The sequence below is a fragment of the Nocardia sp. CNS-044 genome, assembly GCF_059570515.1.
This window is the reverse complement of the sequence record NZ_JCANSX010000006.1, coordinates 346,030-403,700: the sequence shown is the minus strand read 5'-3', so window position 1 is coordinate 403,700 and position 57,671 is coordinate 346,030. Positions and strand designations below refer to the sequence as shown.

43 protein-coding genes, 1 tRNA gene and 2 pseudogenes (1 of these 46 running past the window's edge) are annotated in these 57,671 nt (G+C 69.4%); 21 read left to right on the top strand and 25 right to left on the bottom strand.

Going from position 1 to position 57,671, the window contains the following annotated elements; genetic code table 11:
• The 5 genes from T333_RS10480 to T333_RS10460 all read right to left on the bottom strand — a co-directional run.
• Positions 1–152 carry the 5' portion of a type II toxin-antitoxin system HicA family toxin gene (locus T333_RS10480; RefSeq protein ID WP_355003920.1) on the bottom strand. Its footprint begins 73 nt before the window's first position, so 152 of the gene's 225 nt are visible here — the first part of the coding sequence; the start codon lies at positions 150–152; the stop codon falls past the left edge of the window.
• Between the two features lie 130 nt (positions 153–282).
• On the bottom strand, positions 283–1,041 hold the full coding sequence (narI, locus tag T333_RS10475; protein WP_355003919.1) for a respiratory nitrate reductase subunit gamma: 759 nt from the start codon (positions 1,039–1,041) through the stop codon (positions 283–285).
• Positions 1,038–1,718, bottom strand: a complete 681-nt coding sequence (gene narJ / locus T333_RS10470; RefSeq protein WP_355003918.1) for a nitrate reductase molybdenum cofactor assembly chaperone — start codon at positions 1,716–1,718, stop codon at positions 1,038–1,040. The genes narI and narJ overlap by 4 nt, the downstream gene beginning before the upstream one ends.
• Positions 1,715–3,502: a nitrate reductase subunit beta gene (gene narH / locus T333_RS10465; RefSeq protein ID WP_496424767.1), complete on the bottom strand. Its 1,788-nt coding sequence runs from the start codon at positions 3,500–3,502 to the stop codon at positions 1,715–1,717. The genes narJ and narH overlap by 4 nt, the downstream gene beginning before the upstream one ends.
• Positions 3,503–3,573: 71 nt before the next feature.
• Positions 3,574–7,329, bottom strand: coding sequence for a nitrate reductase subunit alpha (locus T333_RS10460; RefSeq protein WP_496424344.1), 3,756 nt, complete (start codon positions 7,327–7,329; stop codon positions 3,574–3,576).
• A 296-nt stretch (positions 7,330–7,625) separates the two neighbouring features.
• Between T333_RS10460 and T333_RS10455 the strand changes: the two are divergent.
• The 4 genes and pseudogenes from T333_RS10455 to T333_RS10440 all read left to right on the top strand — a co-directional run.
• Positions 7,626–7,907, top strand: a pseudogene (locus tag T333_RS10455) (DUF1905 domain-containing protein); the annotation flags it as partial.
• 11 nt (positions 7,908–7,918) lie between these two features.
• Complete coding sequence (locus T333_RS10450) at positions 7,919–8,170, top strand: YdeI/OmpD-associated family protein (protein WP_355003917.1); 252 nt, start codon at positions 7,919–7,921, stop codon at positions 8,168–8,170.
• A gap of 428 nt (positions 8,171–8,598) precedes the next feature.
• On the top strand, positions 8,599–9,444 hold the full coding sequence (locus T333_RS10445) for a helix-turn-helix transcriptional regulator (RefSeq protein WP_496424343.1): 846 nt from the start codon (positions 8,599–8,601) through the stop codon (positions 9,442–9,444).
• Between the two features lie 429 nt (positions 9,445–9,873).
• Positions 9,874–10,815, top strand: a complete 942-nt coding sequence (locus T333_RS10440) for a hypothetical protein (RefSeq protein ID WP_355003915.1) — start codon at positions 9,874–9,876, stop codon at positions 10,813–10,815.
• A 60-nt stretch (positions 10,816–10,875) separates the two neighbouring features.
• On the opposite strand, the gene mtnC is transcribed toward T333_RS10440, so the two are convergent.
• From mtnC to T333_RS10390, 10 genes and pseudogenes are all read right to left on the bottom strand, one after another.
• A complete protein-coding gene (gene mtnC / locus T333_RS10435; RefSeq protein WP_496424342.1) occupies positions 10,876–11,559 on the bottom strand; it encodes an acireductone synthase in 684 nt (227 codons plus the stop codon).
• On the bottom strand, positions 11,556–12,131 hold the full coding sequence (locus T333_RS10430) for a 1,2-dihydroxy-3-keto-5-methylthiopentene dioxygenase (RefSeq protein WP_496424341.1): 576 nt from the start codon (positions 12,129–12,131) through the stop codon (positions 11,556–11,558). The genes mtnC and T333_RS10430 overlap by 4 nt, the downstream gene beginning before the upstream one ends.
• Positions 12,128–13,795 (bottom strand): S-methyl-5-thioribose-1-phosphate isomerase, encoded by a 1,668-nt coding sequence (mtnA, locus tag T333_RS10425; RefSeq protein WP_496424340.1) that lies wholly within the window; start codon positions 13,793–13,795, stop codon positions 12,128–12,130. Before mtnA ends, T333_RS10430 begins: the two co-directional genes overlap by 4 nt.
• Before the next feature lie 79 nt (positions 13,796–13,874).
• Complete coding sequence (locus tag T333_RS10420) at positions 13,875–14,222, bottom strand: DUF1330 domain-containing protein (protein WP_357256262.1); 348 nt, start codon at positions 14,220–14,222, stop codon at positions 13,875–13,877.
• A gap of 129 nt (positions 14,223–14,351) precedes the next feature.
• Positions 14,352–16,276, bottom strand: a pseudogene (locus T333_RS10415) (sulfatase-like hydrolase/transferase).
• Positions 16,277–16,433: 157 nt separating this feature from the next.
• Positions 16,434–16,598: a hypothetical protein gene (locus T333_RS10410; protein WP_157107903.1), complete on the bottom strand. Its 165-nt coding sequence runs from the start codon at positions 16,596–16,598 to the stop codon at positions 16,434–16,436.
• A 122-nt stretch (positions 16,599–16,720) separates the two neighbouring features.
• Positions 16,721–18,460, bottom strand: coding sequence for an NTP transferase domain-containing protein (locus T333_RS10405; protein WP_496424339.1), 1,740 nt, complete (start codon positions 18,458–18,460; stop codon positions 16,721–16,723).
• A gap of 101 nt (positions 18,461–18,561) precedes the next feature.
• Entirely contained in the window at positions 18,562–19,311 is a 750-nt protein-coding gene (locus T333_RS10400) for a VOC family protein (protein ID WP_355003908.1), read from the bottom strand.
• A gap of 9 nt (positions 19,312–19,320) precedes the next feature.
• Complete coding sequence (locus T333_RS10395; protein ID WP_355003907.1) at positions 19,321–19,641, bottom strand: MGMT family protein; 321 nt, start codon at positions 19,639–19,641, stop codon at positions 19,321–19,323.
• 12 nt (positions 19,642–19,653) lie between these two features.
• The gene (locus T333_RS10390) at positions 19,654–20,430 is read right to left on the bottom strand and encodes an alpha/beta fold hydrolase (protein WP_355003906.1); all 777 of its coding nucleotides are present in this window, start codon (positions 20,428–20,430) and stop codon (positions 19,654–19,656) included.
• Between the two features lie 231 nt (positions 20,431–20,661).
• Between T333_RS10390 and T333_RS10385 the strand changes: the two genes are divergently transcribed.
• Together T333_RS10385 and T333_RS10380 are read left to right on the top strand one after the other, a co-directional pair.
• Positions 20,662–24,615 carry a PD-(D/E)XK nuclease family protein gene (locus T333_RS10385; protein WP_496424338.1) on the top strand — a complete coding sequence of 1,318 codons (3,954 nt, stop codon included), beginning with the start codon at positions 20,662–20,664 and terminating at the stop codon, positions 24,613–24,615.
• Positions 24,612–28,205, top strand: a complete 3,594-nt coding sequence (locus tag T333_RS10380) for an ATP-dependent helicase (RefSeq protein ID WP_496424337.1) — start codon at positions 24,612–24,614, stop codon at positions 28,203–28,205. The genes T333_RS10385 and T333_RS10380 overlap by 4 nt, the downstream gene beginning before the upstream one ends.
• 7 nt (positions 28,206–28,212) lie before the next feature.
• On the opposite strand, the gene T333_RS10375 is transcribed toward T333_RS10380, so the two are convergent.
• Positions 28,213–28,614, bottom strand: coding sequence for a DoxX family protein (locus T333_RS10375; RefSeq protein WP_355003903.1), 402 nt, complete (start codon positions 28,612–28,614; stop codon positions 28,213–28,215).
• A gap of 140 nt (positions 28,615–28,754) precedes the next feature.
• On the opposite strand from T333_RS10375, the gene T333_RS10370 reads away from it, so the two are divergent.
• Both T333_RS10370 and nudC read left to right on the top strand, forming a co-directional pair.
• Positions 28,755–29,816 (top strand): potassium channel family protein, encoded by a 1,062-nt coding sequence (locus tag T333_RS10370; RefSeq protein WP_355003902.1) that lies wholly within the window; start codon positions 28,755–28,757, stop codon positions 29,814–29,816.
• 25 nt (positions 29,817–29,841) lie between these two features.
• Complete coding sequence (gene nudC / locus T333_RS10365) at positions 29,842–30,741, top strand: NAD(+) diphosphatase (RefSeq protein ID WP_355003901.1); 900 nt, start codon at positions 29,842–29,844, stop codon at positions 30,739–30,741.
• A gap of 3 nt (positions 30,742–30,744) precedes the next feature.
• Here the strand turns inward: nudC and T333_RS10360 are convergent, their stop codons facing one another.
• A complete protein-coding gene (locus tag T333_RS10360) occupies positions 30,745–30,975 on the bottom strand; it encodes a mycoredoxin (RefSeq protein WP_067789586.1) in 231 nt (76 codons plus the stop codon).
• A 122-nt stretch (positions 30,976–31,097) separates the two neighbouring features.
• Here T333_RS10360 and T333_RS10355 point away from each other — a divergent pair, with 122 nt between their 5' ends.
• The 3 genes from T333_RS10355 (at position 31,098) to T333_RS10345 (ending at position 34,151) form a co-directional block, all read left to right on the top strand.
• On the top strand, positions 31,098–33,251 hold the full coding sequence (locus T333_RS10355) for an ATP-dependent DNA helicase UvrD2 (RefSeq protein WP_355003900.1): 2,154 nt from the start codon (positions 31,098–31,100) through the stop codon (positions 33,249–33,251).
• A 112-nt stretch (positions 33,252–33,363) separates the two neighbouring features.
• Positions 33,364–33,720: a hypothetical protein gene (locus T333_RS10350; protein ID WP_355003899.1), complete on the top strand. Its 357-nt coding sequence runs from the start codon at positions 33,364–33,366 to the stop codon at positions 33,718–33,720.
• A gap of 140 nt (positions 33,721–33,860) precedes the next feature.
• A complete protein-coding gene (locus T333_RS10345; protein WP_355003898.1) occupies positions 33,861–34,151 on the top strand; it encodes a WhiB family transcriptional regulator in 291 nt (96 codons plus the stop codon).
• A 156-nt stretch (positions 34,152–34,307) separates the two neighbouring features.
• On the opposite strand, the gene T333_RS10340 is transcribed toward T333_RS10345, so the two are convergent.
• From T333_RS10340 to T333_RS10330, 3 genes are all read right to left on the bottom strand, one after another.
• On the bottom strand, positions 34,308–35,651 hold the full coding sequence (locus T333_RS10340; RefSeq protein ID WP_355003897.1) for an ABC1 kinase family protein: 1,344 nt from the start codon (positions 35,649–35,651) through the stop codon (positions 34,308–34,310).
• A 58-nt stretch (positions 35,652–35,709) separates the two neighbouring features.
• Positions 35,710–36,576, bottom strand: coding sequence for a hypothetical protein (locus T333_RS10335; RefSeq protein WP_496424336.1), 867 nt, complete (start codon positions 36,574–36,576; stop codon positions 35,710–35,712).
• Positions 36,577–36,664: 88 nt separating this feature from the next.
• Positions 36,665–38,071 carry a zinc-dependent metalloprotease gene (locus T333_RS10330; protein ID WP_357256271.1) on the bottom strand — a complete coding sequence of 469 codons (1,407 nt, stop codon included), beginning with the start codon at positions 38,069–38,071 and terminating at the stop codon, positions 36,665–36,667.
• Between the two features lie 160 nt (positions 38,072–38,231).
• Here T333_RS10330 and T333_RS10325 point away from each other — a divergent pair, with 160 nt between their 5' ends.
• On the top strand, positions 38,232–39,257 hold the full coding sequence (locus tag T333_RS10325; protein ID WP_357256272.1) for a YlbL family protein: 1,026 nt from the start codon (positions 38,232–38,234) through the stop codon (positions 39,255–39,257).
• A gap of 12 nt (positions 39,258–39,269) precedes the next feature.
• Here T333_RS10325 and T333_RS10320 read toward each other — a convergent pair whose 3' ends face one another.
• Positions 39,270–39,860, bottom strand: coding sequence for a PPA1309 family protein (locus T333_RS10320; protein ID WP_067789502.1), 591 nt, complete (start codon positions 39,858–39,860; stop codon positions 39,270–39,272).
• Positions 39,861–40,062: 202 nt separating this feature from the next.
• On the opposite strand from T333_RS10320, the gene T333_RS10315 reads away from it, so the two are divergent.
• Complete coding sequence (locus T333_RS10315) at positions 40,063–43,047, top strand: UPF0182 family protein (RefSeq protein ID WP_496424335.1); 2,985 nt, start codon at positions 40,063–40,065, stop codon at positions 43,045–43,047.
• Between the two features lie 82 nt (positions 43,048–43,129).
• Here the strand turns inward: T333_RS10315 and T333_RS10310 are convergent, their stop codons facing one another.
• Positions 43,130–43,684 carry a transglycosylase family protein gene (locus T333_RS10310; RefSeq protein ID WP_355003892.1) on the bottom strand — a complete coding sequence of 185 codons (555 nt, stop codon included), beginning with the start codon at positions 43,682–43,684 and terminating at the stop codon, positions 43,130–43,132.
• A 624-nt stretch (positions 43,685–44,308) separates the two neighbouring features.
• Here T333_RS10310 and T333_RS10305 point away from each other — a divergent pair.
• Positions 44,309–44,382 (top strand) — tRNA-Met (locus T333_RS10305).
• Between the two features lie 64 nt (positions 44,383–44,446).
• On the opposite strand, the gene T333_RS10300 is transcribed toward T333_RS10305, so the two are convergent.
• Complete coding sequence (locus T333_RS10300; protein ID WP_496424334.1) at positions 44,447–45,052, bottom strand: DUF8020 domain-containing protein; 606 nt, start codon at positions 45,050–45,052, stop codon at positions 44,447–44,449.
• A 216-nt stretch (positions 45,053–45,268) separates the two neighbouring features.
• Here T333_RS10300 and lppU point away from each other — a divergent pair, with 216 nt between their 5' ends.
• From lppU to T333_RS10275, 5 genes are all read left to right on the top strand, one after another.
• Entirely contained in the window at positions 45,269–45,991 is a 723-nt protein-coding gene (gene lppU / locus T333_RS10295) for an LppU family putative lipoprotein (RefSeq protein WP_496424333.1), read from the top strand.
• Positions 45,992–46,190: 199 nt separating this feature from the next.
• Complete coding sequence (locus tag T333_RS10290; RefSeq protein ID WP_496424332.1) at positions 46,191–46,592, top strand: YbhB/YbcL family Raf kinase inhibitor-like protein; 402 nt, start codon at positions 46,191–46,193, stop codon at positions 46,590–46,592.
• A gap of 647 nt (positions 46,593–47,239) precedes the next feature.
• Positions 47,240–48,982 carry a fatty acyl-AMP ligase gene (locus tag T333_RS10285; RefSeq protein WP_496424331.1) on the top strand — a complete coding sequence of 581 codons (1,743 nt, stop codon included), beginning with the start codon at positions 47,240–47,242 and terminating at the stop codon, positions 48,980–48,982.
• A 34-nt stretch (positions 48,983–49,016) separates the two neighbouring features.
• On the top strand, positions 49,017–49,298 hold the full coding sequence (locus tag T333_RS10280) for an acyl carrier protein (RefSeq protein WP_355003887.1): 282 nt from the start codon (positions 49,017–49,019) through the stop codon (positions 49,296–49,298).
• Positions 49,295–53,680, top strand: a complete 4,386-nt coding sequence (locus T333_RS10275) for a type I polyketide synthase (RefSeq protein ID WP_496424330.1) — start codon at positions 49,295–49,297, stop codon at positions 53,678–53,680. Before T333_RS10280 ends, T333_RS10275 begins: the two co-directional genes overlap by 4 nt.
• Positions 53,681–53,755: 75 nt before the next feature.
• Here the strand turns inward: T333_RS10275 and T333_RS10270 are convergent, their stop codons facing one another.
• Positions 53,756–55,111, bottom strand: coding sequence for a lipase family protein (locus T333_RS10270; protein ID WP_355003885.1), 1,356 nt, complete (start codon positions 55,109–55,111; stop codon positions 53,756–53,758).
• A 230-nt stretch (positions 55,112–55,341) separates the two neighbouring features.
• Between T333_RS10270 and T333_RS10265 the strand changes: the two genes are divergently transcribed.
• On the top strand, positions 55,342–55,815 hold the full coding sequence (locus T333_RS10265; protein WP_496424329.1) for a DUF2231 domain-containing protein: 474 nt from the start codon (positions 55,342–55,344) through the stop codon (positions 55,813–55,815).
• Here the strand turns inward: T333_RS10265 and T333_RS10260 are convergent.
• Complete coding sequence (locus T333_RS10260) at positions 55,810–56,619, bottom strand: nuclear transport factor 2 family protein (RefSeq protein WP_496424328.1); 810 nt, start codon at positions 56,617–56,619, stop codon at positions 55,810–55,812. The two genes, T333_RS10265 and T333_RS10260, sit on opposite strands and share 6 nt — an antisense overlap.
• Before the next feature lie 111 nt (positions 56,620–56,730).
• On the opposite strand from T333_RS10260, the gene T333_RS10255 reads away from it, so the two are divergent.
• Positions 56,731–57,522, top strand: a complete 792-nt coding sequence (locus T333_RS10255) for a methyltransferase (protein ID WP_357256281.1) — start codon at positions 56,731–56,733, stop codon at positions 57,520–57,522.
• Positions 57,523–57,671 lie beyond the last annotated feature (149 nt).

The window sequence follows — 57,671 nt, the reverse complement described above, 5'->3', positions numbered from 1 at the left end:
GAGATGGTGGTGTGCCCGTCCGGGACGCTCACGTCATGCTTGCCGGTTCGGCAACCGTAGATCGTGTGGCTGCCCGCTCCGTCGCGGAGCTTCGACCAGCCCGCGGCTTTGAGGGCCTTCAGGACCTTCCGGGTCGGTTGCTCCGCAATCATGACAGCATGCTAGCGCGCTAGGCGCAAGCATGGCTAGCAAACTAGCAGAAAATGTAGCTAGTCAGATTGCAAGTCCGCATCCGCTCAATACGAAGTCGCCCCCACCGGGTTGCGGTGGGGGCGAAGGAGATCAGCGCCAGCGTTCCGGGGTGACCGGGGCGTCCCAGGCGCGGGCGTAGCGGCGGGAGTCGGTGGCGTTGGGTTGTTTGTGGCGGTAGACGATGTAGGGGCGGGTGAGGTAGCCGATGGGGGCGCTGAACATGTGGACCAGGCGGGTGTAGGGCCACAGGGCGACCAGGACGAGGACGACCAGCCCGTGCAGCTGGAACGGCCACGGGGTGTCGACCATCAGTTCCGGTTGCGGATTCAGGGTGAACAGGCTGCGGAACCAGGGAGAGACGGTCTCGCGGTAGTTGTAGGTGCCGAACAACAGGTTGGCGCCCCAGGTGTTGGTCAGGCCGGTGACCAGCGCGGCGGTGAGCAGGGCGTACATCAGCTTGTCGTTGGCGGTGGTCGCTTTGCGTACCGCGGTCACCGTGAACCGGCGGTACAGCAGAATGCCCACACCGGCCAGCACGGAGAGACCGGCCACCGAACCGGCGCCGACCGCGATCAGGTGATAGGTGTGGTCGTTGATGCCGACGGCTTCGGTCCACGACTCGGGAATCAGCACGCCGAGCACGTGCCCGAAGAACACCCCGAGCATGCCGAAGTGGAACAGCGGACTGCCCAGCCGCAGCAACCTGCTCTCGTAGATCTGCGAGGACCGGGTGGTCCAGCCGAACTGGTCGTTGCGGTAGCGCCAGATGTGGCCGAGCACGAACGAGGTGAACGCGACGTACGGCAGGATCAGCCACAACTCGACGGGCAGGTGCGGGACGGCGTTCATCGACGGCCTTCCGATTGAGCGAACATCGTGGGGTCCATGGCGAAGGGTTCCAGCCCGACCTCTTCCTCCGGGGGACCTTCGGCCGCGAGCTCGGCGATGCGCCGCCGATCGGCCGTGGTGAGCGGCGGCAGCGTGGCCACCACCGCGGCGAGCGCCCCCGCGTAGGGAGAACCGCTGTCGGACAACGAGAGTCGCAGCAGCTCGATGACCGGCAGGTGCTCGCCGAGCAGGCGCTCGCCGCCGATCGGGTCCACCGTCGCGGCGAATTCGAGCAATACGGGCAGGTGATCGGGCAGTTCCTGATCACCCAGTTCCACCCCGGCGTGCCGGTAGGCGTGCTTGAAACGCAGCAACGCCATGCCGCGCTTGCGGGTGTCGCCGTAGGCGTAGAAGGTCAGGTGCAGGCTGGCGCGACGCCGCATGTCGAAGGTCGCGACGTAGTCGGCGGCCAGGTCGATCGGCGGCGTCGTGCGCAGGTGGGTCAGCAGACCGGCCAGCTGCGGGCGCACCTCGTCGGGCAATTGATCTGCCGCACTGGACAATTCGTCCAGCATGGCCAGCGTTGCCTGGCCGGGGTAGTCCAGCAGCAGCGCGGCGAGCCGCCACACCAGGCGACGGTCGCGCTCGGCCATCCGCACGGCGGGCTCGGGCCGCCGACGCAGTTTCAGCAGACTCATCTGGTGACCCCGCTCGACGTCGCGGTCACATCCTCGGTGGACGAACCGTTCCCGGCAGCGCCGTTGCTGCCGTTCGCGGCCCCTACTCCGGCAGCGCCGTTGCTGCCGTTCGCCTTGGAGTCGCCGGACTCTGCGCCGTTGTGCCCCGCGCCGTTCTGCGCAGCCGAGCCGTTGGAGCCAGAACCGTTGGACCCAGCACCGTTGGTCGGAATCAAACCCTTGGTGCTCTTCCCATCCCAGTTGAGCAAATTGATCCGGGTCGACTTCTCCTCCGGCGCAGCCCCGTTGGAGTCCGTCAGATGGAACTTCTCCACCATCTGGTCGAACGCGGTCATACCCGGCCCACCATCGGTGTCCAGACTGCACCCGGTCGCCAGCGAATCCAGTTCGTGCGCCTGCGAAGTCGCGCCCTGCGGGATCACATACCGGTGCTCGTACTTCGCGATGGCGAGCAGCCGGTACAGCGCCTCGATCTCCTCGGGCTCCAGCCGTACCGACGGCGCGATCGAGGGATCGGGCTCCTCGCCGAGGTTCACCGACCGCATGAAAGACCGCATGGCGGCGAGCCTTTGCAGCGACGCCCGCACCGGACCGAGCTCACCCGCGGTGAACAGCTCCGCCAGGTACTCCACCGGAATGCGCAGCGCGTCGATGGCGCCGAACAGGTTCGCGTGGTTCTCCCCGTCGTGCCCGGTCTCGGTGAGCACGTCCACCACCGGCGAGAGCGGCGGCACGTACCAGACCATCGGCATGGTCCGATATTCCGGGTGCAGCGGCAGCGCGATCTGGTAGTCCACGATCAGCTTGTAGACCGGCGAATCCTGCGCCGCCTGAATCCATTCCGGCGAGATGCCGGCGCGCTCGGCCTCCGCGACGACCCGCGGGTCGTGCGGGTTGAGGAAGACGCCGAGTTGCGAGGGGTACAGGTCCTTGGTGTCGGTGACCGACGCCGCCTCCTGCACCTTGTCCGCGTCGTAGAGCATGACGCCGATGTAGCGCAGCCGTCCCACGCAGGTCTCCGAACACACCGTCGGAATGCCGACCTCCACGCGCGGGTAGCAGAAGGTGCACTTCTCCGCCTTGCCCGTCTTGTGGTTGAAGTAGATCTTCTTGTACGGACATCCGGTGATGCACTGCCGCCAGCCGCGGCACTTGTCCTGGTCGACGAGCACGATGCCGTCCTCGGCCCGCTTGTAGATCGCGCCGGAGGGACAGGACGCCGCGCACGACGGGTTCAGGCAGTGCTCGCAGATGCGCGGCAGGTAGAACATGAAGGTCTCTTCGAACTCCAGTTTCACCTTGTCCGAGAGCTTGTTCAGCAGCGGGTCCTTGCCGACCTGCTCCGGGCCGGAGCCGAGGTCGTCGTCCCAGTTGGCACCCCAGGTGACCTTCGTGTCCTCGCCGGTGATCAGCGATTTCGGTCGCGCCACCGGCGTGGTGTCGATGGCGGGGGAGGACAGCAGGTTGTCGTAGTCGTAGCTCCACGGGTCGTAGTAGTCCGACACCGTGGGCAGGTCCGGGTTGGCGAAGATGTTGAGCAGCCGCTTCATTCGCGAACCGGACTTCAGGGTCAGCTTGCCGCGCTTGGTGAGCGTCCAGCCGCCCTTCCACTTCTCCTGATCCTGGTACTGACGCGGATAGCCCTGTCCGGGCCGGGTTTCCACGTTGTTGAACCAGACGTACTCGGTGCCGCCGCGGTTGGTCCACGCCTGCTTGCAGGTGACGCTGCAGGTGTGGCAGCCGATGCACTTGTCCAGGTTCATCACCATGGCGAGCTGTGCCATGACACGCATATCAGTACTCCACCTTCTGCGACCGCAATCGGACAGAGCGTCGGCACCTCGTCGGGCTCATGTCAGTACTCCACTTTCTGGGACCGCTTGCGAATAGTCGTCACTTCGTCGCGCTGGTTACCCGTGGGGCCGTGGTAGTTCAGCGCGAAGGACTGCTGCGCGTACCCGCCGATGAGATGCGAGGGCTTGATCATGATCCGGGTGAGCGCGTTGTGGATACCGCCGCGTTTGCCGCGCGCGTCGTTCACCTCGGGGGTGCCCTCGATGCGCGGCACGTCCACCGCGCGGTCCTGCGCGTGGTACATGAACACGGTGCCCTCCGGCATGCGGTGCGAGACGATGGCGCGCGCGACCACGATGCCGTTGCGGTTGATCGCCTCGATCCAATCGTTGTCGGCCACACCGATCTTCGCGGCGTCCTTGTCCGACATCCAGATCGACTGACCGCCGCGCGAGAGCGTCAGCATGTGCAGGTTGTCCTGGTAGGCGGAGTGGATCGACCACTTCGAGTGCGGCGTCAGATATCTGACCGTGACGCCCTTCTCGGTCACCGAACCCACACCGGGCTCGCTGAACAGTGCGGTCATGTCCAGCGGCGGCCGGAAGATCGGCAGCTGTTCGCCGAGCTCGATCATCCAGTCGTGGTCGAGGTAGAAGTGCTGGCGTCCGGTCAGGGTGTGCCAGGGCTTGAGCCGTTCGGTGTTGATGGTGAACGGCGAGTACCTGCGTCCGCCGGTCTCGCTGCCCGACCACTCCGGCGAGGTGATCACCGGCACCGGCCGAGCCTGGGTGTCGGCGAAGGTGATTCGCTTGCCCTCGTGCTCGGCGGCCAGGTCGGCGAGCTTCGTGCCGGTGCGATGCTCCAGCTCCTCGAAGCCCTCCACGGCGAGGCGGCCGTTGGTGGTGCCCGACAGCGCGAGGATGGCCTCGGCCGCGTGGGTGTCCTTGGCCAGCGACGGACGGCCCTGCGCCACACCGGAAACCACGGTGCCGTTCATGCCCGCGAGGTACTCGACCTCGACGTTCGGGTGGGTGGTCACGCCCTTGGTGGTGACGCCGAGGGTGTCGACCAGCGGCCCGAGCGCGGCCATCTTCTCGGCCACCTTCGGGTAGTCGCGTTCGACCACCACCAGCTTCGGCATGGTCTTGCCCGGAATCGGTTCGCAGTCACCGGCTTTCCAGTCCAGCACGCGGCCGCCCGCCTGCGCCATGGCGTCCGCCGAGTCGTGCTGCAGCGGCACCGCGACGATGTCCTTGCGCTTGCCGAGGTGCTTCTCGGCCATCCAGGAGAAGCCGCGGGCGATCCGGTGGAACGCGTCGAAGTCGGTCTTGGCCTCCCACGGCGGCGAGATGGCCGGGGAGAACGCGTGCACGAACGGGTGCATGTCGGTGGAGGAGAGATCGTGCTTCTCGTACCAGGTGGCCGCGGGCAGCACGATGTCGGAGAACAGCGTGGTACTCGTCATCCGGAAGTCCAGGGAGAGCAGCAGATCCAGCTTTCCGGTCGCCGCCTCGTCCCGCCAGACCAGCTCCTGCGGCCGCACCCCGGTCGCCTCGCCCGCCTGGAGGTTGGAGTCCGCGCCGAGCAGGTGCTTGTGGAAGTACTCGTTGCCCTTGCCGGAGGAGCCGAGCAGGTTGGCGCGCCAGACCGTCAGGCAGCGCGGGAAGTTCTCCGGCGCGTCGGGGTCCTCGCAGGCGAAGCGCAGGTCGTCGGACTTCAGGCCCGCGACGACGTGCTCGGCGGGCGTCGTGCCCGCGGCCTCGGCCTCGTCCACGAGATCGAGCGGGTTGCGGTTGAAGGTCGGGTAGCTCGGCATCCAGCCCAGCCTGCTGGCCAGGGCGATGTTGTCGGCCGCGGTGCGGCCCTCGAACACGCCCTTGCCGAGCGGCGAGGAGAACGACTCGGCGGTGAACGGGTCGTAGCGCCACTGGTCGTTGGTCAGATACCAGAACACGGTGCCCTGCATCTGGCGCGGCGGACGCTGCCAGTCCAGCCCGAAAGCCAAAGTGGCCCAGCCGGTCACCGGACGACACTTCTCCTGGCCGACGTAATGCGCCCAGCCGCCGCCGTTCACGCCCTGGCAGCCGGTGAGCAGTGTCAGGGTGAAGAAGGCGCGGTAGATCTGATCGGAGTGGAACCAGTGGTTGGTGCCCGCGCCCATCAGGATCATCGAGCGACCGCCGGAACGGTCCGCGTTGTCGGCGAATTCGCGCGCGATGCGCTCGGCCTGCTTGGCCGGGACGCCGGTGATGGTCTCCTGCCAGGCGGGCGTGTAGGGGGTGGAGGCGTCGTCGTAGCCGGTCGGCCATTCACCGGGCAGTCCGTCGCGCCCGACGCCGTACTGCGCGAGCAGGAGGTCGAACACGGTGGTCACGCGCTTGCCCGCGACGGTCACCGTCGGCACGCCGCGCAGCAGCACGCCCGCCTTGTCGGTGTCGAAGCGCGGCAGTCGCACCGCGACCGGCTGATTGCCCTCCGCGCCGTACAGACTCAGCAGCGGATCGACGTCGCCGAGGTCCAGGTTCCACTTGCCCGCGTCGCCCTCGGTGAAGCGGTGGCCGAGAGAACCGTTGGGCACCACGGGGTTTCCGGAGTTGTCGAGCAGCACGGGCTTGTGCTCCGCGGCTTCGACGGACTCGCCGAGATCGGCGGCCGTGAGGAACTTGCCCGCCAGCGCGCCGTCGTGGTGGTACACGCCCTCGGCGTCCCAGCCCTCAGGGTCGTCCAGGCAGACCAGGTACGGCAGGTCGGTGTAGCGCTTGACGTAGTCGAGGAACCGCGGGGTGTCGCGCTGGAGGAAGAACTCCTTCAGGATCACGTGCCCCATCGACATGGCAAGCGCCGCATCGGTTCCCGGGCGCGCGGGCACCCACTCGTCGGCGAACTTGGTGTTGTCGGCGTAGTCGGGGGAGACCACGACCACCTTCTGGCCGCGGTAGCGGGCCTCGGTCATGTAGTGCGCGTCCGGCGTCCTGGTGACGGGCACGTTGGAGCCCCACATGATCAGATAGCCCGCGTCGAACCAGTCGGCCGATTCCGGCACGTCGGTTTGGTCGCCGAACACCTGCGGCGAGGCGACGGGCAGGTCGGCGTACCAGTCGTAGAACGACAGCATCGACCCGCCGAGCAGCGAGATGAACCGGGCGCCGACGGCGTGGCTGACCATCGACATGGCCGGGATGGGCGAGAAGCCCGCGACCCGGTCGGGCCCGTAGCGCTTGATGGTGTGCACGTGCGCGGCGGCGGCGATCTCGGCGGCCTCCCACCATTCGGCGCGCACGAAACCGCCCTTGCCGCGGGCGGATTTGTACTTCTTGGCCTTCGCCGGGTCCTCCACGATGGATTCCCAGGCCAGCACGGGATCCTTGAGCTGGGCCTTGGCCTCGCGGTACAGCTCCAGCAGCGCGCCGCGCACGTATGGGTAACGCACCCGCGCGGGCGAGTAGGTATACCAGGAGAAGGACGCGCCGCGCGGGCAGCCGCGCGGTTCGTACTCGGGCTTGTCCGCGCCGACCGAGGGGTAGTCGGTCTGCTGCGACTCCCAGGTGATCACGCCGTCCTTGACGTAGATCTTCCACGAGCACGAGCCCGTGCAGTTCACGCCGTGCGTGGAGCGCACCACCTTGTCGTGCGCCCAGCGGTCGCGATAGAAGTCGTCGGCGCCGCGGCCGCCGACTTTGTGCAGGCTGCGTTGATCCGAGGAGACCTCGCCGCGCTGAAAGTATTTGCCCAGCCGGAGCAATGCGTCACCGGCGTCGGAGGAAAGCGGGCCCGCCTGGTCGGAGGGTGCCGAAACATGAGTGCGTGAGTTAACCACGACGCCCCCTTCGAGCTGTGAAATCGGGCTGTTGCACCGACTGTAAGGAGGTGAAGACGCGCGGCCAAACGATTCTCTCACAGCGCGCGGAGGCGGTCTGTGAGTTGTGAGGTCGCGGCAACGTGCCGGTCACTGGACGGTTGCAACCGACCTTCGGTGACATTCACGTGACCTGGGCCGATGCGGGCTGACCGGCCGAAATGCGGCATCGGGCAGGCGTTTCGGGGCCTTGCCGGTGAAGCTTTCGAAACCGGGGGTTCTCGGGCGGTTTACAATCGTTAACACAACCCGCAGGGGTGTTCGAGGCCGAATTGTGGCGCCGCCCACTGCCCACGTGGCTACCATGCCGGACCCCGATTCGTCCAGACTCGTGTGATTCGCCATTCGTTTGCCGCGAATCGGCGGCTGTCCGGCGCCTCGCGATTGCCCTGCGCGTATGCGGCGATTCGAGGCCGAAATCGAGGGGCGCCTACATCGCGGTGCCCGCCGAGGTCGTCGCCGCGCTCGGCGGCGGAGGACGGATCCCGGTCGAGGCCGGCTTCGACGGCATCGCCTACACCGGCTCCCTCGTCTCGATGGGCGGCGGCCCGTGCCCCGGCATGCTGAAGGCGATCCGCGAGCGGCTCGGCAAGGCGCCCGCGACGCCGTATCGGTCACCGTGCGTCGCGACACCGAACGGACGGTCGAGGTGCCCGAGGATCTCGCGGCGGCGTTGGCCGCGGCGGGCGCGCGTCCCGCCTCCTGTTCGCGACGCCGTCAGCTCGTCGGTGCGATCGAGTCGGCAAAGCGCCCGGAGACACGCGCGAAGCGAATCGATGCGGCGGTCGCCGCGGCGGGGTGAGGCGCGTCGTCGGGCGTCGGCGATTCGCGAATCCGATTCGCCAAATTCTTTTGGGCAACAGCGGGCATGGCGAATAGGAACCGACCGGTCGGATAGAGCGACGTACGTGCGCGCATTCGAATAGTCGGTCGTGCGTCTACGTGTCAGACGGTCGGGCGCGCGGCATTGCGAATGGCTCTGGCGGAGGTTGCTTTTCGCCTCTCGAGAGATTGCTGAAATGTAACCATGACACATGCGTGGTGTGGAATATAAAGAAGGTATATCAGTTAATATCGTCCGCTATGAGCAACCGCTCGGATCGTCGACGATTGGGGCCGTGCGCAACGGCATCGCGGCCTCGGCGCCGCGAACGCGAGAGATTCGGCAGCGCTGCCACTTGGAAGTAGCCAACTGGTTGATACATCTACGGTTCATAGGAGCGAATAGCTGTGTCACGCAAGTCGACCGAAGCCGGGCCAAGTGATCTCCTGCGACCGCCGACCTTCGGCGGGTTGTTGCGGAGGTTCCGCGACGACCGGCGGGTCTCCCGGGAAAAGCTGGCATTCGCAGCGGGGGTGAGTTCCAGCTACATCACGCACTTGGAGGGCGGCGACCGCGCCCACCCGACGAAAGTGGTGGTCGAAGCGCTCATCGGATACCTGCACCAGATCGCGCCGCTCTCCGACGCCGAGCGCAGACACCTGTTCGACCTGGCCGGACTGGCCGACGCCTCGGCCCCGACGGTCGCGGAGTTGCGTGCCCAGATCACCCAGGATATGCGCGACGGCCTCGCGGTGCACGAGCCGAACGCGGCGGGCTATCTCGACACCCGGTGGAACGTCCTGTCCTGCAACGACGCCTACACCGCGGTCTTTCCCGGCTTGGTCGAGGACGTGAACATCCTGCGGTGGTTCTTCGGCAACGAGGTGTCCAAGCGGGTGATGGTCGAGTGGGAGCGGGAGGCCGCGCTCACCGTGGACTGGCTGCGCGGACTCATCGGGCAGTCCGCTGGCGCCGACTGGTCCACCGAATTGCTCGCCGAACTCGGCCGATATCCGGAATTCCGCCGGATGTGGGCGGCCGGGGGAACCGCATACGGCCGGGAAAGTCCGCGAATGCTGCTCCGCGATATCGAAACAGGGAAGCCCTTCAGTCTGGACGTGCAGCTGTTCCGGGTCGATTCGGGAAGTCACCCGGGCCGGATCCAATTCTTCCTCGGTATCCGCACTACCGACCGTCCGGCGCGGTCCGGTCTCGCCGACCGGGCCGCGGTCAACGGATCCCTCCGCAGGTAGACCGACGTAAAACCCAGCGGCAGCGCGGTTTTCGTTGCGGAACGCACCGAGCGGCATCGCCCTGCGCGCGCCCGTCGGCCCGTCGAGGCGGCGGCCGCCGGTGCGGCGCCGTGCTCGCTCGTGCGCGAAAACCCCTGTGGTAGCGCCTTTTCGGACGAAAGCCATGGGTAGACGGTACCGTGCGGGCTACGCTGTCGAAATGCGTTGCGGGGGATATGCCGATGCCCCATTGCGGGTACCGACTCCGCGGTACTTTCACTGGTCGGTGTGGGTACCTCACAGGGTGCGCGGGAAGTTCTACTTCGTCTGGACAACGGTTGGGGAAACGTATTTGATCCGTTTATCGGCACGGTCGGGCAATTAGTTGCGACACTGTGCCTCGATCTCGGAAGACAACGGATTGCGTGAACATTGCGGGAGTGAGTGCTCATGGTCGACGTCATCGGTTTGATACCGCATATCTCGCTGGCGGCCGCCGCGAACTGCGCGAACGGGACGTTCGCGGTCTGCGGAGACGAGGGTCGCGCGCTGTGGTACGGACCGTTCATCGACGGCGACGCCGATCATCCACACGGCGATCGGTGCGCGGGCGCGATGGCCGCCGCGAACCGGGCGGTGTGGCTGGCCGGACGTGCTCGCGCCGACGCGGGCCACGCCGAGGCCACCCTGCATCTCACCGTGACCGAACCGGACATCGACATCGTCACCCTCGCCTGCACCGCGTCCATCTCCGGTCTCGTGCTCGATCTGATCTGCTCGGAAGACAATCCGGCGCTGGACTGGTGCCAGGTCTTCGGCAGCCTGGACTGGAATCCGGGCGCGCTGGTCAGCCTGGTCGACAGCGAATCCCAGGACCAGGCGCCCGGGCGACATCTACGCGCCGTCGACACCCCTACGAACAACGACATCGAGGAAGGGTTGCCCATGATCCGCGACGCAGGAGACATCGGTTCGATCGGCGGGAAGCAGGCGGTCGATCCCGGCGTGGAGTTGCGCGCCGCGCTCGAGGCGCTGCTGCTGCACGACGCCGTCGGACTCGATGCCAAGATGCGCCACGCGATCGCCGCGACGGTGCATCTCGCGGTGGACACCCCGCACGGCCCGCCGGAGGACGCCGAGGAGTTCCTCGGCAGGCTGGACGCGGGCTGGCTGCTCGCCGCGTGGGCCGGGCACGACACCGAGATGTCGCTCATCGCCACCCTGGCCGCGGGTGACGTGCCCGCGCTGTCCTGGTGCGAACTGATGTTCACCACCGCGCTCGCGCCGTGGTCGACCAGTCCCGTCGCGGTGCACGCACGGCGGATCTTCGCGACGGTGCAGCACGGCCGCATCGGCGCCGTGCGTCCGCAGGTGCGCGTGTCCGGAGCCTGACACTCGGCGCACGACCGAAGCGGCGGGCTCGGATCCGGGCGGTAGGGCCCGGTCCGTGGCTCAGGCGAGATCGATCTCGGCGAAAGAGCCGATCCACCGGTGCGCCGGCCGCGGCGGATTGGGTTCGCCGGGCCGGTGCACGCCGATGGCCGACCAGCCCGCCGCGACGGCCGCGTCGAGTTCGTCCGGGTGGTCCGAGAGGAACAGGATCTCGGCCGCGGGCACGCCGATCGCCCCGGCGATCTTGTCGTAGGACGCGGCTTCGCGCTTCGGGCCCGCGGTGGACAGGTCGAAGTATCCGCTGATCAGCGAGCCGAGCTCGCCGCCGCGCGCGAAGTCGAACCAATCACGCTGGTTGCGCACCGAACCCGAGGAGTACACGTACAGCGTCAGCCCGGCGGCCTTCCAGTCCGTCAGCGCGGGCGCGACATCGGGGAAGAACTCGCCGTGCAGCGCCCCGCTGCGGAAACCCTCGTGGCAGATCAAGCCCTGCGCGGTCTTCAGCGGCTCGGCCTTGACGTCCGAGCCGAGCCAGCCGCGCAAGATCTCGGCCACCTCGGCGATATCCGCGTCCGGACGTCCGGCCAGTTCCCTGGCGCCCGCGAGGACCGGCGCCGCCGCGTCGGCGCTGTTGTCGGCGAGCCACTGCGGCAGCCGGTCCCTGGTGTAGCCGTACAGGTCCTCCCGCACGGAACTGGTCGGGCTCGTGGTGCCCTCGATGTCGAGGACGATCGCGCTGGTCACGAGGCGGTGAGCAGCTCGTCGAGGGTGGGGAAGCCCTCGCTGATCCGGTCGCCGGTGAAGTCGCCGATCCAACCGTCCTCCTCCTCGAAGAAGCGGATCGCGATGAAATCGGGGCGGGTACCCATGTCGAACCAGTGCAGCGTGCCCGCCGGGACCGAGAGCAGATCGCCGCCCTCGCAGACCACCGCGAGCACCTCCTCGCCCAGGTGCAGATAGAAGCAGCCGCGGCCGGCGGCGAAGTAGCGCACCTCGTCCTCGGCGTGCCGGTGCTCGTTCAGGAACTTCTCCCTGGCGCCCTTGGCGATGGCGGGCCACTCGGGGTTCGCGTCGTCGGGGTGGATACGCGCGATATCGATGTGCTTGTAGCGGCCGGCGGCGTTCAGCTCGGCGACCCGGTCGGCGTAGTGGGCGAGCAGGTCCTCCGAGGAGGTCGCGGCGGCCTCCGCGAGCGCGGGCCAGCGCTCGAACGCGATGCCGTGCGCGGCGAGTTCGGCGGCGATCACGGTGTCGTCGGTGGTCCGCACCCGCACGTCGGCGGCGTTGTTGGCGGCCATCACCTGGAGCAGGGTCATGTCAGTCCAATCTCGAGTGACTCGGCGGGCGTGGCGAAGGCGTGCCTGCGGCCGGTGCGAATCACCAGCTCGCACAGCGCCTCCAGGCATTCGGCGCGATCGCGCGCCCGGGAGAGATTCTCCCCCCAGGTGGTGATGCCGTGCCCGGCGATGCACAACACGGGTGGGGCGGCGGGGTTGTCGCGCAGATAGCGTTCGATGTCGGCGCCGATGCGCGAGACGTCGCGCCAATTGGGGAACACCGGGATATCGATCGCCGACGGGTCGGCGGAACCGAGCCCCTTGATGAGTTCGAAATCGGTGATGCGCAGGGTGGTTTCGCGCTCGGCCGCGCCCGCTTCGGTCGCCAGCGCGGTCGCGTACGGCGAGTGCACGTGCACGACGGCTCCGGCGTCGGTGGTGCGGTACACCGCGGTGTGAATGGTGGTCTCGGCGGACGGTTTCCGCCGCTGACCGGGCAGCGGCGCGGAATCCTCGACGGCGACGGTCACCATGTCCCCTGGGGTCAGCTCGCCCTTCGACAGCCCGCTGCCGGTGACCACGGCGGTCGCGCCGTCGCGCACCGAGAGGTTGCCCGCGGTGCCCGGCATCCAGCCGCGGCCGTAGAGTTCCCTCGCGATGTCGGCGAGTTCGGCGCGCGCCGCCGAAACAGACTCTGTCGCAGCACTGTTCGTACCGTGCACCACGCCCTGCTCGGTGACGACCGCCGTGACCAGCTCGCTCGGCGTGACGTCGAAGGCCGGGTTGAACACCTCGGTGTCCGCGGGAGCCGTCGCGACGCCGCCGAATCCGGTGACCTCGGCCGCGGCTCGCTCCTCCACGACGATGTCGCGGCCGGTGGCGGTGTTCGGGTCCCGCGTCGATTCCGGCGCCACCACGATGAACGGGATGCCGTGCCGGTGCGCGGCGAGGGCGACGGCGTAGGTGCCGATCTTGTTGGCCACGTCGCCGTTGGCGGTGACCCGGTCCGCGCCGACCAGTACGCAGTCGACCTGGCCGGTGGCCATCGCCCACGCGGCGGCCGAATCGATGGTCAGCCGGTGCGGAATGCCCGCCTCGGCCAGCTCCCACGCCGTCAGCCGCGCGCCCTGCAGCAGTGGCCGGGTCTCGTCGACCAGCACGTTCTCGATCGCGCCGCGCTCGGCGAGCACCCGTAGCGTGCCGATCGCGGTGCCGAACGCGCTGGTCGCCAGGCGGCCGGTGTTGCAGTGGGTGAGCACCCGCAGCGGGCGGTCCGCGCAGAGACGCTGGACCAGGTCGGCCGCGTGCGTGGCGGCGGCCCGGTTGACGCGGCCGTCCTCGGCGAGCATGTCCAGGGTTTCGGCGAGCACCGCGTCGGCTCCGGCCGGAATCCGGGTGCGGACCCGTTCGACGGCCCACGCCAGATTCACCGCGGTCGGTCGCGCGGCGGCGATGCGGTCGGCCTCGGCCCGCACCCGCGCCTCGTCCACCACACCGTCGACGGTGTGCGCGGCGGTCGCGATGACCACGCCGAACGCTCCCGCGATCCCGATCGCGGGAGCGCCGCGGATGGCCAGCGTCTTGATGGCCTCGATGATCTCGTCCACCGTGCCGAGGCGCAGCTCGCGCACCTCGTGCGGCAGCCCACGCTGGTCGATGGTGACCAGCGCACCGTCGTCCCAGACCAGGGAACTGTCGTCCATCAGGCGCATCCTTTGTCGCGAAGAGCTGCATTCTGCCTGGTAAACGGTATCCGACCGGGCCTGGCCGGCGACAATCGGCTCAGCGCTCGGCGGACTCGGCGCGCAGCTTCGCGGCCCGTTCGCGCGGGTCGTAGTCCGGCCCGACGCCCTCGACGAGCACCAGGTCGCCGTCGATGTGATCGGCTCGCAGGCGCAGGATCGCCTGGTATCCGGGCGAGTGGTACCAAGCTCGTGCCCGCGCCAGATCGGGGAACTCGATCAGCACCATGCTGCCGGGCCACTCGCCTTCCACCACCTCGGCCGGTGGTCCGTGAATCACGAACCGGCCTTCGAACGGGTCCAGGGTGGCCTGGATGCGTTCCAGGTATTCCAAGATCTCCGGGTGTGGACGGCGGCTGCGCAGGTGGGCGAAGCCATACGCGGACATGATCGTTCCCTTCGACGCGGCGGGCCGCTGCGTGGCGAGCGGTGCGCCGAACGTATCGCCGCCCGCGTCGCGCGTCGATTACCCGCGAGGTAATGGCCGGGCCCGGAAGGCGCTGTGCTGCCGCGCTTCTCATTCGGCGGCGAACTCCGCCTCGCGCTCCACCGCGTCGATGGTTTGTCGCGGTACCTGGATCGGGCCGGGTGTGTAGGTGACCGCGCGCAGGTCGCCGGTGTAGCGGAACGGGCCGCGGCGCTCGCGCAGATCCCAGGACACCGGGCCGCGCGCGTCCACGCCGACGGAAATGCCGGTCCACGGCGACATGCCCACCAGCTGCACCCGGTCGCGCAGTTCGGCGCTCGGGCCGCCCGCGACCTCGACCTGAAAATCCCAGCGCAGCCTGGGCCGCTCGGCGGCGGTGACGGTGATTCGCCGCACACCGGGCGGGAGCGGTTCGGTGGCGGCCTCGGCGAAATCGCCATAGCTGTTGACGCCGAGCACGACCCGTCCGTTTTCGAGGTAGACCAGGTACCCGCCGAGCGGATCGCCGTGCGCGACCAGCACGCCCTCGTCTCCGGGCCGGTAGCCGCCCAGCTCCACGGTGATCGCGAAGTCGCGGTAGGCGATCAACCTTTGCGAGCGGTAGCGCTCCAGCGTCGGAGTGCCCGGCAGCACACGCACCGGCGCGGCGAAGCGGGCCTCCTCGGGCCGCCGGATCGCGAGATCCTGACGGGTGAACAACGGGAAAACCGTGTTGGCCCAGGCCGATTCGTCCCACGCGGCGGCGAGCTCGGCCGCCTTCTCCGGATACAGCCCCGAAAGATCGTGCAGCTCGGTGGGATCCGCGCGGACGTCGAACAGCTACCAGTTCGGCGCGTCGATGTCGGCGCCGGGTTCGTACAGCGACAGCAGCTTCCAGCCGTCCCGGTAGAAGCCGCGATGCCCGGTCATCTCCGAGTACTGCTCGGTGTGGCGGGTCCGCGCCGACGGGTCGCGCAGCAGCTCGGCGGCCGAGACGCCGTCGAAATCCTTGGCGGGCAGGCCGTTGCGCACGCTGGGCCGCGCCAGCCCTGCCAGCTCCAGCAGAGTCGGAGCCAGGTCGGTGACGTAGGCGTACTCGTGACGGATGCCGTTGTCCGTCGCGGCGCGCAGCAGTCCCTCGGGCCACGACACGAGCAGCGGCACCCGGACGCCGCCCGCGAAGGTCTGGCCTTTGTAGAAGCGGAACGGTGTGTTGGAGGCCTGACCCCAGCCGCGCGGGTAGTGCACCCCGAGCCGTTCGGTGCCGATCAGCTCCTCGTCGTGCGGGACGTCGCCGATCCAATCGGGGTCGTCGATGTGCGCGAACTCGGCGAAATAGCTACGGGTGCCCTCCGGACCGCCCTCGGCGGTGCCGCCGTTGTCGGAGGTGAACACCACGATCGTGTTGTCCAGCTCGCCGAGCTGTTCGAGGGTGTCGAGGATGCGGCCGACGCTCTGGTCGATGCTGTCGACCATCGCGGCGTAGACCTCCATGTACCCGGCGAAGCGGCGGCGCTCGTCGTCGGTGAGCGAATCCCATTCGGCGGCTTCGTAACCCGGCTCGCGATGTGCCGCTGGGTTCATCGTGGCGTCGCGTACCAGATGCCACTTGCCCACCGCGTAGGTGGCATACCCGTTGTGGCGCAGGGTCTCCGGCAGGGTAAGCACATCGTCGGCCAGCTCGAGCCGCAGTCCGGGTAGCCGGGGTCGGCGTTGGCGACGAAGCCGAAACCGGCTCGATGAGCGTTGATTCCGGTCAGCAGCGAGGCGCGGGAGGGCGAGCAGAGCGGCGTGGTGTGGTAGTTGGTGAAGCGGATGCCATTGGCGGCCAGCCGATCCAGCGTCGGCGTCTCGATCTCGGAGCCGAACGGTCCGATGTCGCTGTACCCCATGTCGTCGACCAGCACCACGACGATGTTGGGCGCGTCCTGCGGCGCCGCGGGCGGGTAGGTCCACTCGGGGGTCGAGCCGGCAGTGGTGCGACCGACGGTGCCGCCGAAGGATTCGTAACCGCGCGCGGCGGAGGGAACAGCCATTTGCACAGTAGACGGCCGTAAAGCCGGAGCTGACCAGGGTTTGGCGCGACGTGCGCGGAACTCGTGCGCGGTAACACCCGAATGAATTAGTGAGCACTACGAAAAGAAAACCGCGTCTGCCGGTTCCGCAGAAACCGGCAGACGCAGTTCAAAGCATTCAGTTCTGGCCGTGACGCCGGTCCTGCTCCCGCTGGTCCTCGGGCATCCGGTCCCGCCCGGCTCGGTTCATGCCCCTCTGGTCCTGCTCCTGGCGCTGCTGTTGCTGCTGCCGCGGCATCTGCTTGGGCATTTTCTTAGGCGTTTTCTTCGACTTTTCAGCCATCTCCACTCGGTCCTTTCCGAAGTGATTTGATTTCGCCTAACGACAACACCATAGCGATCGCACATCACTCGAGGAAGGGGAAAGTGAAAATATGTCGAGACCCCCCGGTAGGGGGCCGATTTTCAGAACGGCAGAAGTAGGAATTCCACGGAAATGCCGTCGGACGCCTCGGCGGGGACGACGACGAGCCCGTCGCGGTCGACGAGACCGCCCAGATGGGCCGTGCGCACCGTCGGATCGCCGATCCAGCCCCCGGTCGGCGCGATGCGGGCGGGCACGATGCGGGTGACCGGTCCGGACACGTCGGCGGCATTGTGCAGCGGGCCGGTCAGCGGGCGGTCCTGGTGTGCGCCAGTGCGTCCCGCCACGATGGCGGGCACGAGCGCGAGCAGCGTGGCGACGGCCGCGAACGGATTCCCGGGCAGTCCGAGAATTGTTGTCCCGCTGGGAGTTTCGGCGACGATGGTGGACCCGCCCGGCCGTAGTCGCAAGCGCGGCACCAGCACTCGGGCCTCGGCGCGCGCGATCGCGCCGCGCAGTTGATCGGCCGCGCCGCCGCCCGTCGCGCCGACGATGACGAGCAGGTCGCAGTCGGTGGACGCGGCGAGGACCTCGTCGAAGCCGTTGGGTGTGTCGCGCAGGTGCACCCGGTCCACCGTCCGAATGCCGGACCCGGCAAGCAGATCCGGCAGGATCGGTCCGATCGAGTCCCTGGTCTGGCCGGCGCGCAGCGGGCCATCGCTGCGGATCTCGTCGCCGGTCATCACGACGCGTGCGCGGACGGGCCCGCGCACCACGGCCTCGGTGACCTCCACGCTGGCGGCCGCCGAGATCAGCGCGGCGGTCACCCGTGTGCCCTCCGGCGCGACCAGGTCGCCCGGACCGCGGTCCTCGCCGCGGCGGCGGATGTCGTCGCGAATCGGCGTCTCCGGTATGCGGTGCAGGGTTTCGTCGGAGCCCACTCGGACGAACTCGTCACGGACCACGGTGGTGGTGCCGTCGGGCACGTGCGCGCCGGTGGCGATGCGCACCGCCTCACCCGGCAGCAGCCCGACCGGGCGCTGCCCGCCCGCGAAGCCGATATCGCGGCGCAACCGCCACGGCCCGTCCCCGGCGACGGCGTACCCGTCCATCGCGGAGACGTCGAAGCGCGGCAGCGCCTCGGCCGCGGTGAGCGGCGCGGCCAGCGCGGCGCCGCGCACGCTCGGCAGGTCCGTCCGGTAAGGGGTGAGCCGGGTGAGGCTGTCGCGCAGCGTGTTTCGTGCCTCGTCGAGCGTCAGCGGAGTGGTGTCCGCGGCCCGCGCCCTGGCCCGGCGCACCTCGTCCTCGGTGTCGCAGTCGGCGATGCCGGACAGCCCGACGATCGCGGTGTCGGCGGGCACCAGCGCCTTCATCGGCTGGTTGATCAGCGAATCCAGCTCGGCGAGTGCGGCATTGAGCGCGGAGCGGCGCCAGACGCCGACCAGATACTGCGGGCGGCCGGACTCGTCCGCGGCGAACACCGCCTCGGCGCCGGATTCCGCTTCGTGCCTGAGCAATTCGGTGATCGTTCCCGGCGTCACGAAGGGCATGTCGGCGGCGAGCACCACCACCAGCGGCGCCCTGGAACCGGCGAGCGCGCGCAATCCGGCGTCGACCGCGGCCACCGGACCCGAGCCCGGCGGCACCTCGCGCACCTGCCGGATCTCCGGGTTCAGCTCCGGCCGGTGCGGCCCGACGACGACGGTGCGGCCGCGGCCCGCGACCGCGGCGAGCGCCGCGTCCAGCATCGACCGGCCGCCGATCACGATCGCGGGTTTGTCGACCCCGCCCATGCGGCTGGCCCGCCCGCCCGCGAGCACGATCGCGTCGGCGGCCGTCACCGGACGGGCTCCGCACCGAGGTACACCATGTCCGAAATGCTAATTCGGACGTGCTCCGGCAGGGGAACGCAGGCCGTCGCCGGGGCGATCCCGGCGGTAGCTCAGACGCGCGAGAGGTCCGTCGCTCGGCGCAGCAGGCAGAACTCGTTGGCCTCGGGATCGGCCAGCACGATGCCAGGGACGCCGCCGAACTCGCCCGCGTCGACCGGCGTGGCGCCCGCTTCGCGCAGCCGTGCCAGCTCGGCGGCGGGATCGTCGGTCGGGAACGCCGTCAGATCGAGGTGCAACCGGTTGCGTCCCTGCTTCGCGTCCTGGTTGCGGACGAACTCCAGCCAGGACCCGAGTCCCGTTGCCGAACGCAGACCCGCCAACCGCGGGCCGCAGTGCGCGACCGGCCAGCCCGAGGCGGTCGACCAGAACGCGGCGAGCCGCGCCGGATCCAGCGTGTCCACCACGATGGCCGCCACCGCGCCGGTGTCCACGTACTGCTCTCTCGGCTCGAGCACACAGAACTCGTTGCCCTCGGGGTCGGCGAGCACCACCCACGGCACGCCGCCCTGACCGATGTCGACGTGCCGCGCGCCGAGCGCCAGCGCCCGGTCCACCTGGACCCGCTGGTGGTCCAGCGAGCGACTCGCCAGGTCGAGGTGCAGACGGTTCTTGCCGCTCTTCGCGGTGTGCGCGGGCAGGAAGGTCAATGCGATGTCGAGGCCGTCCGGGTCGGGCGCGGCGACGTCGACCTCGTCGGGCCGGTCGACGGTCACCGACCAGCCCAGCAGCTGAGCCCAGAACTCCGCGACGACGCGCGGCCGCTGCGCATCGAAGACGACACACGCCAGGCGGGTGGACATGATTCCACGTTAACGCCTTGGCGCATCCCGAACTTCGGGAAACCGGAAACGCGCCTCACGCAGATTCACCCTGCCGTCCTCGATCGGCACGTCCTCGGCGGCGAGCAGGCGCAACTGCCGGTCGGCTAGATGCGCGGCGGGCTTGCCGCCTGCCCGGAGCACGCGGTGCCACGGCAGGTCGGCGGCGTCGGTGCGCATGATCCAGCCGACCGTGCGCGGGGTCGAGAGCCCGGCCGCCGCGGCGATGTCGCCGTACGTGGCGACCATGCCGGGCGGAATGCTCGCGACGAGCTCGCGCACCAGCTCGATCTGCGCGTCAGAAGTCGGCACGGCGCATTCCCCCTAAAGCGCCGCGCGGATCAGGGCCGCGGTCTCGGCCGGACGCGCTTGCGCGACCATGTGGTCGCAGTCGAACTCGTGCACGGTCAGCCGCGGCCCGAGGTGGGCGGCCAGGGCCGCGCGGAATTCGGCCGTCACGAACGGCGGCTGCACCTTCATCGCCTGCACGAGCACCGTGGGCAGCTCGGCGGGCGGCAGCACGAACGCACGCGCCAGCTGACCCCAATAGGAGATGACGGCGGGCAGGCTCAGCCGCCAGCCGACCCTGCCGTTCTCGGTGGGCACCAGGTGCTCGGCCAGCTCCGCCTCCAGCAGCCGGGATTCGACGTCGTGCCAGGCGCTGGCGAGCTTGTCCCTGCGCGCGTGCTCGATGTCGGCGTAGTCGGGGTACTCGACGGTCCGCGCCGCGATGTCGGAGAGCAGGCCCGCGTCCTCCGCGATCGCGGGATCCAGCAGGACGAGCCCGCGCACCAGCTCCGGGTGCCGTGCGGCCAGGTGCACGCCGACCGCGCCGCCGAAGGAGTGGCCCACCACCAGCACCGGCCCGTCGGCCTCGGCGGCGAGCAGTTCGACGAGGTCGGCGACGATGGTCTCGAAATCCCACGGCGGCAGCGATGTCGACCGGCCGTGTCCGCGCAGATCCGGCGCTACGACGCGGACCTCGGGCAGGTGCTCGGCGGCCAGCGCGGCCCAGCGGTGGCCGTGCCCGGTGAGCCCGTGCAGGGCGAGCACGGTCGGTCCCGCGGCGGGACCGAAGCGGTGAACGTGGAGAGTCGACACCGGGCCATTCTGTCGGGTGGGGCGCGGCACGTCATCCCGGACGGTGGTCGGCGGTGGTCGACGCCCCGGTGTCGCGGAGGTGGCCGTGACGTGGACAACGTCCGGCCGGAGCGGGCCTGCGGCGTGTCGGCCCCGTCTGTTGCAATAGCCGACGTGGTGCGATCGGATAGCGCGGTGCGACTTGTTCGCCGGAACGCAACGGCACCCCGGGCGCGGCTCTGGGGCGCCGACGTGCGCCCACTGCTCGAGGCCATGGCGGGTCCCGCTCCCGCGCGCCCGGGGTGGCAGCCGTGGCAGGTGCTCGGCGGACCGGGTACCGGCAAGACCGCGCTGCTCACCGACCTCGCCGCCGCGCGTATCGCGGCCGGAGCCGATCCGGAATCGGTGCTGCTCCTCACCCATTCGAAGCAGGCGGCGGCCACCGTGCGCGACGCCATCACCGCGCGGCTGAGCGGGACCGGACCCGACGGCGAAGGCGGCGTCCCCGGTGCGACGAGAGAGCCGCTCGTGCGCACCCTGCACTCCTACGCCTTCGCGGTGTTGCGCAGGCACGCCGCCGCGCACGGTAACCCGCCGCCGCGTTTGCTCACCGGTGCCGAGCAGGATGCCGTGCTGCGCGAGATGCTTCGCGGCGACCTCGACGACATCGCCGACGGCGCGACCGGACTGTGGCCGGAGCGATTGCAGCCCGCGCTCGGCCTCGCCGGGTTCGCCGAGCAGTTGCGCAACCTCATGCTGCGGGCCACCGAGCGCGGCATCGGCCCGGAGGATCTGGTGGCGCTCGGCCGCGAGCACGGCAAGCCGGAATGGGTGGCGGCGGGCCGCTTCGCACAGCGCTACGAGCAGGCCATGCTGCTGCGCTGGTCGGTCGGCGTCGAGGCGCCCGAGGCCACCGCGCCCGCTTTGGACGCCGCGGAGCTGATCGGCGCGGCCTTGGACGCGCTGGCCGCCGACCCGAACCTGCTTGCCGCCGAACGGTCGAGGATCGACTATCTGCTGGTCGACGACGCGCAGCATCTGGATCCGCAGGCGGCGCTGCTGGTCCGTGTCATCGGGGCGGCGGCGCACTGCGCGGTGGTCGCGGGCGATCCGGATCAGGGCGTCTTCGCCTTCCGCGGCGCCGACCCACGGTTCGCGGCCGACCCCGGTGGGCCGGAGGAACGGCGCATCGTCTTGCGGCACAACCACCGGTCCGGCCCGCAGGTGCAGCTGGCCGTCGCCAGGGTCGCGGCCAGGTTGCCCGGCAGTGCGCCGCAACGCTTTCCGCTGCCCGACCGCGCGTCGGCGCCCGCGGACGACGGCGCCGCGGTCCGTGTCCGCGTGCTCGCCACGCCCGCCAAGGAGGCGGCGCTGATCGCCGACCATTTGCGGCGCGCCCACCTGACCGGTGGGGTGCCGTGGTCGGAGATGGCCGTGATCGTCCGCTCCGTGCCGCTCTCGCTGGCCCCGCTGCGGCGCGCGTTGCTCGCGGCGGGCGTGCCGGTACGGCAGCCCGCGCTGGACGTGCCGTTGGCGCGGCGGCGCGGCGCGGCGTGGATGCTGCTCGCGTTGCGCGCGCTGCTCGCGGGCGAACGGTCGCGCCGGGCAGGGGAGGAGATGTTCTCCGCCGAGGACGCGCTCGATCTGCTCTCAGGTCCGCTGGGCGGTGCGGACCAGATCACGCTGCGGCGATTGCGTCGCGGTGTTCGGCGCGCGGTGCTGGAGCTGGAGCGTAGGGCGGCGAAGCGCGCGGAGGGGGAGGCGTGGGCCGCGGCGGTGGAGTCGGAGGAGGTGCCGCTGCCGGAGGGTGCGCCGCCGCCGGACGATGCGCCGCCGCCCGACGATGCGCCGCCGGACGATGCGCTGCCCGATGGGGCGTTGCCGCCGGAAGAGGCGCTGCCGGATTCACTGGCGCCGGGTTCGCTTCCGCCGGACGACGCGCCGTCACCGGACAACGCGCTGTGGCTGGACGAAATGCCCCGACAGGGGGACGCGCCGCCGTCGGACACTGGTCCGTCGGAGGACGCGCCATCGTCGGACTCGGCAGTGCGTCAGGACACGCCAGACGATGCGCTGGCGCCCGGCGGGCGGTCGGGAGATGACGTGCCCCCGTCGAACGTACGCCGCCCCGCCGACACCCGGACCCAAAAGGCGACGAACTCCGAACTGCCGCAAGAGTTCCCGCCGGACGATGGCGATCCAGACGCCGACGACACGGAGTGGTCCGCCGTCGACCCCGACTGGATCGTCAGCGAATCCGAGTGGCGCGAAGCCGATCTCGAATGGGGCTTGGAGGTCGCCGAGCACGCGGACGACAGCTCCACGCCGAGCCGTCCCGGCGAGGACCGGCCCACCTCGGATCGTGACCGCGCGACAAGCGGCGGCGAAACCACGAGCGACGCAGCACATCCCAGCCCGCTCGACCAGTCCTCGGCCGAGGTCCTGCGCGACCTGCTGGTCGGCATCGGCGATCGTGCACTGCTCGATCGCCTCACCGACGTCGAGGCCGCCCCGCTGCGCCGCGTGCTCGACGCCTTGGATCGCGGCCGCAAGGCGCGCAGGCGGGCCACCGGCCTCGAGGACGTGCTGTGGGCGCTGTGGACCGCCTCGCGCCTGGAACGGCGCTGGGTCGCCCAGTCCGAACGCGGTGGCGCGGTCGGCATGCAGGCCGACCGTGATCTCGACGCCGCAGTCGGCCTGTTCGACGCCGCGGCCGCCTACGTCGATCGTATTCCCAGGGCCGGTATCGAAGGTTTTGTGGAATACCTTGTGCAGCAGGAGATTCCGCAGGACACCGCCCCGCTGACCGCGCCGGGTGACGCGGTCGCCCTGCTCAGCGCGCACGCCGCGGCGGGCCGGGAGTGGGACGTGGTCGCGGTCGCGGGCGTCCAGGAAGGCATCTGGCCCAACCCCAGGCCGCGCGGCACCCTGCTGCACACCGAGGATCTGGTCGATCTCGGCGCGGGCATCGGCCTTGCTGGCGAGCAGGTCAGCCGCGCCGCGCCGATCCTGGCCGAGGAGCGCAGGCTGCTGCTCGTCGCGTGCAGCAGGGCCCGGCGTTCGCTGCTGGTGACGGCGGTCGAATCCGTCTCGGGGGAGCGAGATCTGGTGCCCTCGCGCTTCCTCGCCGAGCTGCTCGGCCACGACGACGACACCGAGGCCGGTGTGCTGCCGGTGGCCGATCCTGGCCGCGCCCTCGTCATGCACTCGCTGGTGGCCGAGCTGCGCGGCGTGGTCTGCGACGCCGAGGCCGACCCGGAGCGTCGCCGCAGGGCCGCGCACCAGCTGGCTCGGTTGGCGCACGCCGGTGTACGCGGCACCCATCCCGAGGAGTGGTACGGCACAGCCGAACTCAGCTCCCGGCGTCCGCTGTGGGACGACGAGGAGACCGCGGTCGCGCTGTCGCCGTCCACCGTGGAACTACTGCGCACGTGTCCGCTGCGCTGGGCGCTGGAACGGCACGGCGGCACCGACGGCGACAACCCGCACGCCGTCAAAGGCAACCTGGTGCACACGCTCGTGCAGGCGCTGGCGGGCAAGGTGCCCGAGGCGCAGGTGCGCGCGGCGCTCGACCGGGCTTGGCAGGCCATCGATCCCGGCACCGGCTGGCATTCCCGCCAGGAGCTGCGGCGCACCGAGGCCATGCTGGAGACGTTCCTGGCCTGGATCCGCAACACCCGTGGCGAACTCACCCAGGTCGGCGTCGAGGTGCCCGTCGACACCGTGCTCGCGCCGCGCGGCGACGGTGAACCGCCGGTGCGGATCAAGGGCAGGGTGGACCGGCTGGAGCGGGATGCCATGGGCCGCTTCGTGATCGTCGACGTGAAGACCGGCAAGACGCCGATCAGCAAGCAGGCCGCCGCCGACCACGCGCAGCTGGCGACCTACCAGGTGGCGGCCGCGCTCGGCGCGCTGGACGGATCGAGTGCCGAGAACGATACGGCGCCAACGGAAACCGTCGGCGAACCGGGTGGCGCCCGTCTCGTGTACGTGGCCAAGCCGAGCAGCAAGGAGGGCGCCACCCAGCGCATGCAGGAGCCGCTCGACAGCGGGGCGCTGGACAAGTGGCGCGACACCATCCACGACGCCGCCGCGTCCACCCGCGGCCCGAGCTACCTCGCCATGCGCAACGACGGTTGCCGTCACTGCGCGGTCGCGGGCAGCTGCCCGGTGCAGGACACCGGAAGGCAGGTGACCGACGAGTGAGTCACCCCGCGGTGTCGCCGCTGCGGATCGCCGAGGCGCTCGGCCTGCCACCCCCGACCGACGAACAAGCAGCGGTGATCGCCGCGCCGCCCGGGCCGACCCTGGTGGTGGCGGGCGCGGGCGCGGGCAAGACCGAGACCATGGCCGCGCGCGTGGTGTGGATGGTGGCCAATCGGCTGGTGCTGCCCGACCAGGTGCTCGGCCTGACCTTCACGCGAAAAGCCGCGCAGCAGTTGACCGCTCGCATCCGCACCCGCTTGGCCCGGCTGGCGGGTTCACAGCTGCTGCGTGATCTGGACGCGTCGGGGGAGTTGCGCGCCCAGCTTTCCGGTGCCGAACCCGAGATCAGCACCTACCACTCCTACGCCGGTCGGCTGCTCACCGAGCACGGCCTGCTGCTTCCGGTGGAGCCGTCGGCCACGCTGCTCACTCAGACGCAGCTGTGGCAGCTCGCGCACCAGGTGGTGCGGGCCTGGGACGGTGACCTGGACACCGATCGCACACCGGTGTCGGTCACCGAGGCGGTGCTCGCGCTCTCCGGTCAGCTCGCCGAACACCTGGTGGAGGCCGAACAGCTGGCCGAGGCGCACACCGAGTTGGAGAAGCTCGTGCACACCCTGCCCGCGGGTCCGCGTCAGCGTGGCGGGCCGAGCCAGGCGCTGTTGTCGATCGTGCAGGTGCAGCGCGAGCGGGTGGCGTTGCTGCCGCTGGTCCAGCAGTTGGCCGCCGCGCTGCGCCGCCGTGGTGCACTGGACTTCGGCGCCCAGATGTCGCTGGCGGCGCGGCTGGCCGCCGAGCACCAGGAGGTGGCGACCGCCGAGCGAGGCAGGTTCCGCCTGGTGTTGCTCGACGAGTACCAGGACACCGGTCACGCCCAGCGCATCCTGTTGGCGGCGCTGTTCGGTGGGGAAGCGCCCGCGGCCTCCGAGCTGCGGCCCGAAACAGGTGGCGCAGCACGGCGTTTGGCGGTGACCGCGGTCGGCGACCCGATGCAGTCCATCTACGGCTGGCGCGGCGCGTCGGCCGCCAACCTGCCCCGTTTCGCCACCGACTTTCCGCTGGCCCCCGGCGTGCCCGCGCCGATACTTCCGCTGCTGACCAGCTGGCGCAATCCGCCCGAGGCGCTGGCCCTCGCCAACCTGGTCGCCGGGCCGCTGCGCCGCACCGCGCTCGACGCGGGCGGGGTGACCGTCGACGCGCTGCGCGCCAAACCCCATGCCGAGCCGGGCGTCGTCGCGGTGGCGCTGACCGAAACCGTTGCCGAGGAGCGCGATTGGGTTGCCGAGCGGATCGCGGCCGAATGGTCCGCGCGACACGCGGCGGGGGAGCCGCCGCCGACCTCGGCGGTCCTGGTGCGCCGCAACGCCGATGCGTCCCCGCTCGCGGAAGCGCTACGTGATCAAGGGCTTCCGGTGGAGATCGTCGGTCTCGGCGGCCTGCTCGCCACACCAGAGGTGGCCGACATCGTCGCCACCCTGCGCCTGATCGCCGAGCCCGCCGCGGGCAGCGCGGCCGTGCGCGTGCTCACCGGCGCCCGCTGGCGCATCGGCGTCGCCGATCTCGCCGCGCTCGCCAAGCGCGCGCGGGAGCTGTCCATCAGCAGACTTTCCGGCGGTGCGAACGACGAGATCACCGACAGCGCCGCGCTCGCCGCCGCGCTGCGGGAGGTGGCCCCGGAACCGGCCGAGCAAGCGGGTCTGGCAGACGCGATCGCCGATCCCGGTCCGCCGGAGAACTATTCGGCCTCCGGTTACGCCCGCATCGAGGCGCTCGGCAAGGAACTCGCCGCACTGCGCGAACGCAGCGGCCAGCCCTTGGTCGAACTCGTGGCCGATGTGGAGCGCACCATCGGCGTCGGCGTCGAGACCCAAGCCCGCCGCGCCATGGCCGGTACTGGAGCGGGACGCGAACACCTGGACGCGTTCGCCGAGGTCGTCGCGGGCTACGCCGCCGACACCGGCGCCACGCTGAGCGGTCTGCTCGCCTTCCTCGCCGCCGCCGAGTCGGTCGAGAACGGGCTGGAGCCGGGCGAGGTGGAGGTCGCCAAGGACCGCGTGCAGGTGCTGACCGTGCACGCGGCCAAAGGGCTGGAATGGGAGATCGTCGCGGTTCCGCACGTGGTGCGCGGCGTGTTCCCCTCGGGCGCCGCCTCGGCGACGTGGCTCGGCGCGCTGGCCGAGCTGCCCACCTCGCTGCGCGGCGACCGCATCCAGGACGACGCCGCCGAAGGCGTGCCCGTGCTCGACCTGTCGGACCTGTACGACCGGGCCGACCTGGAGGCCGCCATCAAGGCGCACAAGGGCGCGCTGGACCGCAGGCGTCTCGACGAGGAACGGCGGCTGTTCTACGTCGCGCTCACCAGAACCGAACGGGTGCTGCTCGTTTCGGCGCACCACTGGGCCGAGACCGGCTCGACGCCCAAGGGGCCATCGGACTTCCTGCTGGAGCTGAAGAACGCGAGCGAGTCGGCCGACGGGCCCGCTTTCGGCGTGCTCGACATCGCGAGGTGGGACGATCCGCCCGAGGTCGACGCGGTCAATCCGTTCACCGACAATCCGGCGACCGCCGAATGGCCGCGCGATCCGCTCGGCCCGCGCCGCGACCCGATCGAGCAGGGCGCCGCCCTCGTCCGCACCGCACTCGCGGACCTGCGCGCCAAGCCCGCCGAAGCCCGGACTACCGCCGCGCGACAGGAGCGATCTGTCGCGCCGTCCGAGGCAGCCGCGCCGGTGCTCGAGGCCGAACCGGGCGCACTGTTCTCGATCGACGAACTCCGCTCGCCCGAGGACGATTTCGCCCCACCGCCCGACGACTTCGAGCCGCCGCCGGACGAGTTCGCGCCGGTGGACGAGGCGGTCGACCCGGACGACCCGGAGGGCTGGGCCGCCGACGTGGACGCGCTGCTCGCCGAGCACGAGGCGAGCCTCGCCGCGGCCCAAGAGGTGGAACTGCCCGGTCAGATTCCCGCCACCGCCCTGGTGGAGATGCGCGCCGATCCCGCGAAACTGGCTCGGCGGCTGCGTCGTCCGCTGCCGTACCCGCCGAATCCGTTGGCCCGGCGCGGCACCGCGTTCCACGCCTGGGTGCAGCGCTGGTTCGCGGGCACCAGGCTGATCGGGCTCGATGAACTGCCCGGCGCGGGCGAACCCGATCCGCACGACGCGAGCGTCGACGCCGAACTGGCCAGGATGCAGGACGCGTTCCTGAATTCGCCGTGGGCGCACCGCAGTCCGCTAGACGTCGAGGTGCCCTTCGAGACCTCGATCGCGGGCACCGTGATCCGCGGCCGCATGGACGCGGTCTTCGCCGAACCCGGTGGCGGCTGGACCGTCGTCGACTGGAAGACCGGCGCTGAACCCGGACCCGCCGACGAACCCGCGGTGGCCATGCAGCTGGCCATCTACCGGTTGGCCTGGGCCCGCCTGATGGCCGCGCGCCACGGCGGCACCGAACACGAGATGCTCGACAAGATCGGCGCCGCTTTCCATTACGTGCGCTCCGGGCGCACCATCGCTCCCGCGGAGTTGCCCGGACCAGAGGAACTGGCCGAGCTCATCCGCTCGGCCGCGCCGGTCAGGCAGGACGACTGACTCGGCACTATCGGCTACGGCGCGCGACTTTCCACGCCGTGGTGACCAGCGGAATCTGCAACGGCAGCCGCAGCAGCGTGCCGATCTTCAGCGCGGGAGATGCCTTCTCGCTGCGGGCCGCGTCCACGGCCATCTGCACGTTCGCGGGAAACACGACGACGAACAGCAGCGCGGCGAGTCGTCCGCCGAGCCGCCTGGTGCGCGGCGCCGCGAGCGCGGCCGCCACACCGAATTCGGCGACGCCGGAGACATAGGTGTAGTCGCGCGCCCGGCCGGGCAATGCACGGGGAATCGTCGCGTCGAAGAATTTGGGCGCCACGAAGTGCATCACTCCGGCGCCGAACAGTAAGGCTGCCAGCAGCAGCGCGGGCCGTCGGCCCTCGTCGGTGGTCGGTCGAATGTCTGCCATGGGTAGTCACCCTGGCATTCACCGAGTGTTCGCGTCGAGTCCGAGCGGTGCGACGCGGACCCGGTAGGCTCCCGTGCTGTGCCGGAGGGAGAAACAGTGCCGGAGGAAGACCGCGGCGAACGGGCGAGCGGGTGAGTGCGATGCTCGGTGATTTCGGAGACCGCGCAAGGGTGGGCTTGTCGACCCGTCCGGACTTCGCGCTGGTCGGTGTGCTGCGCATTCCGGAGACGCAGATCAGTCCATGGGTTTCGCTGAGCCGCAGGATCGCGTTCGCCATCGCACTGCTGTTCACCGCGGCGACCGTGGTGTATCTCGGGCGGGCGGGCTACCGCGACAACACCGGCGGCGAACTGTCCTTCCTGGACTCGTTCTATTACGCGACGGTGTCGCTGTCCACCACCGGCTACGGCGACATCACCCCGGCTTCGCCCGAGGCGCGGCTGGCGAACATCATCATCATCACCCCGCTGCGCATCCTCTTTCTCATCGTGCTCGTCGGTACCACCATCAGCGTGCTGACCGAACGATCTCGCCAGTCATTCAAGATTCAGCGTTGGAGGCGCAGCGTGCGTAATCACACCGTGGTCGTCGGATACGGCACGAAGGGGCGCACCGCCATCGACGCCATGCTCGGCGACGGCGTGCAGCCCGCCGACATCGTGGTGGTCGACACCGACATGGTCGCGTTGGAGCGCGCCGCCAACGCGGGCCTGGTGACCGTCAACGGCTCGGCCACCCAGTCCGACGTGCTGCGACTGGCCGGCGTGCAGAACGCCGCGTCGGTGATCGTGGCGGCCAACCGCGACGACACCGCGGTGCTGGTCACGCTGACCGCCCGCGAGCTGAACAAGAAGGCCAAGATCGTGGTCGCCATCCGCGAGGCCGAGAACATTCACCTGCTGCGCCAGTCCGGCGCCGACTCGGTGGTCGTGTCCTCCGAGACCGCGGGCCGCCTGCTCGGCATCGCCACCACCACACCGACCGTGGTGGAGATGATGGAAGACCTGCTCACCCCCGAGCAGGGTTTCGCGGTGGCCGAGCGCGAGGTGGAGCCGAGCGAGATCGGCGGCTCGCCAAGGCATCTCAGCGACATCGTGCTCGGCGTGGTGCGCGACGGCGACCTGATCCGGGTCGGCGAGCCGGAGGTGGACGCGATCGAGGCGGGCGACAAGCTGCTCTACATCCGCCGCACGGCGAAGTGACGCCGTCCGGAAGTAGTCTCGAAGCGTGTCATTTCAGCTGAACGCCATCCCCCTGCTGTCCCGCGCCGCGGTCGATCGAGCCGAGGAGATCCGCGCCGACGAGAAAGCGCTCGAGGAGGGGTGGGCCAAGGCCGGGCTGCTCCGCATCACCCGGCGGGGGCAGGTGCGCTTCGAGGGCGGTGCGCTGGTACTGGACGCGGCCGTCGAACTGTCCGCCGAGCCGAATCCGGCGGCGGTGTTCCTCGGCGTCGCCGAGGGCAGGCACCTGTGGGCGGTCCGCGACAACGAACTCACGGGCGAACTCACCGACCTGCGCGTCGTCGCGGGCGAGCTGGACGACTTCACCGCCGGACTGCTCTCCACCGCGATGGCGCTGCTGAACTGGCACGACAAGTCCGCTTTCAGCGCGTACGACGGTTCGGCGACGTCGGCGGCCAAGGGCGGCTGGTCGCGGGTCACCGAGAGCGGTCACGAGGAGTTCCCGCGCATCGACCCGGCCGTCATCGTCCTGATCCACGACGGCGGCGACCGGGTGCTGCTCGCTCGCCAGCACGCCTGGCCGAATACCTTGTTCTCGCTGCTCGCCGGTTTCGTCGAAGCGGGCGAGTCGCTGGAGCGCTGTGTGGCGCGCGAGATGCGCGAGGAGGTCGGCCTCGACGTCCGCGACATCCACTACCTGGGCAGTCAGCCGTGGCCGTTCCCTCGGTCGCTGATGCTCGGCTTCGCCGCGGTCGCCGACCCGGAGCAGCCGCTGACCTTCTCCGACGGCGAGATCGCCGAGGCGCACTGGTTCACCAGGGCCGAGGTGCGCGAGGCGCTCGCGGCCGGGGATTGGTCCGGCCAGCGCGAGGGCGTGCGACTGCTGCTGCCGGGCTCCATCTCGATCGCGCGCACCATCGTCGAATCGTGGGCGGCGCTCGACTGAGCGTCAGGCCAGGGCGGCGAGGGTCTGCTTGACGGTGGCCAACGACGGGTTGGTCGCCGTCGAGCCGTCCGCGAACTTCACTGTCGGCACCACGTGATTGCCGTTGTTGACGCTGCCGACGAACTCGGCCGAGGCCGGGTCCTGCTCGATATCGATCTCGACATAGCTGATACCGGACTCGTCCAGCTGCTTCTTCAACCTGCGGCAGTAGCCGCACCAGGTGGTCGAGTACATGGTCAGAACGGGGTTCACGTCAGTCACGGATCCATTCAACGCTGTACTACCTCGTCCTGTTCCACGATGTCCGGTATTTCGCGGGTGCGGACGGCGGCGGCCGGTTGTCGGACCGTGCTGCCATGATGGTGCCCGTGCCCGCTATCGACCTCGACGCCCTGGACCCCGAACAGGCCGCCGCCGTCCGGGCGCCGCGCGGGCCGGTCTGCGTGCTCGCGGGCGCGGGCACCGGCAAGACCCGCACCATCACGCATCGCATCGCGCATCTCGTGTCGGCGGGGCACGTCAAGCCCGACCAGGTGCTCGCGGTCACTTTCACCGCGCGCGCCGCGGGCGAGTTGCGCGGCCGGTTGCGCGCGCTCGGTCTCGGCGGCGAGGCGACTCGAGTGCAGGCACGGACTTTCCACGCCGCGGCGCTGCGCCAGTTGAAGTACTTCTGGCCGCAGGTCGTCGGCGACGTGCCGTGGCGGCTATTGGATGGCAAGTTCGCGGTGGTGGCGCAGGCGGCGCACCGGGCCGGGCTGAGCACCGCGACCGAGAGCGTCCGCGACCTGCTCACCGAGATCGAATGGGCCAAGTCGTCGCTGCTCGCCCCGGAGGACTATCCGGCCGCGGCCGCCAAGCAGCACCGGGAGCCGCCGTACGCCGCGGCGCGGGTGGCCGAGGTCTACGCGGGCTACGAGTCGCTGAAGGCGTCCGCGGACGGCCTGCTGCTCGATTTCGACGATCTCCTGCTGCACACCGCCGCCGCGCTGGAGGACTACCCGGCCGTCGCCGACGAATTCCGCGGTCGCTACCGCAGTTTCGTCGTCGACGAGTACCAGGACGTCACGCCGCTCCAGCAGCGGGTGCTCGACGCCTGGCTCGGTGATCGCGACGATCTGACGGTCGTCGGCGACGCGAACCAGACGATCTACTCCTTCACCGGCGCCACCCCCAGCTACCTGCTCGACTTCTCGCGGCGTTTCCCGGACGCGACAGTCGTCCGATTGGAGCGCGACTACCGTTCGACGCCGCAGGTGGTGTCGCTGGCCAATCGGGTGATCGGCGCCGCGCGCGGCCGCATCGCGGGCACTCGGCTCCAGCTGATCGGCCAACGCCCGGACGGTCCGGAGCCGGAGTTCACCGAGTACGACGACGCACCGGCCGAGGCGGCGGGCGTCGCGAACGAGATCAAAAGGCTGATCGCGGCGGGCACCCCCGCGGCGGAGATCGCCGTGCTCTATCGCATCAATGCCCAGTCCGAGGCCTACGAGCAGGCGCTCACCGAGCGCGGCATTCCTTATCAAGTGCGCGGCGGCGAGGGATTCTTCCAGCGCGCCGAGGTCAGGCAGGCCGTGCAGGCGCTGCGCCAGGCCGCCGCCCGCGATGATCTGCCCGATCAGTCCCGGCGCGGTGCGGCCCTGGTCACCTTGGTTCGGGCGGTGCTCGCCCCGGTCGGCCTGACCGCGACCGAACCCGCGGGCGCGCAAGCCCGCGAGCGGTGGTCGTCGCTGGTCGCGCTGGTCCGGCTGACCGAGGAACTGGTCGAGCACGACGCCGACCTGGAGCTGCCCGGCCTGCTGGGCGAGCTGGCCGCCCGCGCCGAGGCCAGGCACCCACCGACCGTGCAGGGCGTGACGCTCGCCTCGCTGCACGCGGCCAAGGGTCTGGAGTGGGACGCGGTCTTCCTGGTCGGGCTCGCCGACGGCACGCTGCCGATCGCGCACGCGCTCGCCGACGACGGCTCGGTCGGCGATCAGGCCGCGCTGGAAGAGGAACGCAGGCTGCTGTACGTGGGCGTGACACGGGCGCGCGAGCATCTGCGGCTGTCCTGGGCGCTGTCGCGCGGTGAGGGCAGCAGGCGCACCCGCAGGCGTTCCCGTTTCCTCAACGGTCTGGTGCCCGACGATTCCCCCGCGTCGCGGATCGCGGCGTCGACCGGGCGTCCCGAGCACAACGGGATACGCCCGTCCTGCCGGGTCTGCGCGAAGCCGTTGATCGGCACCTACGCCACCATGCTGGGCCGTTGCCGCCGCTGCCCCGCCGAACTGGACGCGGCGCTGTTGGCGGCGCTGAAGGAGTGGCGCGCCGAAAAGGCCGAGGCACTGCGGGTTCGGGAGTTCGTGGTGTTCACCGACACCACGCTCACCGCGATCGCCGAGCAACTGCCCGCCGACGACCGTGCACTGGAAGCGATCCCGGGCATCGGGGCGAAGAAGATCGTCGACTACGGGGCCGACGTGCTCGCGATCGTCGCGTCGCGAGTCCGGTCGACATCACAAAACCGCAGGTAGAAAATAGGTTGTCGGTTCCGTCGACATTGCATATGGTGGGAATCACGCACCGGGAGGGCATTCCGGCGCGCGAAACTGAACGACACAACGAGAACAGGAGGGAGGCAGACCAATGAACGGCATCAACAACTTCGGCGCCATCGGCGTTGCGGTCGATATGTCCATGTCGGCCTCCCGGGGGATCCTCGCTTTGCAGGGGATCGGTCTGTCCTCGGTAAGTGTGTGCGGTTTTGGTACGCCGGCGACGATTTCGCCGGCGCATCGGCCGATTCACACCCTTCTCCAGGACAAGCCCAGCGGGGGCTGGCAGCCGACCGCCAATGCGGCCGTCGGCGTCGTCGCTCGCGAAGCCGGCTATGAGCCGGCGGCCGAGCCCATGGCAGACATCGATCTGCTGCCGGCAGCACGCCTCCGCACCGCACACCCAGCGACCGTGATCAGGAATCGACACAGGTGTCGACCTAGGTAGGGGATCCACCCCAGACCTCCTGGCCACGGCTCGCACGAAGCGAAACCGTGGCCAGTACTTTTAAGCGGCCCTTCAGCCGTTTGCCACCGGTTTCGTGGACAACTAACGAACCGCTGCAAACCGAACTGAAGGAGAACAACGTGTTCCCCGCAGAGAGCTGGCCGCAGGCCACCGCTGTCACCCGGGAGGTCACCAAGGTCCTGCCCTGTCGAGCCGGAGATCCCGATCTCTGGTTCGCGGAGAGCCCGGGCCAGCTGGAGCAGGCCAAGGCGCTGTGCGCGTCTTGCCCGATCCGCAAGGGCTGCCTGACCGCGGCCATCGATCGGCGCGAGCCTTGGGGCGTATGGGGCGGTGAGATCTTCGACCAGGGTGTCGTGATCGCCCGCAAGCGTCCGCGCGGTCGTCCGCGCAAGGTCGCGGTTCCGGCGTGAGAGCCGGGCCCTGGCCTCTCCTCCCTCCGGTCGCTGAGGCCCAACCGTCCGATCCGGACCCCAACCGGGCCCAGGAACGAGAAAGCAGACGAGCCGCTCACCTCGAGATCAGGTGGGCGGCCCGTTTGCGTTGTGGGGGAGTGTTTTTCGCGCCGGTCAGCTGGCCGAGCGTTCGTCGCGCAGGCCGGGCAGCCAAGTCGTGGCCAGCTGCATGAACGGCACCTCGGCGTCCAGCTGGGCCAGGATGCCCACCGAGCCGCCGAGCACCCGGAAGATCATCACGTGTTCGGCCGGAAGTTGCAGCGCCCGAGCCGTTTTCATCTCCGCGCTGGTGAAGTCGGTCGCCTTGCCCGCGACGCGCTGCATCCACCGGCGGGTGAAGTGGAACGAGTCGGTCTTGATCGGATCGGCGAACGGCCGCAGATAGTCGGCGATTTCCCGATGGGTGACGGTGCGGCCGGGGATCACCCATCCGTTGTCGTACATCAACTGGGTCAGCCCGTCGTAGTCCTCCTCGACGGCCATCGCCAGCATCCGCCCGAGAATCTCGGGGAAACCGTTGGGCAGCGGCGCGCACGCGCCGAAATCGATCACGGCCAGCCTGCCGTCGGCCAGCGCCATGAAGTTGCCCGGATGCGGATCGGCGTGCAGCAGTCCGACGGTCTCGGGCGAGGAGAAGTGAAAACGGCCCATCAGCAGCGCTACCCGGTTGCGCAGGGTCACGGTGCCCTCGGGATCGTCGGCGCCCGCCTTGATGATCTGGGACACCGGAGTTCCCTCGAGCCATTCGGTCACGATCACCTTCGGCGCGGAGGCCACCACCTTCGGCACCACGATCTCCGGGTGTCCATCGAAGGCCTTGGCGAACGCACGCTGGTTCGCGGCCTCGTTGCGGTAGTCCAGCTCCTCCTCGGTGCGCTCGGTGATCTCGGCCAGGATCGGCTTGACGTCCGCGCCGGGGATCACCGAGGAGATCAGGCCGGTCATCCGCGACAACGTCTTGAGGTCGGCGCGCAGCGCCTCGTCGGCGCCCGGGTACTGCACCTTCACCGCTACGGTGCGACCGTCCGACCACTCCGCCTTGTGCACCTGTCCGATGCTCGCCGAGGCGGACGGTGCGTCCTCGAAGGAACGGAAGCGCTGCCGCCACTGGGTGCCGAGTTGCTGATCCAGCACCCGGTGCACCGTCTCCGCTGGCATCGGCGGTGCGGCGGCCTGCAACTTGGTCAGCGCGTCGCGGTAGTGCTCACCGAACTCCTCGGGAACCGCGGCCTCCATCACACTCAGCGCCTGCCCGAACTTCATCGCGCCGCCCTTGAGCTCGCCCAACACGGTGAAAAGCTGTTCGGCGGCCCGCTGGTTCAGCTGCGCGCTGATCTCGCCCTTGTCACCGCCCGCGAGCCTCTTGCCGAAGCCGACGGCGGCCCGACCGGCGATACCCAGCGGAATCTTGGCTAACTTGGCGTTTCGGGACGAGCTACGGCGCACGATCTCAGACACCTCCCCATCATGGCCGAAGCACCCGGAGCTTTGCCATGGCAATTGCGAGTTTTCGATCTCACGTTGCGCTTCCCGAGCCGATCGTGCGACAACCACAGGCGACGTGTGGCGCCCAGTACCTTCGCTGGAGCAGGTGCGAATCGAGGTCCAACTCGAGCGTGGCGTCCAGCGTCGCGGGAGGTCGGCGCGGCGAGCAGTCGAGGATCGCCTCGAGTTCGCCGAGCGCGAGCGCCGCCGTCGCCGCGATGGCGGCGGGCGAGGCGTGCCCGACCCGGCCGAGCAGCTGGGCGGCGAGGTGGGGCCACTCCGCGTCGTAGTCGACCCGCGTCAGGTCGGCGCAGCGCAGGCAGCTGGTCTCGCCGGGCAGGACCAGCGGACCGACGACACCCGTTCCGTCGCGCACGCGCACCGGGAGATGCGGAATGCGGTGCAGCACAAGTTCGCTCGCCAGACGCGGGTCGGTGACCACGGTGTCGGCGAGCACCACGAGATCGTCGGCGCGCGGTCCCGTGACCACGGCCTCCGGTGCGTCCCCGCGCGACCGCACCGGGCGGATGCCGACGCGGCGCAATCCCGCCGAGATCGCGTCCGAGAGCGGGCCGAGGCCGTGTACCCGCACCGCGCGGATCGGGCCGGGACGATCTCGCGGCTGCACCAGTAGCCCCGCGGCATCGATCTCCTCCAGCAGCGTGACGGCGCGTTCGGCGGCGACGCCGTTGCGGCCCGCTTGCCACAGGATCTGCGGCCGCGTTCGCAGCCCATCGAGCAGACGGAGGAAGCCGAGCACGGCCTGGGTGTCCAGCTCCGGCGGTTCGAGGAGCAGTGCGCGTTCCGGATCCCAGCCGAGCTGGACCACCCCGGACGGGCGAACGAGGATCGTCACCCGGGGATGCAGCATCGGGCCCTGCGGGCGCAACGTGGTCATGGCAAGCAGTATGCGCACCACGCCCCACGCGAACGGGCGCGAAACCGGTGGTTATCCACAGGAATTCGCGCTGTTCACAGGGGAATTCTCAGGACTTGTCGTCGCCCTTGTTCAGGTCCGGTCCGTCGCCGCCCTCGCCCTCGGCCTCCGCGCGCTCGCGCGCCTCGGTCTCGGCCAGCTGCGCCAGCGGGTCGTCGAACGCGGTCGTTCCGCCGCCGATGACCGAGTCGATGAAGCCCGCGGGGGTGTCCAGGTCCTCGGAGTCGGGCAGCAGGTCCGGATGCGCCCAGACGCCGTCGCGGGCGTCGATACCCGCGTCGGTGGTCAGCCGACGCCACAGCTGCGCGGCCTCGCGCAGCTTGCGCGGCCGCAACTCCAGGCCGACCAGCGTGGCGAAGGTCTGCTCGGCGGGCCCGCCGGTAGCGCGGCGGCGGCGCAGCGTCTCGGCGAGGGCGCCCGCGCCGGGCAGCCGGTCGCCGACCGCGTCGGTGACCACGACCTGCACCCAGCCCTCGATCAGGGCGAGCAGCGTCTCGAGCCGTTCCAGCGCCTGCTTCTGCTCCGGTGTGGTCTGCGGTTCGAACGCGCCCTGCGCCAGGATCTCCTCGAGCTTCGACGGGTCGGTCAGCGACATCGGGTCGATGCCCTGGGCGGCCTGCTCGAGCGCGGAGAAGTCCATCTTGATGCCGCGCGCGTAGTCCTCCACCGCGCCGAGCACCTGCTGACGCAGCCACGGCACGTGCGCGAACAGCCGCTGGTGGGCCGCCTCCCTGGCCGCGAGGAACACCAGGATCTCGCTCTCCGGCTGTTCCAAGCCCGCGCTGAACTCCGCGATCGCGGTGGGCAGCAGCGCGCCGGTGCCGGTCGGGCCGAGCGGCAGACCGATATCGGTGGAGGTCAGCACCTCCTTGGCCAGCTGGCCGAGCGCCTGGCCGAGCTGCGAGCCGAACGCGAGACCGCCCATCTGGCCGAGCATGCCGACCATCGGCGCGGCGAATTCCCTGGCCTCCTCGGGTAGTTGCGCGGTCCACATGCCCGAGATCTGCTCGGCGACCGGGTCGCACAACCGCTTCCAGGTGGACAGCGTCTCCTCGATCCAGTCGTTGGCCGTCCACGCCACGGTCTTCGTCGCGCCCGCGGGCAGCGTCGTCGCGTCGTCGAGCCAGAGTTCGGCGAGGCGCGCCGCGTCGGCCACCGCCTGCTGGGTGCTCGCCGAGACGGGCGTCACAGCCGAGCCGAGCTGCTGGCGCGCCAGACGCTTGGCGACGTCGTAGTTGACCGGACCCGCGGACGCGCCGCCGGGTTGTCCCATGCCACTGAGCATTTGACCGAGCGAGGTCAACATCTGGCCGAGCTGCGCGGGATCGAATCCGGCCGCGCCGCCGCCGATCGGGAAGCCGAACGGATTGTTCGCCCCGGGACCGTTCGGCTCTTCGCCGCGCTTGCGCGGGTCATCGTCGTCACGGTTCGAGAATCCGAACGGGAAGTCAGTCATGCCTCTAACGTTACGCGCGGACAATCGGCGCGTGACGTGGGCGGCCCGTGCTCGACCAGCTGGCACGCCCTTTACGCGCACAGCGAACGACCGCGCGGCGCGCGCACGGATTCCGCGCCTGCACCGTCCGCCGCCGTGGAGGATCACTATGGTGGGCGGGGTGAATCGTCGGATCCTCACCCTCCTTGCCGCGCTCGTTCCGGTGCTCGTGCTCGGTGTCATCGGCACCGTGGTCAAGGTGCCGTTCGTCGCGCTCGGACCCGGGCCCACCTTCAACACGCTCGGCGAGGTCGACGGCAAGCAGGTCGTCGACGTGGTCGGCGCCGAACTCGATCCGGCGAGCGGGCACCTGAACATGACCACGGTGGCGGTGCGCGACGGACTGAACTTGTTCGAGGCGTTCGGCTTCTGGGTCAGCGGCCAGCACGGTCTGGTCCCGCGCGCCGAGGTGTATCCGCCCGGCGTGCCGCGCGAGGAGATCGACAAGTCCAATCAGCAGGAGTTCAAGGACTCCGAGGGCAATGCCGAGGTCGCGGCGCTGCACTACCTGAAGCTGCCGACCGTCGTGCTGATCCGCAATGTCGGCGACGACGCTCCCGCCAAGGACGCGCTGCGCCCCGGCGACGAACTCGTCAGCGTGAACGGCGCGCCGATCACGACGCCCAAAGACCTGGTCACCGCGGTCTCCACGCAGCCGCCGGGCAGCCAGTTGACCGTGGTGTTCCGCCGCGACAACGCCGAGCAGACCGCGACCATCACCCTCGGCGCGCGCCCGGACGATCCGGCCAAGGGCTACCTCGGCGTCACCCCGGGCGAGGGCGCGCTGCCGCCCATGCAGGTCACCTTCAACCTGGCCGACATCGGCGGCCCGTCGGCGGGACTGATGTTCAGCCTCGCCCTCATCGACAAGCTGAGCCCAGGCGACCTGGACGGTGGCAAGTTCGTCGCGGGCACCGGCACCATCGATCAGGACGGCGCGGTCGGCCCGATCGGCGGCATTCAATACAAGATGATGGCCGCGCGCGAGGCGGGCGCCGAGACCTTCCTGGTGCCCGCGGCCAACTGCAACGAGGCCAGGCAGCGCACTCCCGAAGGCTTGCGCCTGGTCAAGGTGGAGACCCTCGAGGGCGCGGTGCGGTCGCTCGAGTCGATGAACGCGGGCGCCGAGGCGCCGAGCTGCGGCTGATTCCGCGGCTGATCAGTCCAGCGTGTGGTGCAGCGCCTCGATGAGGTTCGGCGCCAGGTTCGGGTAGGTCCGCAGGTCGAGGTCACCGAAATCGTCCTCGTCGTCCTGCGGGCGCACCTGCAACAGCGACAGCGACGCGCCGTCGCGCAGCACAGCGGCGAACAGTCGCGCCTCGCGACGGCCCGGGTGCGCCTCGGCCGCGGCGCGGGCCGCGGCGTCGGCGGCCTCGTGGTCGGCGAGCAGCGGTGCGAGCGCGTCGTCGAGGGTGCTCTCGGCGTCCGGCGGCAGCACCACGATCTCCTGCACCAGCACACAACCTTTGACGGCGGGCGGCCAGCTCGTGGTGGCGAGGAATTCGTCGAGCGCCATCGAACCGCCGGTGATGTCGTCGGGCAACGGCTCCTGCGCGATCGGAGTCAGCTCGTCGCCCTGGTCGATCTGATCGAGCAGGCCGGGTTCGGCCGCGACCAGATCGGCGGTCGGCACCAGCGCGAACATCTGCGGCGGACGGCCCCAGCCCTCGGCGTCGGCGAACTCCGCGACTTCCCGGACGGCGCGGGACAGGACAAGCTCGGCGTGCAGATCGGCGTTCACGGTGGACATCCTCGCATCACCACCGCGAGCCGATCGGCGAAGCCACCGAAATCGATTCCGGCGAGCTCACCGAGGCCACACACGACGTCGCGATGTCCGTTTCCGTAGAGTGGGCGCCAGACGGTCCGCGAGGACCGAACCGCAACGTCGGAATGCGGCGCACCGACCGAATATGCCGGTTGGGCGCCGCCGGACCCTGGAGAGTGGCACCGTGGGCATGCGGCCCCCAACCGGCTTACCTTCGTTGTCCCGACGCAGCCGCGTGCTGCTGGTGGCGGCCATCATCCTGGCGGCGTTGCTGCTGTTGGGGCCACGGCTGACCGATACCTATACCAACTGGCTGTGGTTCGGTGAGGTCGGTTTCCGCGACGTGTATCTCACCGTGCTGCGCACCCGCATCCTGCTGTTCCTCGCGGTCGCGGTGTTCGTCGGTCTCGTGGTCTGGCTCGCGTTGCTGCTCGCCTATCGGACGAGGCCGGTGTTCGTGCCTGCCGCGGGGCCGAACGATCCGATCGCGCGCTACCGCACCACCGTGATGAGCAAGCTCAAGCTGTTCGGCATCGGCATCCCGGTGCTGCTCGGTCTGCTCTCCGGCCTGGTGGCCCAGTCGAACTGGGTGACGGTGCAGCTGTTCCTCAACGGCGGCTCGTTCGGCGAGACCGATCCTCAGTTCGGCCTCGACGTCGGTTTCTACGCCTTCGATCTGCCGTTCTACCGGATGGTGCTGAACTGGCTCTTCGTCGCGGTGGTCATCGCGTTCTTCGCGAACCTGGTGACGCACTACATCTTCGGCGGCCTGCGGCTGAGCGGTCGCGAGGGCACGCTCACCAAGCCCGCGCGCATCCAGCTCGCCGTGCTCGCCGGAATCTTCGTGCTGCTCAAGGCGATCGCCTACTGGTTCGACCGCTACGAGCTGCTCTCCAGCGCGCGCAAGGAACCCACCTTCACCGGTGGTTCGTTCACCGACATCAATGCGGTGCTGCCCGCCAAGCTGATCCTGCTGTCCATCGCGGTGATCTGCGCGCTGGCGTTCTTCGCGGGCATCGTGCTGCGCGACCTGCGCGTGCCCGCCATGGCCGCCGCGCTGCTCGTGCTCTCCTCGATCCTGGTCGGCGCGGTGTGGCCGCTGGTGGTCGAGCAGTTCTCGGTGCGCCCGAACGCCGCGGACAAGGAGTCGGAGTACATCGAGCGCAACATCGCCGCGACCAGGCAGGCGTTCGGCATCACCGACGACAAGGTCGATTACCAGAACTACAAGGGCGACGGCACCAAGAACCCGCGCGACGTTCCCGCCGACCGCACCACCATCTCCAACATCCGGCTGCTCGATCCGAACATCCTGTCGCCCACCTTCACTCAGCTGCGCCAGCTGAAGAACTTCTACGGCTTCCCCAACCCGCTCGACATCGACCGCTACACCATCGACGGTGAGGTCCAGGACTACATCGTCGCGGCGCGCGAGCTGGAGCCGCAGAGCCTGAAGGACAATCAGACCGACTGGATCAACCGGCACACCGTCTACACCCACGGCAACGGCTTCGTCGCCGCCCCGGCCAACCGCATCAACAAGGCCGCGGCCAAGGACGCGACCGTCGCGGGCAGCAGCGACAGCGGTTCTCCGGTCTTCGACGACGGCCCGCTGAGCTTCGTCAGCGACATCTCCACGCCGCAGGACCGCCAGGCCATCAAGGTCGACCAGCCGCGCATCTACTTCGGTGAGCTGATCTCCCAGTCCGACGCCGACTACGCCATCGTCGGCGCGGCCGGGCAGCCCGCGCGCGAATACGACCTGGACAACGTGCAGTACACCTACACCGGTTCCGGCGGCGTGCCGATCGGGTCCTGGTTCAACCGGCTGGCCTTCGCCGCCAAGTACGCCGAGCGCAACATCCTGTTCTCCGGCGCCATCGGCGACGACTCGAAGATCATCTTCAACCGCGATCCGCGCGAGCGGATCGAGAAGGTCGCGCCCTGGCTGACCGCCGACGGCAACGCCTACCCCGCGGTGGTGGACAAGCGCATCGTCTGGATCGTCGACGCCTACACCACGCTGGACAACTACCCGTACGCGCAGAGCACCTCGCTGGAGGGCGCGGTCGAGGACAGCGTCGACAAGAAGACCGGACGGCTGCTGCCCCGCAAGGAGGTCAGCTACATCCGCAACTCGGTGAAGGCCACCGTCGACGCCTACGACGGCACCGTCACCCTGTACGAGGTCGACTCCGCCGATCCGGTGCTGAAGGCCTGGCGCGGGGTGTTCCCGAACGCGGTGAAGCCGGAGGGCGACATCTCGCCGGAGCTGCGCGCGCACTTCCGCTACCCGGAGGACCTGTTCAAGGTGCAGCGCGAGATGCTCAGCAAGTACCACGTGAACGATCCGCGAGAGTTCTTCACCAACAACGCGTTCTGGTCGGTGCCGAGCGATCCGACGATCGAGGGCGGCACCTTCAAGCAGCCGCCGTACTACGCGTTGGTCGGCGACCCGAAGAGCGGACGGCCCGAGTTCAATCTGACCAGCGCCATGGTCGGCTTCAACCGGCAGTACCTGTCGGCCTATATCTCGGTGAGTTCGGATCCGGGGAACTACGGCAAGTTCACGGTCTTGCAGCTGCCGACGGATTCGCAGACGCAGGGTCCGCAGCAAACGCAGAACACGATGACCATCAACGACGAGGTCTCGCGCGACAAAACGCTGTTGCAGGGTTCCAACAAGATCAAATATGGCAATCTGCTCACCTTGCCGATCGCCGACGGCGGCATTCTCTACGTCGAGCCGCTGTACACCGAACGCAACAGCGGACCGAACACCTCGACCTTCCCGCAGCTGGCCCGCGTGCTCGTGAGCTATCGCGATCCCGCGACCGGGTCGGTGCTGGTCGGCTACGAGCCGACGCTCGCCGCGGCCCTCGACAAGATCTTCCCCGGCAGCGGCAGCGCCGCGACGGCGCCGGGAGTCGAGACGCCGAACCAGCAAGGAACGACCCCGCCGCCGAACCAGGGGTCGACCCCGCCGCCACCGAACGCCCAGGGCACCATCCCGCCGCCGCCGAACGCGAAGGACGCGGCGGTCCTGGAACTGGACGCGGCCCTGCGCAATGTGCGCGACGCTCAGCGCAGCGGTGATCTCGCCAGTCTCGGTGCGGCGTTCAGCAGGTTGGAGCAGGCGATCAAGGCGTACGAAGCCAGCGGTCGCTGAGCCTGAAATAGAAAGCGGCGCTGCCATCCCCAGTGATGGCAGCGCCGCTTCTGTGTGCTGGTGCGGTGACGGGGTTTCGGCGTCAGTTGCCCAGCGAGTCGATCAGCGCGCTGTGCTGCGACAGCAGCTGCTGGTACTGGCCCTCCAGGCCGTACTGCTTGGCCAGCTCGGCGCCGGTGCTCTTGACCTGCTCGACGACGTCCTGGCTCTGCTCGACCGCGGGGGCGGGAAGCTCGGGCGCGGCGGGCAGCGCGGGGGCGACGGGCTCGGCCTCCGGCTCCGGAGCGGACTGGCCCGCCTGCAGGTACTGGCCGCAGGTCGGCCAGGCGCCGACGCCCTGGGTGGCGAGCACGTTCTCGGCGACCCGGATCTGCTCTTCCTTGCTGGCGTTGTGGGCGTAGCCGGTGCCGCCGTTGGCGGCCCAGGTGCTCTGCGAGAACTGCAGGCCGCCGTAGTAGCCGTTACCGGTGTTGATCCCCCAGTTGCCACCGCTCTCGCACTGTGCGACGCCGTCCCAGTTGTGGGTCGGGGCGGCGGAGGCCGTGGCGGTGGAGAGTGCGAACGGGACGGCAACAAAGGCGCCGGTGATGGCGGCGAGGCCGAGGGCGCGGGTGCTGAACTTCCGGTTCTCAGACATGGTGGTTTCCCTCCCTGCGCCCACCGACTCGACGAGTGCCATCGCGTCCCTGTCCCCAGGAGGTCGGGGATCCTCGAACCGCGGGACAGGGTCGCCGGTGTTCGGCGGTTCGAGTTCGAGCCCATCACGGTTGATCCGGGCCGTGGACCGACGGTAACGAATAAATCTCGGCAGATCACATCTTGATAACTCCGGGAATTGCATGAAGCGAATAACGCGAAAACCGATGTATTCCCAGGTGGGAAATGCCTCGAGTACAGGTTCTGGTCGGTACGTTATAACATCGTTATGTGCGCGAGATCACTGTGAAATAGTGACGGCTGTCACGTTTGAAGCGCGGAACTGGTCGGTTGGCTTCCGGAAAATGGGCCCTCAACGGCCCCCGATGTGCGGCCGAATCTGCAATGTCCGCTCGCTCGGCGCTGGCCGTCCGCGCCAACATCCACGCCCGCGAACGGCATCGATGAGTTGCCGCTCGATGTGGCGATATGCTCATTTTGGCGTCGACGAGACTGTCGACTTGCCGTGTCCGAACCCTCGGCGGCCCGCTGACCTGCCCGAATGGCCTCCTCGATAAGCGATTTGCCTTCCCTGCGTAGACGTGTGTAATCTGGTGTTCACCGACGCGGGGTGGAGCAGCTCGGTAGCTCGCTGGGCTCATAACCCAGAGGTCGCAGGTTCAAATCCTGTCCCCGCTACAAACGACTCGAGGCCGGAGAGATTTTCTCTCCGGCCTCGAGTCCTTTTCGTCGCGGCTCGCGATCAGGGCTGGCCGCTGAGGGCGGCCGACATCGCGTCCATGAACGGCTGGCCGCCCATGATGTAGCCGCCGGCGATCGCGCCGACGACCGCGCCGATGGGTCCGGTGATGATGCTGAAGAAGCCGAGGCCGAGCACCGCGCCGATCAGGCCGCCGAGCACTCCGCCTGCCACGAGCCCGACCACGTTCTTGTTGATCTCCGTGGCGAGGCGCGCCTGCGAGTCGACCGGCTGCATCTCGCCGATCGCCTTCGCGTCGACCGTCGGCGTGAGCGTCAGCTTCCGGCCGTCTTCGCTGATCTCGTTCGCCACCGACAGGCGGTGTCCGGAGAGCTCGTAGGTCAGCGGCACATCGGTGACGACATCGCCGCGGTCGGAATTCAGCACCACCTTCGCCCCGCCCTCGGCGATCTCGAACCGGCCGCTGTCGACGGTCGTGGTGACGATGCGAGAGGCATCGGACAGCGCGGTGCGGTAGCCGACGCCCTGGTCGACACCGGACGCCGAAACCTCCTGCTTTTCAACGGGGTTCGCGTGCGCGGTGCCCGCGGCGAGGCCGACTGTGGCGGCGGTCAGGAGTGTCGTTGTGGCAAGCATGCCGAACTTCATGCTGAATTCCTTTTGACGAGATCTCCGGCTCCCGTGGCCGGATGGCGGGTGACTGTATAGCGCGCGGGACATACAGAGTCCGAAAATCTTTGGACTACATCCGGATTCGGCAGGAAATCAGGCATATCGTTGCCCATTCGTGACCTAGTCGGATGACCGAAATGCCCGGATTCGACAACCCGCCCGGAGTCGTGTAAGCATTTCGTGAGTTTCAGAGTGCAAGTTTCAGACTTCAGATCTCGTCAGGGGCGGGGTTCGAAGCGTGACAGCTGTGGAGGGCGAGACGTGTCGCGCCAACGTGTTCGTGCCGGGTTCGCCCTCGCGGCATTCATGCTGGTCTGCGCCCTGTGCACCGGCCTGACGATTATGGTGGCGTTCTCCATGGACGAGCCGGAGCCGATGAGCAGTGCTTCCCCGCAATCTGTCGAGACGACCCGCGCGACAACGGTTTCGGCGACGCCGTCGACAACGCGCGCGCCCGAACCGGCCTACGCGGAACCAATGACCGACGAGCTCAGTCCGGCCAGCAAGGCCCCGACCGCGATTCTGATGAATATCGGTGATTGCGCTGTGCTCGGCGGCGGCGCCGACGAGATCGAGAAAGCCGCCTGCGGCGGCGGGAATTCCAGCTACAAGGTCTTCGACAAAGTGCCCGCCGACGGCAAATGCCCGGCCGACTCCGACCAGTCCTACGGCCAGCGCGTGCGCGGCGTCGAGCATGGATCGTTGTGCATGGATATCGACTGGGTCGTCGGCGGCTGCATGGAACTCGGCGCGGGCAATCCGAAACACATCGATTGCGCCGCGGAGAGTACGGCCAAGGGCGTGCGGGTGCTGGAAGTCAAGCAGGGCGTCACCGACGTCAATCAATGCGCCTCCGGCAATTACGGATTCGTCTACAGTCAACGCCGCTTCGTGGTCTGCGTCGCCGAACTCTGAGGTGGCGGTGGCGCTGCCCATTCGGTGATGCGGTCGGCAGTCGGGCGGCGCGTCTTGTCGGGCGGAAAGCGGTGATCGCGCAATAATCCAGGACGTGAACGCCAATGAGGCACTCCTGACCGCGTTGCGGCGCGAGCGATTGGTCCCGGACCAGATCGACGCATTCGAGGGCGCCGAATTATCGGCGAAATACGGCGGTGTGGCGGTGTCGCCGGGCGGGAAACTCTCGGTCGAGCAGGCGGCGAGCGCGCCCCATCTGGAATGGCCACTGCCGGACCACGAATCCGCTTCGTACGCGGTTCTGATGTTCGATCCGGACGCGCCGTCGAGGGCGACGTCGCAGGGGCTGTGCTGGCTGCACTGGGCGGTGGGCGACATTCCGGGAATCGATATCGCCCGCGGTTCCGAGATCGTGCCGTACGCCGGCCCGACTCCGCCTCCAGGCTCGGGGCCGCACCGATATGTGCTCGCGGTCTACCGGCAGACGGAAGAAATGGGCGTCCGACAACTCGGCCGCCCGAAATTCGATCCGCTGCGGTTCGCGCATTCACAAGCGCTCGAGCCCGTTGCCGCGAATTTCTTTGTGGCCGAGAACGAATAGCGGACGCCCCGTAAAGCGCCAACGCTGCCCGGCGCCAGGCGCCGTGGTGGTCTTCGCCTTCGCGGTGTCGCGCCTTGGCGGTTGAAATGTTCGCCGCGTCCTGGATCCGGCTGCGCGTGCACGCGCATTCGTCGGCTGCTCGAGCGGAGTGATCTTCGATCGGCTGGCGGGACCCGATGGGCGCCTCGGGAGTGGTGCTGAATCCGGTGGCGCCCTGAACGCGATGTACACGCATCGCGATCGTCTCCACCGTGGCTGAACGAAGCTTCGGCCAGCGATCGTGCAGTTGCCCATATCGAGGGCTCGTCGGCGGTCGCCACGCGCCGATCGCGTGCGTGTCCCTCGCAGACGCCGCCGCTGCAGCCGCCTCCCGTACGACTCGGTCGATGACCGAACAGGCGCATACACCATGCCTGGTAGTGGGCAGTTTCCACGGCCTCGCGGGCAGGTTCCGAAGCCGCATGTCCCGTGCACCCCGTGCACCCCGGGGCGCGGCGCGGACCCCCGGGGGTGGGTGCGCTCCACACCTTCGGTGCCTATTTGCCAAGAAATCGCGGGCGGACGATAGCTATCGAGGCCGGTACCCGAGACAGACCAGACCTCACCTTCCCCCGATACACGATCCACCCTCGCCAGGAGTTCACCCGATGCATTCCACCTTCGTCGCACACCTGCGTGGTCAGGCGGCCGCTCACGGCGACACCAGGTCGTACACCTATCTGCGCGAGGTCGGGAGGGAGCTGGTCGAGGAGGTCGCCACCTACCGGGAGTTGGACCGGGATGCTATGGCGCTGGCCGAGTGGCTGGCGCGGCACGACGACGCCGACCGGCCGGTGCTGCTGCTCTATCCGCCCGGCCTCGAGTTCCTGCGCGCCTTCCTCGGCTGCCTCTATGCCGGGGTGATCGCGGTACCCGCCCCCGCGCCGCACGACGAGCGCAGCATCCGGCGCCTTCTCGGCATGATCGAGGACGCGGGCGCCCGGCTGATCCTCACCACGGCCGAATTCCGCGAGCCGCTGGCCGCGTGGCTGCGCGACAGCGACGAAACGGGCATCGCGGTCGCGGCCACCGATGAGCCGCTCGGCGATCCGGACGCGTGGGTCATGCCTGCGATCACCGCCGACACCACCGCCTTCCTGCAGTACACCTCGGGTTCCACCAGCGAGCCCAAGGGCGTGATCGTCTCGCACGGCAACCTCGTGCACAACGAGGCCGCCATCAGTGCGGCGAATTCCATCGAGGGCGACGTGACCGTTGTCGGCTGGCTGCCGCACTTCCACGACATGGGTTTGATCGGGATGCTGCTGCAACCGCTGTTCGCTGGCGGCGAGTTGGTCTTCATGTCGCCGATGACCTTCCTGAAGCGCCCGATCCGGCTGCTCGAGGCGGTCGATCGGTACCGCGCGCAGGTCACGGCGGCGCCGAATTTCGCCTACGAGTTGCTCGCCCGCCGGGTGACCGACGCACAGCTCGCGGACCTCGACCTGTCCTCGCTGAGAGCGGTGTTGAACGGTGCGGAACCGGTCCGTGCCCGCACGCTCGACGCGGTGATCGAGCGGCTCGGTCCCGCCGGATTCGCCGCCGATGCCTTCCTGCCCGTCTACGGCATGGCGGAGGTGACGCTCATGGCCACCGCGGCTCGGATCGGGCAGCCACCGGTATACCTCGACGTAGACCCCGCGGAACTGGAACGTCACCGAATCACCCCTTCGGACAACGGAACTCGCCTGGTGAGCTGCGGTACGGCGGTAGCCGGTCTCGACATCCGAATCGTCGACCCGGTGACCATGCGGACACTGCCGGAAGGCGACGTCGGCGAGATCTGGATCGGCGGACCCAGTGTGGCGCAAGGATATTGGAATCGGCCGGAAGAAACGCGCGAGAGGTTCGCCGCCTACACCGAAGGCGTTGGGCCGTATCTGCGGACCGGCGATCTCGGCGCCCGCCACGAGGGTGAACTCTTCATCACCGGGCGGCTCAAGGACCTGATCATCATGAACGGCCGCAACCTGTATCCCCACGACATCGAGGAGGCCGTGCGCGACGCCCATCCGGCCGTCGCCGACGCGCCCGGCGTCGTGCTCTCGATCGACGCGGGGGATCAGGAACGGCTGCTGGTCGTCCAGGGCGTGCGCACCGCCGCGCTGGGTGAGCTGCCTTCGGCCGAACTGTCCGCCCGGATTAGAGCGATGGTGTCGCGCGGCTTCGACCTGCCAGCGCCGAACGTGGTGCTGGTCGAGCATCGCGCCGTGCACCGCACCACCAGCGGCAAGGTGCAACGCAATTCGATGCGGTCCGCGTTCTTGGACAACACGGTCGACGGCGTGCTGCACGAGGAGATCGAACCGTCCGTCCAGCGTCTGCGCGCCCGAGCCCTCGCCACCGTCTGACCGAAGTATCAACCGACTCAGGAGATCACCGCAGATGAGAACACTTGTGCTGGCCCAGCAGGGCGCCGTCGTCGCCGACTGGATCACCGCCCGGGTCGCCGATCACCTCGGCCGCTCCGCGCGCGATATCGACGAGACCCTCCCGATGGCCGAGCTGGGCCTCGATTCGGTGTCCGCGGTGAACATCTGCGGCGAGATCGAGGACGAGTGGGATCTCGACCTGGATCCGACGATCGTGTTCGAGTACCCGACCATCGTCGACCTGGCCGTGTACATCACCGACCAAGTCGCCGACAGACCCGGGCTCGCCGCATGAGTCGACGCACCGAGCGGATCACGTGCGGGCACGCTCGGGCGGCGGAGCCGAGCGACGCGATCGCGATCGTCGGCATCGACTGCCGCTTCCCGCAGGCGCCGGATGCGCGGGCGCTGTGGGCGCTGCTCATGGCGGGCGGCGACGCCATCGCGGAGGTTCCCGGCCAGCGTTGGCGCGCAGCCGATTTCCACGATCCCGAGGGCGGGAACGGCCGGGTCAACAACCGCACCGGCGGCTTCCTCGCCGACGCCGACGCGTTCGACAACGAATTCTTCGGCATCGCGCCGCGCGAGGCCGCGGCGATGGACCCGCAACAGCGGCTGCTGCTGCAGGCCGCGTGGCGGGCGTTCGAGGACGCCACCCTGGACCCGCGGCGGCAGGCGGGCTCGAACACCGGCGTGTTCGTCGGTGTCATGGCCAACGAATGGGCCACCGTGCACATGCGCGACTATGCGCGCATCACCCCGCAAATCGGTTCGGGCAACGGCTATTTCATGACGGCCAACCGGTTGTCCTACCAGCTCGATCTGAAGGGGCCGAGCATGGCGGTCGACACCGCGTGCTCGTCGTCGCTGGTCGCCGTCCACCAAGCCTGCGTCGCGCTGCGCGCCGGGGAGTGCGATCAGGCGCTCGCCGCGGGCGTCAACATCGCGGTGACACCGGCGCTCAACGTCTTCTACACGCAGGCGGGCCTGTCCGCACCGGACGGTCGCTGCAAACCGTTCAGCGGGAAGGCCGACGGCATCGGCCGCGGCGAGGGCGTCGCGGTGCTCGTGCTGCGCAGGCTCGCGGACGCACAGGCGGATGGGCTGCCGATCTACGCGGTGATCAAGGGCAGCGCGGTGAACAACGACGGCCGCAGCAACGGGATCACCGCCCCGAACCGGTGGGCGCAGCAGCAGGTCGTCGCCGAGGCGTACCGGCGCGCGGGGGTCACCGCGGCGCAGGTCGCGTTCCTGGAGGCGCACGGCACCGGAACGGTGCTCGGCGACATGATCGAGGTCAAGGCGTTGGGCGCGGTGCACGCGGCGCGGCGCGAGCGGCCCTGTGGGGTCGGCTCGATCAAGGGCAATCTCGGCCACACCGAGGGCGCCGCCGGTATCGCGGGGTTGATCAAGGCGGCGTTGAGCCTGCACCACCGCGTCGTGCCGCCCACCAGGTTCGCGACGGACGAGAACGCGCGACTGCGCATGGCAGAGCACGGTCTGCGGCTGCTCGCCGAGCCGACGCCGTTGCCGGAAGGGCGGATTCACGGTGCGGTCTCCAGCTTCGGCATGGGCGGCACCAACGCCCACATGGTGCTCGCGAGCGCTCCGCCGACGCCGCCAACGGAAGCGACGAATGGCGGCGGCGTGATCACGCTGTCGTCGAACGATCGGGAGGGATTGCGGCGCAATGCCCTTCGGTTCGTGGAAGTAGTGAAGCGGGACTCCGCCGCGCTGAGCCGACTGTGCTGGTCGAGCAATGAGGTGAAGTCCTCGGGCCGCCACCGGCTGTCGCTCGTGGTGCGGGATCGCGACCGGGCTGTCGAGGCGCTGCGTGAGTGCGCCGACGACGCCACGCTCGAGGCGCATTCCGGCGTCGCGCAACGGCCATCGATCGGGTGGTTGTTCACCGGCCAAGGCGCGCAGTATCCCGGCATGTCACGCGCTCTGCGCGAGGCGTCCCCGGTGTACCGGCGGGCACTCGCCGAGGTGGACGAACGGATGACCGCACACCTGCGCCGTTCGGTGGCCGAATTGCTGCTCGGCGACGACGAGATCGTGCACCGCACCGAATTCGCCCAGCCCGCGATCTTCGCGGTCGAGTACGCCATGACCCGGGCGCTCACCGAGCTCGGTGTCGAGCCCGCGTGGCTGCTGGGTCACAGCGTCGGTGAGTTCGCCGCGGCCGCCGTCGCCGGGGTGTTCAACCTCGATGACGCGTGTCGGCTCGTCACCGCCCGCGGCCGCCTGATGCAGCGGCTGCCCGGCGGCGGCGCGATGCTCGCGGTCCGCGCCATGGCCGACGCGGTGGCCGAGCTGATCGAGGGTGCGCCCGACGTGGCGCTCGCCGCCGTCAACGGCCCGCGCGAGATCGTGCTGTCGGGCGCCGCCGAGTCGATCGGCCGCATCCGTGCGGTGCTGACGGATCGCGGTGTCACGGTTCGCCCGCTGACCGTCTCGCACGCCTTCCATTCACCGCTGATGGCGCCCATGCGGGACGAGTTCGCGGAGGTCGCACGCGAGTGCGCGTACAACCTGCCGAGCATCCCGATCTACTCGACGTTGCGCGGTCGCCCGCTCGGCGCCGACGAGCCGATGGACGCCGATTACTGGGTCGAACACAGCAGTGCCACAGTGCGTTTCGCCGATGCCGCGACCGCAGCGCTGGCCACCGAGCCGACGCACCTGATCGAGGTCGGCCCGAAGCGCACGCTCGCGCCGATGCTCGGCAGGGCCCATCCGGAACTCGCGGCGCCGATGCTGACGCCCTGCCCCGGGCCGCAGGCCGCCGGCGACGAACTGGCGGACACCATCGCCGCGCTCTACCGCGACGGACTCGATCCGCACTGGGACGCGCTGTACGAACCCGCCGACCGGATCAGGCAGCGCGTCGGCGGATACGAGTTCGACACGAGTCGCCGCTACTGGACGCAGGTCGACGTGACGCCGACCGCCGCACCTGCTCCGGAAACAACGAACTCCACTCCCGAAACAAGCACGCCCGCAAGGCAGAACACCGAGGAGACCACCATGGATCAACTCATCGCCCTCTTCCGCGAGCAGGCCGCCGTCCTGGCGGCGGCCGCCAAAGCGGAGGTGGCAGCGCAGCCGATCCAGCCCCGGCTGCTCGGCGAGTCAGGGCGAGCGGGCGCGGGTCTCGATGCGGCGGTCGTGGTGCGCGCCGAGGCCGCGCGGGTCAGCGGGTTTCCGGTCGAGAAGCTCAAGGACGGCGAAACGATCTGCGGTGAAATGGGTTTCGACTCGATCATGACCGCCGACCTGTTCAGCGGTCTCGCGCGCAAGGTCCCGGGTCTCGTCATCGAGCCGAGTTGGTTCACGGAGGCGACGACTCTCGGCGACGTGATCGGGCTCGTCGCGTCACTCGTGGGCGGAGCCGAAAGCGTTTCGGCGGCAGAGCTTCCCGAGACACCCGTGACGGATTTGCCCGATCTCCCGCGATCCGACGTGGAACCGCAGTACCGCATCGCGGATTTCCCCGAAGTGCAGGCGATCTCCGATCGTATCGACATGGCCGAGAAGTTCGGTGTGTCCAACCCCTACTTCTTGATCAACGACGGAGTCACCCGGGACACCTCGGTCGTCGAAGGCCACGAGGTGCTGAACTTCTCCAGCTACAACTACCTCGGTCTGTCCGGGCATCCGGCCGTGACCGCCGCGGTGCAGGACGCGGTGGCGCGGTACGGCAGCTCCGTCTCGGCGAGCCGCCTGCTCTCCGGTGAGAAGACGATCCACGCCGAGCTGGAACAGGAACTCGCCGCGCTGCTCGGCACCGAGGACGCGATCGCGCTGACCAGCGGCCACGCCACCAATGTCACGGTCATCGGGCACATCGTGGGTCCCGACGACCTGATCGTCCACGACAGCCTTGCCCACGACAGCATCCTCCAGGGCTGCAAGCTTTCCGGCGCCACCCGGCGGCCGTTCCCGCACAACGATTTTGCCGCACTGGACCGCATGCTCACCGAGATCCGTGGCCGCTTCCGGCGGGTGCTGATCGTGATCGAGGGCGTCTACAGCCAGGACGGTGACATCCCCGATCTGCCCGCGATCATCGAGGTCAAGAAGCAGCACAAGGCTTTGCTGATGATCGACGAGGCGCACAGCGTCGGCGTGCTCGGCGCGACCGGCGGCGGTGTCGGCGAGTACTTCGGCGTCGACCGCGCCGACGTGGAGCTGTGGTCCGGGACGATGTCGAAGGCGCTCGCGGGCTGCGGTGGTTACGTCGCGGGCAGCCGGGATCTGATCCGCTTCCTGAAGTACACCGCTCCCGGGTTCGTCTACAGCGTCGGCATCACCCCGGCCAACGCCGCCGCCTCGCTGGCCGCACTGCGCCAGATGCGTTCGGAGCCGGAAGTTTTCGAGCGGCTGCGCGGTTTGTCCCGGATGTTCCTCGAACTCGCCAAGGAGGCGGGCATCGACACCGGCGACAGCCACGACACCCCGGTCGTTCCCTGCATCATCGGCGACTCGATGAAGACGCTGACGCTGTCGAACGCCCTGCTGCGCAGGGGAATCAATGTCAACCCGATCCTGCACCCGGCCGTGCCGGAGGACAAGGCCCGGTTGCGGTTCTTCATCACCACCTGCCATACCGAAGAGCAGATCCGCTACGCGGTGAAGGTGCTCGCCGAGGAACTCGCGATCCTGCGCGGGTGAGCGGACGACGAGGCTCGGCGCGGCAGTTCACGTCGAGTCGACGTATGGCCCGGCATCGAGATCGGTGCGGTGGACTCAGGCGACTGTTCGCCTCGGCAGCGGGGGCGAGGTCGGTCCGCCGGTCGCGACGATCGGGCGGGAGGCCAGCATCCGGCCGAACAGCTTGGCGAAACGGAAGTGGCCCAGGGCTTCTCGGCGGCCGAAGGCGACCGACCACACCGTGTCGGTGCCGGTCGGGCCGGTGTCGCGCTGGTCGAAGCGGTCGGCGAGCCAGTTCATGGTGAAGGGGGTGCCGATGTAGAGGAGGGGCAGGTGCAGGCTCAGCCGGTCGCGCAGGTACCGGATGGTGGCACCGGCCGCGGCGTAGCGCTCGACGTGCGCGTCGACGTCGGCGACGGCGATGAGTTCGTCGTTGACGCCCTGCAACACCAGCATCGGCATGGCGGGGGCCTGAGCGCCGGGGCGGATGTCATCGAGGACGTAGCGCATCTCGGGTCGGGCGAGCAGTTCCTCGAACGTGGTGCGGCTGTACTTGTCGATGTTCTTGCCCGCGAACCGCGGAATCAGCTCGAAGGTGGTGCGCGACTCGGCCTGGGCGAGCAGGCCGAGGAACTCGGGGTTCACCTCGTCGAGCAGCAGGCGGTCCAGCGCGGGGTAGGCCCGGCGCAGCGCCGCCACGCAGACGGTGGCGAAACCAGAGAGAAAGGTGCCGTTGAGCCGGGTGAACGCCGATCCGGGATCGCCGACCGGGGAACCGGCCACCGCGCCGACGATCGTCAGCTCCGGCGCGTACTCGGCGGCGAGCTCCGCCGCCCACGCGGTGGCCAGGCCGCCGCCCGAATATCCCCACAGACCCACCGGCGTGCTCGGGCTCAGGCCGAGCGGGGCGAAGTTCAGCGCCGCGCGGACGCCGTCGAGGGAGCGGTACCCCGGCTCACGAGCCACCCCGAAGTGCCCCGACATGCCGCCGTGATCGGGGACCGACACCGCCCACCCCCGCGCCAGCGCCCCGGCGATGACCGGTAGCTCGAGCTGCGGGATCGCGCCGAGTGCCCGAGCCCCACGGCGCAGGGCGTAGGAGGGGAAACAGCGGGAGGAGACGCCGTCGATCGCGCATTGGAACGACACGAGCGAGCGCGGCGCCGTGGGATCGGCTCTCCACGGCAGCAGCACCGTGGTCACCGCGACCTCGGGGACGTTGTTCAGATCGCAGGTCCGGTAGAGCAGTTGCCATGCCGAGATGCGCTGCGGGACGACACCGAACAGTGCGAGTTCGACGCGGCGGGTGCGCAGGATCGCGCCGGGGGAGTACCGGTCCAGGCGCGGCGGCGCCACGTAGAAGGGATCCTGCTCGGGGACCAGCGGCCGCAGCGGATCCGGATACAGCTCGGTGACCGGTGCGGCGGCGTCCTCTGCGATGCCCACGCTCATTCGTGTTCGTCCTTTCACGCGCGCGGCGCACGGCTCGGGCGCCGCGGTGCGGCGGATTCGGTCCGGGATTCCGGCGCGGCAGTCCCATTCAACGTATCGGCCGGAGCTCGGCAGGAAAATTGGCGCGGAAGACGAACCTGGGCTGCCGAATTCTTGCGGTGGGGCGCCGCCCGTGAACCATCGCGCCGCGGATTTCGTGGGAACGGGTGACACACGAGGAGGGCGTCCGCATGCAGACGGTCAACGGTTTGCCCGCGCATGTGCTGCTGGTGCACGGGGTGGTGGTGCTGGTGCCGCTGACGGCGTTGCTGCTGGTGCTGTCCGCGCTCGTGCCCGCGGTGCGGCGGCGTTTGGTCTGGTTGGTCGCGGCCTTCGCCCTCGTCGGTGCGGTGCTCACCCCGATCACCGCCGACGCGGGCGAGACATTGGCCGAGCGGTTCCCGTCCCCGAGCGACGCACTGCGCACCCACATCGAGCTGGGACGCACCATGGTGTACTTCGCCGTGGCGTTGCTGGTGGTCGCGGCGCTACTGGTCGCCACCCATCTGCTGGAGCTGCGGGGCCGGGCGATCGGTCGCGGACCGGCGGCGCTGCTGGCGATCCTCGCGCTCGTCGCGGGCATCGCCGCGGGTGTGTTGTGCTACCGCGTCGGAGATTCGGGAGCCCGCGCGGTGTGGGACGTCCAGTCCGCGAGCGCGCTATAGATTCGCGTCGAGAAAGACTGTCACGCCGGTGATGCGGGGGCCGCTCGCCTCGAACTCCACGAATGCCACGCCGTGCGACTCGCCGAGTCGCACGCTCGCGCTGACGGTGCGGCCCGCGGCGATCAGCTTGTCCCACCGCATGGCGCGGGCGCGATTGGTGAACCCCTCGACCGAAATCGGGTTCCCCGCAGGGAATTCCACCACCGCGTGCTCGCCGAGCAGCGCGCGCACGCGGCCGATGTCGGTCCCGGCCGCCGCCTCGAACAGTTGGCGCGTTGTGCGTTTGCCCGGTCTGCCCACGCTCCGCAACGCCCGCATCATGCCCGTCGCGCCGCCGACGCCGAGGTTGGCGACCAGTTGCGGGCCGAGTTTCGCGCCCGCGAGGAGCCCCGGCAGCCCTGTTCGCAGCAGTCGCGCGATCATCGCGGGGAGTCCCCAGTGCGCCGCCAAGCGGGCGATCCGCCAGCCGTCGCCGGTGTCGACCAGGTCGTAGCGCAGGTGCATCGGCACGGTGACGGTGGCGCCGGTGGACATGGTCGTCTCGATGTGCAGGTCACGGACCACCGTCTGCCCGGCGACCAGGTCGCGGTCCACCCGGAACGCGATGGAGTTCGGCCCGATGAAGGTGTCGTAGAACCGGGCGATCGCCGCGCGGCCGATGTGCGCGCGGGAGCCGACCGGGTCGTGCACCGCGGCGTCGTCCGCGAACAGGCCGACCCAGGCGGTCTTGTCGTGCGCGGCGACCGCGCGCGGTGACGCCTGAACGGCCGCCAGCAGGTGTTCGGCGGTCGGGTCCAGCGGCATGAGGGTCCTCCATAGTCTCGCCACGGCTCGGATCCATGGTAGAACATGTTCTAATTTCGGTGCCGCCGAACCGTAGACCGCCCGCGGCGCCCCGTTCGACGAAGGATCTCGATGGACTGGTACACCGGGAACGCCACCTACGACACCGTGCTCGCGATCGCCTTCGCCTTCGCCGCTTTCGTGCTGGTCGGCGGCCTGTTCGCGCAGAGTCCGTACGGGCGGTTCGCGTCGACGAAGGTCGGCTTCAACCTCAATCCGAAGCTGGGCTGGTGGTTGATGGAGCTGCCCGCCACCGTGGTGTTCGCGGTGTTCTATCTGAGCGGGCCGGATCGCTTCGAGCCGACGCCGCTGGTGCTGGCGTGCATCTGGCTGCTGCACTACGGCAACCGCGGCTGGTTCTTTCCGCTCTCGATCCGGCAGGTGCCGGGCAAGCGCAGCAGCTTCAACATCTCCGTGCTCGCCGCGGGCGTCTTCGTGACCTCGCTGCACGGCTACCTCAACGGCGCGTTCTTCAGCCACGACTACAAGAACCAGTACGGCACCGACTGGCTCACCGACCCGCGTTTCCTGATCGGCGTTGTCGTGTACCTGTGCGGGTTCGGGCTGCTGGTGTCCTCCGAGGCGATCGTGCGCAACCTGCGCGACAAGAACGATCCCGGCGCGACCGAGTACCGCATCCCCTACGGCGGCGGCTTTCGCTTCGTGAGCAGTCCGGCCTACCTCGGGGAGTTGATCGCCTGGGCCGGGTTCGCACTGCTGACCTGGTCCCTGGCCGGCGTGGTGATCTTCCTGATCACGGCGGGGAACCTGGTGCCGCGCGCGTTCGCGACGCACCGCTGGTACCGGGAGAAGTTCGCCGATTACCCGACCGAGCGAAAAGCGTTGATTCCCTTCGTGATCTGAGCTCCGTCGGGTTCCGGTCGGGCACACACGGCCACCCTGGCCATCGCCGCGATGCCCGTCGTCGCGGGAACGAGCACGGCGTGTCAGGAAGGTCGGGCGGCCGAAGGCGCAGCGAATGGTGTGGGGTTGCGCACGGTTCGCGGTGGGGT

Excerpts from the sequence above, each read along its gene's own strand:
- T333_RS10255 (WP_357256281.1), top strand. The coding sequence starts at position 56,731 with ATGGACTGGTACACCGGGAACGCCACCTACGACACCGTGCTCGCGATC.
- T333_RS10400 (WP_355003908.1), bottom strand. The coding sequence starts at position 19,311 with ATGTCCACCCGCCTGGCGTGTGTCGTCTTCGATGCGCAGCGGCCGCGC.
- T333_RS10440 (WP_355003915.1), top strand. The coding sequence starts at position 9,874 with ATGGTCGACGTCATCGGTTTGATACCGCATATCTCGCTGGCGGCCGCC.
- T333_RS10270 (WP_355003885.1), bottom strand. The coding sequence starts at position 55,111 with ATGAGCGTGGGCATCGCAGAGGACGCCGCCGCACCGGTCACCGAGCTG.
- narJ (WP_355003918.1), bottom strand. The coding sequence starts at position 1,718 with ATGAGTCTGCTGAAACTGCGTCGGCGGCCCGAGCCCGCCGTGCGGATG.
- T333_RS10330 (WP_357256271.1), bottom strand. The coding sequence starts at position 38,071 with ATGACTGACTTCCCGTTCGGATTCTCGAACCGTGACGACGATGACCCG.
- T333_RS10310 (WP_355003892.1), bottom strand. The coding sequence starts at position 43,684 with ATGTCTGAGAACCGGAAGTTCAGCACCCGCGCCCTCGGCCTCGCCGCC.
- mtnA (WP_496424340.1), bottom strand. The coding sequence starts at position 13,795 with ATGGACGACAGTTCCCTGGTCTGGGACGACGGTGCGCTGGTCACCATC.
- T333_RS10300 (WP_496424334.1), bottom strand. The coding sequence starts at position 45,052 with ATGAAGTTCGGCATGCTTGCCACAACGACACTCCTGACCGCCGCCACA.
- T333_RS10370 (WP_355003902.1), top strand. The coding sequence starts at position 28,755 with ATGCTCGGTGATTTCGGAGACCGCGCAAGGGTGGGCTTGTCGACCCGT.
- T333_RS10430 (WP_496424341.1), bottom strand. The coding sequence starts at position 12,131 with ATGACCCTGCTCCAGGTGATGGCCGCCAACAACGCCGCCGACGTGCGG.
- T333_RS10420 (WP_357256262.1), bottom strand. The coding sequence starts at position 14,222 with ATGTCCGCGTATGGCTTCGCCCACCTGCGCAGCCGCCGTCCACACCCG.
- T333_RS10335 (WP_496424336.1), bottom strand. The coding sequence starts at position 36,576 with ATGACCACGTTGCGCCCGCAGGGCCCGATGCTGCATCCCCGGGTGACG.
- T333_RS10265 (WP_496424329.1), top strand. The coding sequence starts at position 55,342 with ATGCAGACGGTCAACGGTTTGCCCGCGCATGTGCTGCTGGTGCACGGG.
- narI (WP_355003919.1), bottom strand. The coding sequence starts at position 1,041 with ATGAACGCCGTCCCGCACCTGCCCGTCGAGTTGTGGCTGATCCTGCCG.
- T333_RS10360 (WP_067789586.1), bottom strand. The coding sequence starts at position 30,975 with ATGTACTCGACCACCTGGTGCGGCTACTGCCGCAGGTTGAAGAAGCAG.
- T333_RS10260 (WP_496424328.1), bottom strand. The coding sequence starts at position 56,619 with ATGCCGCTGGACCCGACCGCCGAACACCTGCTGGCGGCCGTTCAGGCG.
- T333_RS10275 (WP_496424330.1), top strand. The coding sequence starts at position 49,295 with ATGAGTCGACGCACCGAGCGGATCACGTGCGGGCACGCTCGGGCGGCG.
- T333_RS10355 (WP_355003900.1), top strand. The coding sequence starts at position 31,098 with ATGATGGTGCCCGTGCCCGCTATCGACCTCGACGCCCTGGACCCCGAA.
- T333_RS10350 (WP_355003899.1), top strand. The coding sequence starts at position 33,364 with ATGAACGGCATCAACAACTTCGGCGCCATCGGCGTTGCGGTCGATATG.
- T333_RS10320 (WP_067789502.1), bottom strand. The coding sequence starts at position 39,860 with ATGTCCACCGTGAACGCCGATCTGCACGCCGAGCTTGTCCTGTCCCGC.
- T333_RS10285 (WP_496424331.1), top strand. The coding sequence starts at position 47,240 with ATGCATTCCACCTTCGTCGCACACCTGCGTGGTCAGGCGGCCGCTCAC.
- narH (WP_496424767.1), bottom strand. The coding sequence starts at position 3,502 with ATGGCACAGCTCGCCATGGTGATGAACCTGGACAAGTGCATCGGCTGC.
- T333_RS10280 (WP_355003887.1), top strand. The coding sequence starts at position 49,017 with ATGAGAACACTTGTGCTGGCCCAGCAGGGCGCCGTCGTCGCCGACTGG.
- T333_RS10375 (WP_355003903.1), bottom strand. The coding sequence starts at position 28,614 with ATGGCAGACATTCGACCGACCACCGACGAGGGCCGACGGCCCGCGCTG.
- T333_RS10410 (WP_157107903.1), bottom strand. The coding sequence starts at position 16,598 with ATGGCTGAAAAGTCGAAGAAAACGCCTAAGAAAATGCCCAAGCAGATG.